Raw genomic sequence first — 57,671 nt, 5'->3', positions numbered from 1 at the left:
TGGCCGGCGCGGTGATCATGGGCATCGGCCTCATCGACGACCGTTGGGGCCTCGACGCCCTGACGAAGTTCGCCGGCCAGATCACTGCGGCCAGCGTGCTGGTCACCATGGGCGTGGCGTGGAGCGTCCTCTACATCCCGATCGGCGGTGTCGGCACCATCGTGCTGGACCAAGCCTCGTCGATCCTGCTGACGCTGGCGCTTACGGTGTCAATCGTCAACGCGATGAACTTCGTCGATGGACTCGACGGACTGGCCGCCGGGCTCGGACTCATCACCGCGCTGGCGATCTGCATGTTCTCGGTCGGCCTGCTGCGCGACCACGGCGGCGATGTCCTCTTCTATCCGCCCGCCGTGATTTCCGTGGTGCTCGCGGGGGCCTGTCTGGGCTTCCTGCCGCACAACTTCCACCGCGCCAAGATCTTCATGGGTGATTCCGGCTCAATGCTGATCGGCTTGATGCTTGCCGCGGCCTCCACGACCGCCGCCGGTCCCGTCTCGCAGAATGCCTACGGTGCGCGCGACGTGTTCGCGCTGCTGTCGCCGTTCCTGCTGGTGGTCGCGGTCATGTTCGTGCCGATGCTCGATTTGCTGCTGGCGATCGTGCGCCGCACCCGCGCGGGCCGCAGCGCGTTCAGCCCCGACAAGATGCACCTGCACCACCGGTTGCTGCAGATCGGTCATTCCCATCGCCGGGTGGTGTTGTTGATCTACCTCTGGGTCGGCATCGTCGCCTTCGGCGCCGCCAGCACGATTTTCTTCAATCCCCGCGATACCGCCGCGGTGATGCTGGGCGCCATCGTGGTCGCCGGCATCGCGACGGCGATCCCCCTCGTGCGCCGGCGAGACGAGTACGAAGGCGAGGACTACGACAGCTAGTAGTAGTGACGTCGGCAATATGGTACGGTGCAGGTAGAAGCCCAAAAAGCCGCACACAATGCCGGTCCATCGGACACAGATCCGGTTGGGTCGGCCCGTGACTCACGTCGGGACATACCCCTTGGGTGATTCCACTGTGACGTGCGATACGCTCGGCGGGCCACCGATCAGTCGGTCGGGGGACTCCCGCTCCACAACTTAGGATTGAGGTGCTGCAGTGACGACACCAGCGCAGGACGCGCCGTTGGTGTTTCCATCTGTTGCGTTCCGCCCGGTCCGCCTGTTCGTACTCAGCATTGCGGTGACTGTGGTGGCGGTTGTCGCCGCCGGCTTGGCCGGTCACCCGATGGTCGGGGTGTTCTTCGGCGTCGGGTTGCTGCTCGGTTTGCTCAACGCCCTTCTGGTGCGTCGTTCGGTCGCGTCGATCACCGCGAAAGAGCACCCGCTGAAAAGCACCATGGCGCTGAATTCGGCCGCCCGGCTGGCCATCATCACGATCATCGGGCTGATCATCGCCTACATTTTCCGGCCCGCCGGCCTGGGCGTCGTGTTCGGGCTGGCGCTTTTCCAGGTCTTGTTGGTGGCATCGACGGCGCTTCCCGTGTGGAAGAAGCTGCGTGCCGGTGACTGGGCGGAGGCCCATCCCTCGGGCGGTTCCGGAGGCGGCACGATCGCGGGATCGGAAGGAACTGAAGGAAGAGGCAGCAACGATGACTGAGACGACGTTCCTGGCCGCCGCGATCGAGGTTGGCGAGCACAACCAGGCCAAATGGCTTGGACTGACCGTCAACACCGACACGATCCTGTCGACCGGGATCGCCGCGGTGATCGTGCTGGCCCTTGCCTTCTTCCTGCGGGCGAAGATCACCTCCACCGGGGTACCCAGCGGCGTTCAGTTGTTCTGGGAGGCGATCACGGTCCAGATGCGCGACCAGATCGAAAGTGCGGTCGGGATGCGGATCGCGCCGTTCGTGTTGCCGCTTGCCGTCACCATCTTCGTGTTCATCCTCATCTCCAACTGGCTGTCGGTGCTTCCGCTGCAGTACACCGACAAGTCCGGGCACACCACCGAACTGCTGAAGTCGGCAGCCGCGGACATCAACTACGTTCTGGCGCTGGCCCTCTTCGTGTTCGTCTGCTATCACGTGGCGGGCATCTGGCGCCGCGGCATCGTCGGCCACCCGCTCGCCGTGCTCAAGGGCCACGTGGCGTTCCTGGCCCCGATCAACCTCGTCGAAGAGCTCGCCAAGCCGATATCGTTGTCGCTCCGACTTTTCGGCAACATCTTCGCCGGCGGCATCCTGGTCGCGCTGATCGCGCTCTTCCCGCCGTACATCATGTGGGCGCCGAACGCTATCTGGAAGGCCTTCGACCTATTCGTCGGGGCGATCCAGGCATTCATCTTCTCGATCTTGACCATCCTCTACTTCAGTCAAGCCATGGAGATCGAGGAACACCACGACTAAGACCATGACGAATTGTCCTGTCCCACACACCGTTACAGAGTCCTGGTAGACCGCTACCAGATATCAAGGAGGAAAAGAATGGCAGCCCTGGACCCCCAAATCGCTGCCGCCGCTCTCATCGGCGGTGGCCTGATCATGGGTGGCGGCGCGATCGGCGCCGGCATCGGTGACGGTATCGCCGGTAACGCGCTGGTTTCGGGTATCGCCCGGCAACCCGAGGCGCAGGGCCGGCTGTTCACGCCGTTCTTCATCACGGTCGGTCTGGTCGAGGCGGCCTACTTCATCAACCTGGCGTTCATGGCGTTGTTCGTCTTCGCTACCCCAGTCAAGTAATTCGCCGCAATGCGTGACGCGAGTCTGAGCATTTTGGCATCGAGCCAGGTGGTGGCCGAGGGAGGCAGCAACTTCCTCGTTCCCAACGGCACGTTCTTCTTTGTGCTGGCCATCTTCCTGATCGTGCTGGCCGTCATCGGCACCTTCGTGGTGCCGCCGGTCATGCGAGTGTTGCGCGAGCGCGACAACATGGTTGCCAAGACGGTCGCGGACAACAAGAAGGCGGGTGAGCAGTTCGACGCCGCCAAGGCCGACTACGAAGAAGCCCTCACGGAAGCGCGGGTTCAGGCGTCGTCGTTGCGCGACAATGCCCGCGCCGAGGGCCGTAAGCTGGTCGAAGACGCGCGCGCCCGTGCCGAGCAGCAGGTGATGTCGACGTTGCAAATGGCCTCTGAGCAACTGAAGCGGGAGAGAGACGCCGTGGAACTGGATCTGCGCGCCAACGTGGCGGGCATGTCGGCGACCTTGGCCAGCCGGATCCTCGGTGTCGAGGTGGCCCCGGCCACCGCGGCCACCGGGAAGTCTGGACGGTAACCGCGCATGTCGACTTTCATCGGGCAGTTGATCGGTTTCGCCGCCATCGTGTTGTTGGTCGTGCGATATGTCGTGCCGCCGGTGCGTCGTCTGATGACCGCTCGTCAAGAAACCGTGCGCCAGCAGTTGAAAGATTCTGCGGCAGCGGCAGATCGGTTGACCGAATCGACCACGGCGCACAACAATGCGGTGGAATCCGCCAAGACGGAGGCCGAACGCCTCGTCGAAGAGGCACAGACGGACGCTGGCCGCATCGCCGAACAGTTCCGGACCCAGGCCGACGTCGAGGCCGAACGCATGACCGCGCAGGGCGGTCGCCAGGTCGACCTGCTGCGCACACAGCTGAGCCGGCAGCTTCGTTTGGAACTCGGTCACGAAGCCGTCCGCCAGGCCGGCGAGTTGGTGCGTAACTACGTCGCAGACCCGGAGCAGCGGTCGGCGACCGTCGATCGTTTCCTGGACGACCTCGAAGCAATGGCCCCGGCACCGGCCGAGGTCCAGTATCCGCTTCTGACGAAGATGCGCTCCGCCAGCCGGCAGGCCGTCGTCAGCCTGGCGGATCGGTTCGGTGACATCGCCAAAAACCTTGACAACAAAGCGCTCTCCACCGTGTCCGACGAGCTCGTTTCGGTCGCCGAGATGCTGGACCGCGAAATCGTCGTGACTCGGTACCTGACCGTGCCGGCCGAGGACGCGGCGCCCAGGGTCCAGTTGATCGAGCGGCTGGTCTCGGGCAAGGTCGCCGACGCCACCCTCGACATCTTGCGGCTGGCCGTGTCGGAGCGTTGGTCGGCCAATTCCGATTTGGCCGACGCCATCGAGCACATCTCGCGGCAGGCTTTGCTCGAAGTCGCCGAACGCGAGGACAAGGTCGACGACGTCGAAGACCAATTGTTCCGGTTCTCTCGCATTCTGGACGCGCAGCCGCGACTCGCCATCCTGTTGGGCGACTACGCGGTGCCGGTGGAAGGCCGGATCGACTTGCTGCGCAAGGTGCTTGACAGCGCGAGCGGCCGCGTTGACCCGATTGTGGTGTCGCTGCTGACGCACACCGTCCAACTGCTCAGAGGTGAGTCGGCCGAGGAGGCGATTCAGTTCTTGACAGAAGTTGCGGTCGCACGGCGCGGCGAAATCGTCGCCCAGGTCAGCGCCGCGGCCGAACTCAGCGACGCCCAGCGGTCTCGCCTCACCGAGGTCCTCGGCCGCATCTACGGGCATCCGGTGACGGTGCAGCTGCAGATCTCCGATGAGCTGCTGGGCGGCCTGCTCATCTCGGTGGCCGACGAAGTGATTGACGGGACACTCGCTTCTCGCCTTGCCGCGGCCCAGGCGCAATTGCCCGACTGACACCAACGATTCAGCACAACCACACGCGAACCAAGATCAAGTAGGAAGACGAAAAGCCATGGCCGAGTTGACAATCTCCGCTGATGACATCCAGAGCGCCATCGAGGAGTATGTGGGCTCTTTCACCTCCGACACCTCCCGTGAAGAGGTAGGTACCGTTGTCGAGGCCGGGGACGGCATCGCGCACGTCGAAGGTTTGCCCTCCGTCATGACCCAGGAACTGCTCGAGTTCCCGGGCGGCGTCCTCGGCGTCGCGCTCAACCTTGACGAGCACAGCGTCGGCGCGGTGATCCTGGGTGACTTCGAGAAAATCGAAGAGGGCCAACAGGTCAAGCGCACCGGCGAGGTCCTTTCCGTCCCCGTCGGCGACGCGTTCCTGGGACGCGTCGTCAACCCGCTCGGCCACCCCATCGACGGCCGGGGAGACATCGACACCGACACCCGTCGCGCGCTGGAGATCCAGGCACCGTCGGTGGTGCAGCGGCAGAGCGTCAGCGAGCCGCTGCAGACCGGTATCAAGGCCATCGACGCGATGACCCCGATCGGTCGCGGTCAGCGGCAGCTGATCATCGGCGACCGCAAGACCGGCAAGACCGCCGTCTGCGTCGACACCATCCTCAACCAGCGGGAAAACTGGGAAAGCGGCGACGAGAAGAAGCAGGTCCGCTGCGTCTACGTGGCCATCGGACAGAAGGGCACGACTATCGCGTCCGTCCGCCGAGCGCTCGAAGAGGGCGGAGCGATGGACTACACCACCATCGTCGCCGCCCCGGCATCCGACGCCGCCGGCTTCAAATGGCTTGCGCCGTACACGGGTTCGGCGATCGCCCAGCACTGGATGTACGACGGCAAGCACGTCCTGATCGTCTTCGACGACCTGAGCAAGCAGGCCGAGGCGTACCGCGCGATCTCGCTGCTGCTGCGCCGCCCGCCGGGCCGCGAGGCCTACCCCGGCGACGTGTTCTACCTGCACTCGCGGCTGTTGGAGCGCTGCGCGAAGCTCTCCGACGAACTCGGGGGCGGTTCGATGACCGGCCTGCCGATCATCGAGACCAAGGCCAACGACATCTCGGCCTACATCCCGACCAACGTCATCTCGATCACCGACGGCCAGTGCTTCCTGGAATCCGACCTGTTCAACCAGGGTGTGCGGCCGGCCATCAACGTCGGTGTGTCGGTGTCCCGCGTGGGTGGTGCGGCACAGATCAAGGCCATGAAGGAAGTGGCCGGCTCGCTGCGTCTGGACCTGTCGCAGTACCGCGAACTGGAATCGTTCGCTGCATTCGCCTCCGACCTAGACGCGACGTCCAAGGCACAGCTGGAGCGCGGTGAGCGGCTGGTCGAACTGCTCAAGCAACCGCAGTACCAGCCCATGCCGGTTGAGGAGCAGGTGGTTTCGATCTTCCTGGGCACCGGCGGTCACCTGGACTCCGTGCCGGTCGAGGACGTCAGGCGCTTCGAAACCGAGCTGCTGGACCACATGCGGGCATCGGAAGAGAAGTTCCTGGCCGGCATCCGCGACAGCGGAAAGCTCTCCGAAGAGGGCGAAAACCAGCTGACCGAGATCATCAACAACTTCAAGAAGGGGTTTGCGGCCACGGGCGGCGGTTCGGTGGTGCCCGACGAGCACGTCGAGCCTTTGGACGAGGAAGACCTCGAGAAGGAATCGGTGAAGGTGAAGAAGCCGGCGCCGGAGAAGAAGGCAAAGAAAGAGAAGAAGTAGCAACCAATGGCTGCCACACTTCGCGAATTACGCGGGCGGATCCGCTCGGCGGGGTCGATCAAGAAGATCACCAAGGCCCAGGAGATGATCGCGACATCCCGCATCGGGAAGGCACAGGCCCGGCTGGAAGCCGCCAGGCCCTACGCGTTCCAGATCACGGCAATGCTGACCACGCTGTCGTCCGAAGCCGCCCTGGATCACCCCTTGCTGGTCGAGCGGGAGGAAGCCAAGCGCGCCGGCGTCCTGGTGGTGTCATCCGACCGTGGTCTGTGCGGTGCCTACAACTCCAGCATTTTCCGTCGCTCCGAGGAGCTGTTCTCGCTGCTGCGGGAAGAGGGTAAGACGCCGGTCGTGTACACGGTCGGCCGGAAGGCGCTGAACTATTTCAAGTTCCGCAACTGGGACATCACCAACTCATGGACGGGCTTCTCCGAGCAACCCAGCTACGAAAACGCCGCTGAGATCGCTTCGACCCTGGTCGAGACGTTCATGAAGGGCGCAGGCGACGACGAGTCAGCCGACGACCAGGGTGTCGACGAACTGCACATCGTCTACTCGGAGTTCAAGTCGATGATGTCGCAGGCGGCGGCGGCGCACCGGATCGCGCCCATGGTGGTCGAGTACGTAGAGGACCAACCGGAAGTGCGCACCCTGTATTCGTTCGAGCCAGACGCGACAACGCTTTTCGAGTCGCTGCTGCCACGTTACGTGACCACCCGTGTCTACGCTGCGCTGCTCGAATCGGCGGCATCGGAGCTCGCTTCGCGTCAACGAGCGATGAAGTCGGCAACCGACAACGCGGACGACCTGATCAAAGAACTGACGCTGATGGCGAACCGCGAGCGGCAGGCTCAGATCACCCAAGAGATCAGCGAAATCGTCGGTGGTGCAAACGCACTCGCTGACGCCAAGTAGCACACGAGGAAGAAAGAAATTATGCCTGCTACTACTGAAACATCAGAAAAGACCGACAAGTCCACCAACTCCGAGACCAGCGGTCGCGTGGTGCGGATCACCGGCCCCGTGGTCGACGTCGAGTTCCCGCGTGGATCCGTACCTGAACTGTTCAACGCCCTCAACGCCGAGATCACGTTCGAGGAGCTCAAGAAGACCCTGACGCTCGAGGTCGCACAGCATCTCGGCGACAACCTGGTTCGCACCATTTCGTTGCAGCCCACCGACGGCCTGGTCCGCGGCGTCGAGGTGACCGACAGCGGCAAGCCGATTTCGGTGCCGGTCGGCCAGGAGGTCAAGGGTCATGTCTTCAACGCGCTGGGAGACTGCCTGGACAAGCCGGGATACGGCGAGGACTTCGAGCACTGGTCGATCCACCGCAAGCCGCCGGCCTTCGAAGAGCTCGAGCCCCGCACCGAGATGCTCGAGACCGGGCTGAAGGTCGTCGACCTGCTCACCCCCTACGTGCGTGGCGGCAAGATCGCGCTGTTCGGCGGTGCCGGCGTGGGCAAGACGGTGCTGATCCAGGAGATGATCAACCGCATCGCCCGGAACTTCGGTGGCACTTCGGTTTTCGCCGGGGTGGGCGAGCGCACCCGCGAGGGCAACGACCTCTGGGTTGAGCTCAAAGAAGCCGACGTGCTCAAGGACACCGCGCTGGTGTTCGGTCAGATGGACGAGCCGCCCGGCACCCGTATGCGGGTGGCGCTGTCGGCGCTGACGATGGCGGAGTGGTTCCGCGACGAGGCCGGCCAGGACGTGCTGCTGTTCATCGACAACATCTTCCGCTTCACCCAGGCGGGTTCCGAGGTGTCGACGCTGCTCGGTCGTATGCCGTCCGCGGTGGGTTACCAGCCGACGCTGGCCGACGAGATGGGTGAGCTGCAGGAGCGCATCACCTCGACGCGGGGCCGCTCGATCACGTCGATGCAGGCGGTCTACGTGCCCGCCGACGACTACACCGACCCCGCGCCGGCGACGACGTTCGCACACCTGGACGCGACCACCGAGCTGTCGCGTTCTGTGTTCTCCAAGGGAATCTTCCCCGCGGTGGACCCGCTGGCATCGAGTTCGACCATCCTGGACCCGAGTGTCGTCGGTGACGAGCACTACCGCGTCGCGCAGGAGGTCATCCGAATCCTGCAGCGGTACAAGGACCTTCAGGACATCATCGCGATTCTCGGTATCGATGAGCTGTCGGAAGAGGACAAGCAGCTCGTTCAGCGCGCCCGGCGCATCGAGCGGTTCCTCTCGCAGAACATGATGGCGGCCGAGCAGTTCACGGGTCAGCCGGGTTCGACGGTGCCGCTGAAGGAGACCATCGAGGCGTTCGACCGCCTGACCAAGGGCGACTTCGACCACATACCGGAGCAGGCGTTCTTCCTGATCGGTGGCCTCGACGACTTGGCCAAGAAGGCCGAGACCTTCGGCGCCAAGTTGGATTCCTGAGGCGTTAGCGAAGAGGCTCTGAAAGGCTCTGTGGCATGGCCGAATTGAACGTCGAGATAGTCGCTGTCGACCGGAAGATCTGGTCGGGTGAGGCAACGTTTTTGTTCACCCGCACCACCGTCGGCGAAATCGGCATCCTGCCGCGGCACATCCCGGTTGTCGCCCAGTTGGTCGACGACGCGATGGTGCGCGTCGAACGTGAAGGCGAGGACGATCTGCGGGTCGCCATCGAAGGCGGGTTCCTGTCGGTAACCGAGGAGACGGTGACCGTACTGGCCGAGTCCGCCGCGTTCGAGTCCGAGATCGACGAGAGCGCCGCCAGGGAGGATTCGGAGTCCGACGACCCACGCATCGCGGCGCGGGGGCGGGGCAGATTGCGCGCCGTCGGCGCGATCGACTAGCCGACCATGAGCGCGCCCATGATCGGCATGGTCGTGCTCGTCGTCGTCCTCGCCGGCGCGGTCGTCGCGCTGAGTTATCGGTTGTGGAAGCTGCGCCAGGGCGGCACGGCGGGGATCATGCGGGACATTCCCGCGGTCGGAGGTCACGGCTGGCGTCACGGCGTGATTCGTTACCGCGGCGGTGAAGCCGCGTTCTACCGGCTCTCCAGCCTGCGTTTGTGGCCGGACCGTCGACTCAGCCGCAGGGGAGTGGAAATCGTGGCCCGGCGTGCACCCCGCGGCGACGAATTCGACATCATGACCGACGAGATCGTTGTGGTGGAGTTGCGCGACACGACGCAGGACCGCAGGACTGGTTACGAGATCGCCTTGGACAAGGGCGCTTTGACGGCCTTCCTGTCCTGGCTGGAGTCCCGCCCGTCACCACGTGCGCGTCGCCGCAGCGTCTAGGCCCTGTGCCGCAGGCTATTTCGTACCCGGTGCACCTCCGCCGGGCTTCCAGAGCACGTCGCCGTCGGGGTTGGCCGCCCGCGCCAGGATGAAGAGCAGATCGGAGAGGCGGTTCAGGTATTTCGCTGGAAGCACGTTGACCTGCTGCGGTGCGGCGTCTATCGCCGCCCACGCCGATCGTTCCGCTCGACGGACGATCGTGCGCGCGACGTGCAGCAGCGCCGACAACGCTGAACCGCCCGGCAGCACAAAGGAATTCAGGGCCGGCAGGTTCTCGTTATATTTGTCACACCAGCCCTCCAGCCGATCGATGTAGGGCTGGGTGATTCGCAGCGGGGGATACTCGGGGTTTTCCACCACCGGGGTCGACAGGTCCGCACCGGCGTCGAACAGGTCGTTCTGCAGCTGCCGCAGCACGGCGGCGGTTTCCGCGTCGGGCTCGCCCAAGGCAATAGCGACGCCGATCGCCGAGTTGGCCTCGTCGCAATCGGCGTACGCGACCAGGCGAGGGTCGTTTTTGGAGACTCGCGAGAAGTCACTCAACCCTGTCGTGCCGTCGTCACCGGTTCGCGTATAGATGCGGGTCAGGTGTATCGCCATGAGCAAAACGGTACTGCGGCCCGGGTAAGCGCCGCGCCTTGGCTGACTGACAAGCCGATACCGCTTCACTAGACTGACGCGGGTGGCTGAGCGATTCGTGGTGACCGGCGGCAACCGGTTGTCCGGCGAAGTCGCAGTGGGGGGCGCCAAGAACAGCGTGCTGAAGCTGATGGCGGCGACCCTGCTGGCCGAAGGCACCAGCACCATCACCAACTGCCCCGACATCCTCGATGTGCCGTTGATGGCCGAGGTGTTGCGTGGGCTCGGCGCCACCGTCGAGCTCGACGGCGACGTCGCCCGCATCACCTCACCCGACGAGCCGAAATACGACGCCGACTTCGCGGCAGTGCGCCAGTTCCGGGCGTCGGTCTGCGTGCTCGGGCCGCTGGTCGGCCGCTGCAAGCGGGCCAGGGTCGCGTTGCCGGGCGGCGACGCGATCGGGTCTCGTCCGCTGGACATGCACCAGTCGGGCCTGCGCCAACTTGGCGCGCAATGCAACATCGAGCACGGCTGCGTCGTCGCCCAGGCCGACACGTTGCGCGGTGCGGAGATCCAACTGGAGTTTCCGTCGGTGGGAGCCACCGAAAACATCCTGATGGCCGCCGTCTTGGCCGAGGGCGTGACCACGATCCACAATGCCGCGCGCGAGCCCGATGTCGTGGACCTGTGCACCATGCTGAATCAGATGGGGGCGCAGGTCGAAGGCGCGGGTTCGCCGACCATGACCATCACCGGCGTCCCGCGGCTGCACCCGACGGAGCACCGGGTGATCGGGGACCGCATCGTGGCCGCTACCTGGGGGATCGCGGCCGCGATGACGCGCGGTGACATTTCGGTGACCGGCGTCGACCCGGCCCACCTCCAGGTGGTGCTGCATAAACTGCACGACGCCGGCGCGACGGTCACCCAAACTGACGACAGCTTCCGGATCACCCAGTACGAACGCCCCAAGGCCGTTAACGTCGCGACGCTGCCATTCCCCGGGTTCCCGACCGACCTGCAGCCGATGGCTATCGCCCTGGCGTCGATCGCGGATGGCACGTCGATGATCACGGAAAACGTCTTCGAGGCGCGCTTTCGCTTCGTCGAGGAAATGATCCGATTGGGCGCAGACGCCCGCACCGACGGTCACCATGCCGTCGTGCGAGGTCTGCCGCAATTGTCGAGCGCCCCGGTGTGGTGTTCGGACATTCGGGCCGGCGCCGGCCTGGTGTTGGCCGGACTCGTCGCCGACGGTGACACCGAGGTCCACGATGTCTTCCACATCGATCGCGGCTACCCGCTGTTCGTGGAGAACCTGACGATTTTGGGAGCGGAGATCGAGCGGGTAGAGTAGCCAAAGTCAGTGCCCCGCAGGGCCGGTCGCCACACCAGGCGGTCGACACCCCGGGCGCTTGACTCCCTCGCTGGATTGGTACTAGCCTGGCACGGCTGCTCCCGAGACGGTCTCTGGAAGACCAAAACCGGGAGTTGACTCCACTGCCGGGCTTGTATTAAGCTGGCAGGGTTGCCCCAAAACGGGCGAAACAAGTGTTGTTTGAGAACTCAATAGTGTGTTTGGTCTTTATTATTTGTTGTTGTTTTTTGGCCATACCTAGCACTCCCCGTGTGTGGGTATGGCAATTTTTGATGCCAGTTATTGGCGTCTTGTCAGGTATCTCTGATTTGAAATTCACCTCGTTCTGCGAGGAGATTTTGTTTGGAGAGTTTGATCCTGGCTCAGGACGAACGCTGGCGGCGTGCTTAACACATGCAAGTCGAACGGAAAGGCCCCTTCGGGGGTACTCGAGTGGCGAACGGGTGAGTAACACGTGGGCAATCTGCCCTGCACTTCGGGATAAGCCTGGGAAACTGGGTCTAATACCGGATAGGACCACTTGACGCATGTCTTGTGGTGGAAAGCTTTTGCGGTGTGGGATGGGCCCGCGGCCTATCAGCTTGTTGGTGGGGTGATGGCCTACCAAGGCGACGACGGGTAGCCGGCCTGAGAGGGTGTCCGGCCACACTGGGACTGAGATACGGCCCAGACTCCTACGGGAGGCAGCAGTGGGGAATATTGCACAATGGGCGCAAGCCTGATGCAGCGACGCCGCGTGGGGGATGACGGCCTTCGGGTTGTAAACCTCTTTCACCATCGACGAAGGTCCGGGTTTTCTCGGATTGACGGTAGGTGGAGAAGAAGCACCGGCCAACTACGTGCCAGCAGCCGCGGTAATACGTAGGGTGCGAGCGTTGTCCGGAATTACTGGGCGTAAAGAGCTCGTAGGTGGTTTGTCGCGTTGTTCGTGAAATCTCACGGCTTAACTGTGAGCGTGCGGGCGATACGGGCAGACTAGAGTACTGCAGGGGAGACTGGAATTCCTGGTGTAGCGGTGGAATGCGCAGATATCAGGAGGAACACCGGTGGCGAAGGCGGGTCTCTGGGCAGTAACTGACGCTGAGGAGCGAAAGCGTGGGGAGCGAACAGGATTAGATACCCTGGTAGTCCACGCCGTAAACGGTGGGTACTAGGTGTGGGTTTCCTTCCTTGGGATCCGTGCCGTAGCTAACGCATTAAGTACCCCGCCTGGGGAGTACGGCCGCAAGGCTAAAACTCAAAGGAATTGACGGGGGCCCGCACAAGCGGCGGAGCATGTGGATTAATTCGATGCAACGCGAAGAACCTTACCTGGGTTTGACATGCACAGGACGCGTCTAGAGATAGGCGTTCCCTTGTGGCCTGTGTGCAGGTGGTGCATGGCTGTCGTCAGCTCGTGTCGTGAGATGTTGGGTTAAGTCCCGCAACGAGCGCAACCCTTGTCTCATGTTGCCAGCGGGTAATGCCGGGGACTCGTGAGAGACTGCCGGGGTCAACTCGGAGGAAGGTGGGGATGACGTCAAGTCATCATGCCCCTTATGTCCAGGGCTTCACACATGCTACAATGGCCGGTACAAAGGGCTGCGATGCCGCAAGGTTAAGCGAATCCTTTTAAAGCCGGTCTCAGTTCGGATCGGGGTCTGCAACTCGACCCCGTGAAGTCGGAGTCGCTAGTAATCGCAGATCAGCAACGCTGCGGTGAATACGTTCCCGGGCCTTGTACACACCGCCCGTCACGTCATGAAAGTCGGTAACACCCGAAGCCAGTGGCCTAACCCTTGGGAGGGAGCTGTCGAAGGTGGGATCGGCGATTGGGACGAAGTCGTAACAAGGTAGCCGTACCGGAAGGTGCGGCTGGATCACCTCCTTTCTAAGGAGCACCACGAAAACACCCCAATTGGTGGGGTGTGAGCCGTGTGGGGTTCTCATCTGTAGTGGGTGAGGGCCGGGTGCACAACAGCAAATGATTGCCAGACACACTATTGGGCCCTGAGACAACACTCGGCCAGTCCGTGTGGTGTCCCTCCATCTTGGTGGTGGGGTGTGGTGTTTGAGTATTGGATAGTGGTTGCGAGCATCTAAACGGATGCGTTGCCGGCAACGGTGGCGTGTTCGTTGAAATGTGTAATTTCTTCTTTGGTTTTTGTGTGTATGTAAGTGTTTAAGGGCGCATGGTGGATGCCTTGGCATCGAGAGCCGATGAAGGACGTGGGAGGCTGCGATATGCCTCGGGGAGCTGTCAACCGAGCTTTGATCCGAGGATTTCCGAATGGGGAAACCCAGCACGAGTGATGTCGTGTTACCCGTATCTGAATATATAGGGTGCGGGAGGTAACGCGGGGAAGTGAAACATCTCAGTACCCGTAGGAGAAGAAAACAATTGTGATTCCGTTAGTAGTGGCGAGCGAACGCGGAACAGGCTAAACCGCACGCATGTGTAACCGGGTAGGGGTTGTGTGTGCGGGGTAGTGGGATTGATATGTCTCAGCTCTACCTGGCTGAGGGGTAGTCAGAAAGTGTCGTGGTTAGCGGAAGTGGTCTGGGACGGCCCGCCGTAGACGGTGAAAGCCCGGTACGCGAAAACCCGGCACCTACCTTGTATCAACTCCCGAGTAGCAGCGGGCCCGTGGAATCTGCTGTGAATCTGCCGGGACCACCCGGTAAGCCTAAATACTTCTCGATGACCGATAGCGGATTAGTACCGTGAGGGAATGGTGAAAAGTACCCCGGGAGGGGAGTGAAAGAGTACCTGAAACCGTGTGCCTACAATCCGTCAGAGCCTCCTTGTGGGGTGATGGCGTGCCTTTTGAAGAATGAGCCTGCGAGTCAGGGACACGTCGCGAGGTTAACCCGTGTGGGGTAGCCGCAGCGAAAGCGAGTCTGAATAGGGCGCATCCCCTTTGGGGTGTAGTGGCGTGTTCTGGACCCGAAGCGGAGTGATCTACCCATGGCCAGGGTGAAGCGCGGGTAAGACCGCGTGGAGGCCCGAACCCACTTAGGTTGAAGACTGAGGGGATGAGCTGTGGGTAGGGGTGAAAGGCCAATCAAACTCCGTGATAGCTGGTTCTCCCCGAAATGCATTTAGGTGCAGCGTTGCGTGTTTCACCACGGAGGTAGAGCTACTGGATGGCCGATGGGCCCTACTAGGTTACTGACGTCAGCCAAACTCCGAATGCCGTGGTGTATAGCGTGGCAGTGAGACGGCGGGGGATAAGCTCCGTACGTCGAGAGGGAAACAGCCCAGATCGCCGGCTAAGGCCCCTAAGCGTGTGCTAAGTGGAAAAGGATGTGCAGTCGCAGAGACAACCAGGAGGTTGGCTTAGAAGCAGCCACCCTTGAAAGAGTGCGTAATAGCTCACTGGTCAAGTGATTGTGCGCCGATAATGTAGCGGGGCTCAAGCACACCGCCGAAGCCGCGGCAACCGCAAGGTTGGGTAGGGGAGCGTCCCCCATGCAGCGAAGCTACCGGGTAACCGGTGGTGGAGTTTGGGGGAGTGAGAATGCAGGCATGAGTAGCGATAAGGCAAGTGAGAACCTTGCCCGCCGTAAGACCAAGGGTTCCTGGGCCAGGCCAGTCCGCCCAGGGTGAGTCGGGACCTAAGGCGAGGCCGACAGGCGTAGTCGATGGACAACGGGTTGATATTCCCGTACCCGTGTGTGGGCGTCCCTGACGAATCAGCGGTACTAACCACCCAAAACCGGATCGACCATTCCCCTTCGGGGGCGTGGAGTTTCGGGGCTGCGTGGGACCTTCGCTGGTAGTAGTCAAGCAATGGGGTGACGCAGGAAGGTAGCCGTACCAGTCAGTGGTAATACTGGGGCAAGCCCGTAGGGAGAGCGATAGGCAAATCCGTCGCTCATTAATCCTGAGAGGTGATGCATAGCCGATTGAGGCGAATTCGGTGATCCTCTGCTGCCAAGAAAAGCCTCTAGCGAGCACACACACGGCCCGTACCCCAAACCGACACAGGTGGTCAGGTAGAGCATACCAAGGCGTACGAGATAACTATGGTTAAGGAACTCGGCAAAATGCCCCCGTAACTTCGGGAGAAGGGGGGCCGAAATACCGTGAACACCCTTGCGGTGGGAGCGGGATTCGGCCGCAGAAACCAGTGGGTAGCGACTGTTTACTAAAAACACAGGTCCGTGCGAAGTCGCAAGACGATGTATACGGACTGACGCCTGCCCGGTGCTGGAAGGTTAAGAGGACCCGTTAACCGTAAGGTGAAGCGGAGAATTTAAGCCCCAGTAAACGGCGGTGGTAACTATAACCATCCTAAGGTAGCGAAATTCCTTGTCGGGTAAGTTCCGACCTGCACGAATGGCGTAACGACTTCCCAACTGTCTCAACCATAGACTCGGCGAAATTGCACTACGAGTAAAGATGCTCGTTACGCGCGGCAGGACGAAAAGACCCCGGGACCTTCACTACAACTTGGTATTGGTGTTCGGTACGGTTTGTGTAGGATAGGTGGGAGACTGTGAAACCTCAACGCCAGTTGAGGTGGAGTCGTTGTTGAAATACCACTCTGATCGTATTGGACACCTAACGTCGAACCCTTATCGGGTTCACGGACAGTGCCTGGCGGGTAGTTTAACTGGGGCGGTTGCCTCCTAAAATGTAACGGAGGCGCCCAAAGGTTCCCTCAACCTGGACGGCAATCAGGTGTTGAGTGTAAGTGCACAAGGGAGCTTGACTGCGAGACTTACAAGTCAAGCAGGGACGAAAGTCGGGACTAGTGATCCGGCACCCCCGAGTGGAAGGGGTGTCGCTCAACGGATAAAAGGTACCCCGGGGATAACAGGCTGATCTTCCCCAAGAGTCCATATCGACGGGATGGTTTGGCACCTCGATGTCGGCTCGTCGCATCCTGGGGCTGGAGCAGGTCCCAAGGGTTGGGCTGTTCGCCCATTAAAGCGGCACGCGAGCTGGGTTTAGAACGTCGTGAGACAGTTCGGTCTCTATCCGCCGCGCGCGTCAGAAACTTGAGGAAACCTGTCCCTAGTACGAGAGGACCGGGACGGACGAACCTCTGGTATACCAGTTGTCCCACCAGGGGCACCGCTGGATAGCCACGTTCGGACAGGATAACCGCTGAAAGCATCTAAGCGGGAAACCTTCTCCAAGATCAGGTTTCTCACCCTTTTAGAGGGATAAGGCCCCCCGCCGACCACGGGATCGATAGGCCAGACCTGGAAGCTCAGCAATGAGTGTAGGGAACTGGCACTAACCGGCCGAAAACTTACCAACACACAATCGCAACCACTTTTCAGTTCCAGCGACTATTAGTCGCGGGACGCTCTGACGCCACACCCCCCACCGAAACCAAATTTAAATAGAGTTACGGCGGCCACAGCGACAGGGAAACGCCCGGTCCCATTCCGAACCCGGAAGCTAAGCCTGTCAGCGCCGATGATACTGCCCATCCGGGTGGAAAAGTAGGACACCGCCGAACATACACAAAAACACCCCCGGCAACGGGGGTGTTTTTGCATTTCACTGATGCCGGCGCGTTCCCTAGTCGAATAGTGTCAAAGCCGAATTAACCGATGCACGTTTCTTTTCCAACGCGAGCAGCGTTCGCTTCCGGTCGAGGCCGCCCCCGTAGCCGGTAAGGCTCCCATTGGCGCCGATGACGCGGTGGCAGGGAATGACAATCGCGATGGGATTGTGGCCGTTCGCCAATCCCACGGCGCGTGCGGAGCCGGGAGCGCCGATCTGTTCCGCGATTTGTCCGTACGATCTGGTTTCGCCATAAGGAATTGTCCGAAGCGCCTCCCACACTCGCCGCTGAAATTCGGAGCCGCGCAGATCGAATTCGAAATCGAACTCCGTCAGTTCACCCTCGAAATAAGCGTTGAGTTGCTCAGTGGCCTCGTTGAATGCCGCTGGATTCGGTGCCCAGCCGGTGCGGCTCGGCTCGTAGGTCTGGTCGACCATTCGAAGCATGGTCAGAACCGAGTCCTGGCCGGCCAGGGTCAGCGGCCCGATCGGGCTGTCGATGGTGCGGTACTCAATCATGCGACCTCCTGTGGTGGCCATTGGTTGACCGGATGCTCGAGCGTGGTCCATAGGTATTGGGTGGCGTAGGAGCGCCAGGGACGCCACCGGACGCCATGGCCGACCAGGGCCCGTTCGTCGATTGGTAAGCCCAGCTGCTTGGCGGCCAGGCGAAGGCCAAGGTCGGTGGCGGGGAAGGCATCCGGATCACCGAGGCCGCGCATGGCGATCACCTCTGCGGTCCAGGGGCCCACCCCGGGTACGTCCAGCAATTGTCGGCGGGCGGCTTCCCAGTCGCTCCCGCTGTCCAGGACGATACTGCCGTCCGCGAGGCCGGCGACCAGTGCATTCAGCGTCCGCTGCCGCGTCTTGGGCACCGCCAGTTGGACGGGGTCGATCTCCGCGAGCTGCTCCACTGACGGGAAGGTATGCGTCAACCCGCCGTCGGGGTCCGCGACCGGCTCCCCGTATGCCGCGACCAGGCGACCGGCGTGGGCTCTGGCCGCCTTCGTCGAAACCTGTTGCCCCAGGACCGCGCGCACGGCCAGCTCGGCCTCGTCGACGGTGCGCGGAATGCGTTGGCCGGGCGCTTTGGCCACCACGGCAGCCAGGTACGGGTCACCGGCCAGCGCTTCGTCCACCGCCTCCGGGTCGGCATCGAGATCCAGCAGTCGCCGGCAGCGGGCGATCGCCGTCGTCAGGTCACGGAAGTCGTCGAGCGCGAGCACGCATCGGACGTGGTCGACCGCCGGTGTCAGGGTGACGACGGCGCTGCCGAACGGGAGGCGCAGGCTGCGTCGGTAGGCGCCGTCGCGGACTTCCTCGCAGCCGGGCACCGTGCCGGCGGCCAGATGACCGAACACGCCCTCGTAGGCGAACGGCGTGCGTACCGGCAACCGGAGGATGACCGTCCCCGCGGAAGCAGTTCCGAGCTTTGCGGCCGCCGTTGGATCCGCGGCGCGCCGGCGCAGCTCGGTCGGCGTGCTGTCGAAGACCAGGCGCACGGTGTCGTTGAACTGGCGGATGCTGGAAAAGCCCGACGCGAAGGCGATGTCCCCGAACGGCAGGTCCGTGGTCTCGACGAGCAGGCGGGCGGTCTGAGCTCGCTGGGCGCGGGCCAGCGCGAGCGGGCCGGCGCCGACCTCGGCCTGCAACAGCCGCTCCAGCTGGCGGGTGGTGTAACCGAGATGGGCAGCAAGGCCGCCGACGCCCTCACGGTCCACCGTGCCGTCGGCGATGAGTCGCATCGTCCGTGCAACGACGTCGCCACGCACGTTCCATTCCGGAGACCCCGGAGACGCGTCGGGCCGGCACCGCTTACACGCCCGGAATCCCGCTCGCTGCGCAGCGGCGGCGGTCGGATAGAACCGGACGTTGCGGGCGAAGGGCGGCCGCACCGGGCAGCTGGGACGGCAATAGATGCCGGTTGTCAGCACCGCCGTGACGAACCAACCATCGAACCGGGCGTCCTTGGACTGGACGGCGCGGTAGCAGCGTTCGAAGTCGTCGTGCACGCTTCAAGACTTACACCCGCCCGCCGACAAAACTGGCGGAAAAACGACATGGTAGTGCGGATGGCGTCGGCGTCTTCACCGCGGCGCGGCCACGGCCACCGGTCGGTGATCCGCCCGATGGCCGTGGGTCGGGAAGGCTACGGACCCGGAGGGGTTCCGACGCAAACGCCGCCCGCGCAGGCGCCTGCGCCGCCGGGTCCGGCGGAAGCCCCGGCGCCCGGCACACCCGCACTCGCCCCACCGGGCCCGGCGCCGGCGCCGGAACCACCCGGTCCGGCGGTCGTGGCGCCACCAGGTCCGGTCTCGGGACCGCCGCCCGGTCCGGCCGGAGTCGTCGCCGCCGGTGCCGTCGTGGTGACGCTGGCGGACGTCGTAACCGTGGTGGTGACCGTCGAAGTCGTCGGATTCTTGTTGTTGTTGCTCGAGCCGCATCCGGCGGTCAATGAACTCAAGGCGATTGCCGCGGCGATACCCACGGCGACGGAAACACGGCGGGCAGTCCCACTACCGGTCATGTCAACACCAATCTCTCGAGGGGGCGATGTCCTTAATCCCGTTACCCACTCGGGCCTGAAATCAATCGCATCAGGCCGGCGGGTCGACGGGCGTGGCAAGCCGGGTGGGGTGGTCGTGCCCGCGGAGAGTCACGGTCTCGCCCAAAGACCAACGGGCGCGCTCCTTCTCGCTCACACCGTCGAGCGCGTCGGCCGCCGCAAGCAGCAGGCCCGGGTATGACTTAGCGAGCTCGCACAGGCGGGCGGCCTCGTTGACCGGACCGCCGATCACGGTGTACTCGAAGCGTTCCCTGGCACCGACGTTCCCGGCCACCACCCGCCCCGCCGCCACGCCGATACCGGCCTGACACTCCGAGATTTCGTTGTTCAGCCGCTCCGCAATCGCGCGCGCGGCGGCCAGGGCTTGCTCTTCGGGGCGATCCAGATGATTGGGCGCGCCGAACACGGCCAGCGTCGCATCACCCTCAAACTTGTTGACCAGCCCGCAGTGTCGGTCCACTTCCTCGACGACTATGCCGAAGAAGTGGTTGAGCAACTGGACGATCTCCGCCGCCGGCCGGCTCGTCACCAGCTTGGTCGACCCCACGATGTCGATGAATACGACCGCCACATGCCGTTCTTCGCCGCCCAGCTTCGGTCGCTCGCGTTCGGCGGCCAGGGCGACCTCGCGTCCGACGTGGCGGCCGAAAAGGTCGCGAACCCGTTCGCGCTCGCGCAGCCCATCGACCATCGCGTTGAAACCGCGTTGTAGCTCACCGAGTTCGGTGCCGTCGAAAACGACGAGATCGCCGCGCAGATCGCCGCGCTCGACGCGGCGCAACGCCGCGCGGACCACGCGCACCGGAGTTGCGGTGAGCCAGGCCAGGATCCACATCAGGAGGCAACCGAAGATCACCGTGGCCATCGACACGATCAACACACCGACCGCGAACTCGGTCTCGGTCAGATTTCGCATCAGGGCTTGGAAGCCCGCGAGAAAGGCGATGCCGAGGACGGGCAGGCCCGAACCGAGAAACCAGACCACCATGGTCCGGCCCATGATCCCGGCCGACAGCCGCCGTGGCGGTGGTCCCGCCTCCAGTGCCTGGGCGGCGACGGGGCGCAGGGCGAACTCGGCGATTAGATAGCTGGCGGTGGCCACCAAGACGCCGCAGATGCTCACCGCGATGAGGAACCGCGGGATGAATAGTTTGTTGACCAGGCCGTAGAGCGTCGTGTACACCACCGCCCCGACACCCCACAGGATGAGGTCGAAGCGGGCGATCCGCCACGGGGCCAGGAAGGTGTTGCGCTCGTCTTCGGCGTTCGGTGAGCGCTCCTCGATCGCCCAGCGCAACGAGAGCACGGTCCGGCGGGTGATCCAATAGGTGCCCACCGCCAGGGCCAACGCGATGTAGGCCGGTGAGACCCCGAACGTAATCCAGGCCGGCGCGTCGTGGAAGATGCTCGGCTGCGGAACGGCGACTATCACCAACAGCAGCCCGACCGCGATGCCGATCAGGTTGGCACCCAAGACCAGCACGGTCAGGATTACCTGAATGCGGATGCGGCGACGTCGCTGGCTTTCGGTGACCCGTCCCAGCAGCAGGGAGCCGTACGCCGGGGTCTCCGGTAGCCGGCCGCTCTGACGGGTGACCGTCTCGAGCACCCGGCCGATGCGTTTTGCCAAGCTCTCGGTGGCCGACATGGTGGCGTCAGCCTAATTTGTCGGCCACGCTCTAAGGTGAGTCGGGTGCGTCTAGTGATCGCCCAGTGCACTGTTGATTACATCGGCCGGCTCACCGCGCATCTTCCGTCGGCCCGCCGGTTGTTGCTGTTCAAGGCCGACGGATCGGTCAGCGTGCACGCCGATGACCGCGCTTACAAGCCGCTGAATTGGATGAGTCCACCTTGCTGGCTCACCGAGGAGCCCGGCGATCAGGTGCCCGTGTGGGTTGTGCAGAACAAGGCCGGCGAACAGCTGCGGATCACCGTCGAGGAGGTCGAGCACGACTCCAGCCACGATCTGGGCATCGACCCCGGGCTGGTCAAAGACGGCGTCGAGGCCCACTTGCAGGCGTTGCTCGCCGAGCACGTGCAACTGCTCGGCGAGGGCTACACGCTGGTTCGTCGTGAATACATGACCGCCATCGGGCCCGTCGACCTGCTCTGCCGTGACGAACAAGGCGGTTCCGTCGCGGTGGAAATCAAGCGACGAGGCGAGATCGACGGCGTCGAGCAGCTCACCCGCTACCTCGAGCTGCTCAATCGCGACAGCGTGCTCGCGCCGGTGAAGGGGGTGTTCGCCGCCCAGCAGATCAAGCCGCAGGCGCGCACGCTGGCCACTGACCGCGGGATCCGTTGCATCACCTTGGATTACGACAAGATGCGCGGGATGGACAGCGACGAATACCGGCTGTTCTGAACCCCGCTAGGCTGGTCGCATGGCTCGGCGCCGCACAACGCCACGTCGGCAGCGGCCGTCGCTGCCGCCGCCACCGCTGCTGCGCCGGGTGGAGATCGGGCCCGACGGCCACGAGTACGAGGTCCGGCCCGTCGCGGCGGACCGTGCGGTCAAGACGTACCGCTGTCCCGGTTGTGACCACGAAATACGTGCCGGCACGGCGCATCTGGTGGTGTGGCCGACCGATTCGACGCTCGGGGGAGGCCCGGGACTTGTCGAGGATCGGCGACATTGGCATTCCCCGTGCTGGAGCCACCGCGCCACGCGGGGCCCGACCCGGAAGTGGTCGTGATCGATAGGACTCAGGCGGCCGGTTCGACCAGCTCGATGAGAACTCCGCCGGCGTCCTTGGGGTGGATGAAGTTGATCCGCGAGTTTGCCGTGCCGCGGCGCGGCGCCTCGTAGACGAGGCGGATGCCCTGGGAGCGCAGATGCTCGATCACGCTGTCGAGGTCGCTCACGCGAACCGCCATCTGCTGGATGCCGGGCCCGCGCTTGTCGAGGAACTTCGCGATGGTCGAGGAGTCGTCGAACGGGGCCATCAGCTGGATCTGCGCGGTACCGGCCGGGGCGCCGCGCACGGCCAGCATGGCCTCGCGGATTCCCTGCTCCTCGTTGACTTCCTCGTGCACCACGTTCATGCCGAGGTGGTCGTGATACCAGGCGATTGCCGCATCCAGGTCGGCGACTGCGAGGCCGACGTGATCGATCGCCGTCACCAGGCCGGTGGCCAGGATCTGACGGGCGTCAACTTGATCGGTCGTCATCACATAAAGGTAACCTGGCGGCAAAGATTGCGCTTCTCCGGGAGGCCGAACCGGCCGTCCACGGACCCCTAGGAGGTTTTCATGACGACGTCGGTGATCGTTGCTGGAGCGCGCACGCCGATCGGTAAGTTAATGGGTTCGCTGAAGGATTTTTCGGCCAGCGACCTGGGTGCCATCGCGATCGCCGGCGCACTGGAGAAGGCCAACGTGCCCGCCTCGGTGGTCGAGTACGTGATCATGGGCCAGGTGCTGACGGCCGGGGCCGGCCAGATGCCCGCGCGCCAGGCGGCCGTTGCGGCCGGTATCGGCTGGGACGTTCCGGCGCTCACCATCAACAAGATGTGCCTGTCCGGGATCGACGCCATCGCGCTCGCTGACCAGCTCATTCGCGCCGGAGAGTTCGACGTGGTGGTGGCCGGGGGGCAAGAGTCCATGACCAAGGCGCCCCATTTGCTGATGGACAGCCGGGCCGGCTACAAGTACGGCGACGTCACCGTCCTCGATCACATGGCCTACGACGGTCTGCACGACGTGTTCACCGACCAGCCCATGGGCGCGCTCACCGAGCAGCGCAACGACGTGGACAACTTCACCCGCCAGGAGCAGGACGAGTTCGCTGCGCAGTCGCATCAGAAGGCGGCCGCGGCGTGGAAGGACGGCGTCTTCGCCGACGAAGTCGTGCCGGTCAACATCCCACAGCGCAAGGGTGATTCGCTGCAGTTCACCGAGGACGAGGGCATTCGCGCCAACACCACCGCGGAGTCCCTCGCCGGCCTCAAACCGGCCTTCCGCCGCGATGGCACCATCACCGCCGGCTCGGCCTCTCAGATATCCGACGGCGCAGCCGCGGTGGTGGTGATGAATAAGGCCAAGGCGCAGGAGCTGGGGCTGACCTGGCTGGTCGAAATCGGCGCCCACGGTGTCGTGGCCGGACCGGATTCCACCTTGCAGTCGCAGCCCGCCAACGCGATCAAGAAAGCGCTCAGCCGCGAGGGCATCTCCGTCGACCAGCTGGACGTCGTGGAAATCAACGAGGCGTTCGCGGCGGTCGCGCTGGCTTCGACCCGCGAACTCGGCGTGGACCCCGAGATCGTCAACGTCAACGGCGGTGCGATCGCCGTCGGGCATCCCATCGGCATGTCGGGCGCCCGGATCACGCTGCATGTGGCGCTGGAACTGGCCCGCCGCGGCTCCGGCTACGGGGTCGCGGCCCTGTGCGGCGCGGGTGGGCAAGGCGACGCGCTGATTCTTCGGGCAAAGTAGTCAACCGGCGCGGTGGCGCCTCTGCCGACGTTGCTGGCTTAACACGTACGGGAATTTTTGTGATCTTCGTCATATGCCCCGGTCGGGGCCCTTTCTTTCGCGACCCCGGCCCGGCACAGCGTCGCCCGGGCGCCTTCGCCACCGGGTGGATAGGCCACCGATGCGCATGACAAACTTGACGACGTGACGCGTCCGCGACCCTCGATAGGCCCGGCGATGGCCGGTGCGGTCGACTTGTCCGGTCTCAAGCAGCGGGCCCAGCAACAGCCGCCCGCCGGCGGTACTGGCGCCGGCGCGACGCCGGCCGCCGAGGGCAGCCCCGGAGTTTCCGCGATCACCGAGGCCAATTTCGAAACAGAAGTCCTGCTCCGGTCCGAGGAAGTGCCGGTCGTGGTGCTGCTGTGGTCGCCGCGCAGCGATGCGTGTGTCCAGCTCCTCGACATCCTGTCCGGCCTGGCCGCCGAGGACAACGGCAAGTGGTCCCTGGCGACGGTCAACGTCGACGTGGCGCCCAGGGTGGCCCAGATATTCGGTGTCGATGCGGTGCCGACGGTGGTGGCTCTGGCCGCGGGCCAGCCGCTGTCCAGCTTCCAGGGGATGCAGCCGCCCGACCAGTTACGGGGCTGGGTGGACCAGCTTCTCTCCGCGACAGCCGGAAAGCTCAAGGGCCCAAGCGGTTCCGCGGACTCCGACGAGGTCGACCCCGAGCTGGCCGCGGCCCGCGAACAGCTCGAAACGGGTGATTTCGAGGCGGCCAGAGGCTCGTATCAGGCGATACTGGACGCCAATCCGGGCAGCGTCGAAGCCAAGGGTGCGATCCGGCAGATCGACTTCCTCACGCGCGCAACCGCCCACCCGCCGGACGCCATCGCGGCTGCGGACGCGGCACCGAGCGACATCGATGCGGCCTTCGCCGCCGCCGACGTGCAAATCCTGAATCAGGATGTGAGCGGGGCCTTCAATCGCCTGATTGCCTTGGTGCGCAACACGTCCGGGGACGAGCGCACCCGTGTGCGCACCCGGTTGATCGAGCTCTTCGAGCTCTTCGATCCCGCCGATCCCGAGGTCGTCGCCGGGCGGCGCAACCTCGCCAACGCGCTTTACTGAAGGCCTACTCGGGCTCGAGCCACAGGGCCGAATTGGGCGGCAGCACCAACACCGCCGATGCGGGTCGGCCGTGCCACGGCTCCTCGGTCGCATCGACACCGCCCATGTTGCCGATGCCGGTGCCGTTGTACGCCGTGGCGTCGGTGTTGAGCACCTCGCGCCAGCGGCCGGCGGACGGCAGTCCGAGCCGGTAGCCGCTGTGCTCACTCCCCGCGAAGTTGAAGATGCAGGCCATGACCGAGCCGTCACTGCCGTACCTGAGGAAACTCAAGACGTTGTTGGCCGAGTCGTTGGCGTCGATCCAGGAGTAACCGTCGGGGACGGTGTCCTGGCTCCACAGCGCGGGGCGGTTGCGGTAGATGTCGTTGATGTCGCGCACCAGCCGCAGGACGCCGTTCGAGAAGCCTTGCTCGTCGAGCTGCCACCAATCCAGGCCGCGTTCTTCGGACCACTCGGCGCGCTGGCCGAATTCCTGCCCCATGAACAGCAATTGCTTGCCGGGATGCGCCCACTGATAGGCGAGCAGGCTGCGCAGCCCGGCGGCCTTGACGTGGTTGTTGCCCGGCATCCGCCCCCACAGCGTGCCTTTGCCGTGCACCACCTCGTCGTGGCTGATCGGCAGCACATAGTTCTCGCTGAACGCGTAGAGCATCGAGAACGTCATCTCGTGGTGGTGGTAATTACGGTAGATCGGGTCACGGCTGATGTAGTCGAGCGTGTCGTGCATCCAGCCCATATTCCACTTCATCGAAAAGCCCAAGCCGCCAAGGTTGGTCGGGCGTGTGACGCCGGGCCAGGACGTCGACTCTTCGGCGATGGTGACGATGCCCGGTGCCGACTTGTGCACCGTGGCGTTCATTTCCTGCAGGAACTGCACCGCCTCCAGGTTCTCCCGCCCGCCGTAGACGTTCGGCGTCCAGCCGCCCTCGGGACGCGAATAATCCAGATACAGCATGGAGGCAACGGCGTCGACCCGTAATCCGTCGACATGGTATTCCTCGAGCCAATACAACGCGTTGGCCACCAAGAAGTTACGCACCTCCGCGCGCCCGAAGTCGAAAACGTAGGTGCCCCAGTCGAGTTGCTCGCCACGCTTGGGATCGGCGTGTTCGTAGAGCGCGGTGCCATCGAACCGTCCCAGCGCCCAGGCGTCCTTCGGGAAGTGCGCCGGCACCCAGTCCACGATGACGCCGATGCCGGCCTGGTGCAGCGCATCGACCAACGCCCGGAATTCGTCGGGCGTGCCGAACCGCGATGTCGGCGCGTAGTACGACGTCACCTGGTAACCCCACGACCCGGCGAACGGGTGCTCGGCGACCGGGAGCAGTTCGACGTGGGTGAACCCGTGCTCCACCACGTAGTTGGTCAGCTCCTCGGCCAGCTGCCGGTATCCGAGCCCGGGGCGCCACGAGCCGAGGTGAACCTCGTAGGTGCTCATCGGCTCGAACACCGGATTGCGCTGGGCGCGCTGTTCCATCCAGTCGGCGTCCTGCCAGGTGTATTCGCTGCGCGTCACGCGGGACGCAGTGTGCGGCGGCACTTCCGTGGCGAAGGCCATCGGGTCGGCCCGGTCGGTCACGACGCCGTCGGCGCCGTGCACGCGGAACTTGTACAGCCCCTGGGCCGGGAAGTCGGGCCAGAACAGCTCCCACACCCCGGAAGAGCCGAGCGAGCGCATCGGGGCATCGCTGCCCGTCCAGCCGTTGAATTCGCCGATCAGGCTGACGCCCTTGGCGTTGGGAGCCCACACCGCGAACGAAACCCCGTTCACGACGCCGTCGGCCGTGGTGAACGAGCGGGGATGCGCGCCAAGGACTTCCCAGAGTCGCTCGTGGCGGCCCTCGCCGAAGAGGAAGAGGTCGACCTCGCCCAGGGTGGGCAGGAAGCGGTAGGCGTCGGCGACCGTGTAAGAGTCGGAACCCTCGTATTTCACCTGCAGCCGATAGTCGATCAGGTTGACGAAGGGGAGTGCCACGGCGAACAGGCCGGACTCGATGTGCTCCAACGGGAACCGGTCGTCACCGACGAGCGCGACGACCTCGACCGCGTGCGGGCGGAACGCCCGGATGACGGTGTGGTCGGAGTACTCGTGGGCGCCCAGGATGCCGTGCGGGTTGTGATGCGTGCCGGACAGCAGGCGCGATAGGTCGGCCGGGTCGGGCGCGAGGTGCGTCCTGGCGAGTTGGTCCGCTTGGCTCATGTCACAATCCCTCCGGTCCTTTTGGTGGCCTACGGAGCAGCGTCATTCGGGACTCACGCGGGATGAGCGGCATGTTAATGACATGCGCGACCGCTCGCGCAGGGTCGATGCGAATGTAGTTTGCTTGCCCCCATTGGAATTCCTGGCCGGTGATTTCATCGCGCACCCAGAAACGCTCATAGGGCTCCATACCCAAAGCCGCCATATCCAAAAACAGCGTGGCTTCCTCGGCGCCGAACGCGTTGAGCGTCACCACCACCACCACACAGTCACCGGTGGCCGGGTCGAACTTGCTGTAGGCAAGCAGCGCACCGTTGTCCACCGCGTGGAAATGGATGGTGCGCAACTGTTGCAGCGCGGGATGCAGCCGGCGAATGGAATTGAGCTGCGTGATGAACGGCTCGAGCGACCGCCCTTCGGCCACCGCGCCCGCGAAATCGCGGGGGCGCAGTTCGTACTTCTCGGAGTTCAGATACTCCTCGCTGCCCTCCCGCACCGCGCGGTGCTCGAACAGCTCGTAACCCGAATACACGCCCCAGGCCGGGCCCATGGTCGCCGCCAGCACCGCGCGGATCGCGAACATGCCGGGCCCGTTGTGCTGCAGGATGGCGTGCAGGATGTCGGGTGTGTTCACGAACAGGTTCGGGCGCCGGAAGTCCGCGGCGGCGGCGATGGCGTCGCCGAACTCGGTGAGCTCGTGTTTGGCCGTGCGCCAGGTGAAATAGCTGTAGGACTGCGTGAACCCGAGCTTGGCCAGGCCGTACTGGCGGGCCGGCGGCGTGAAGGCCTCCGAGAGGAACAGCACGTCGGGGTCGATGCTCTTCGCCTGAGCGATGAGCCATGCCCAGAAGTTCGGCGGCTTGGTGTGTGGGTTGTCGACCCGAAAGAACTTGACGCCGTGGTCCATCCAGTACCGGACGACGCGCAGCACTTCGTCGTAGAGGCCCGCCGGGTCGTTGTCGAAGTTGAGCGGATAGATGTCCTGATATTTCTTGGGGGGGTTCTCCGCGTAGGCGATGGTGCCGTCGGGCAGTTCGGTGAACCACTCACGGTGATCGCGCGCCCAGGGATGGTCCGGGGCGCACTGCAACGCGAGGTCAAGCGACACCTCCATGCCCAGATCGCGCGCCGCGGCGACGAAGGCGTCGAAGTCCTCGATGGTCCCCAGGTCCGGGTGGACCGCGTCGTGGCCGCCCTCGTCGCTGCCGATTGCCCACGGAGAACCGACGTCTCCGGGAGCGGCGGTGGGAGAGTTGTTGCGGCCCTTGCGATGCACCTTGCCGATCGGATGGATGGGCGGCAGGTAAACCACGTCGAATCCCATTGCCGCGATGCGCGGAAGCTGGTCGGCCGCCGTGGCGAACGTGCCGTGCACGGGCTTGCCCTCGGCGTCCCAACCGCCGGTCGAGCGGGGAAACATCTCGTACCAGGAGCCGAACCGGGCCAGCGGCCGGTCCACCCAAACTCCGTACTGGTCGCCGCGGGTGACCAGATCGCGCAACGGATACTCGGCCAGGATCTGGTCGATCTCCGGCCCCAGGGCCAACGCGGTGCGGGTGATCGGGTCCCCGGGATTCCGCAACGCCGTGGCGGCCGCCAACAGTGGGTCGCGCCGCGCGCGCGGCACCCCCGTGGCGGCGCGCTCGAACAGCGCGGCCCCGACCAAGAGGTCGTTGGACAGTTCCCTCTCGCCCTGGCCGGCCTCGAGCTTGGCGACCACGCCGTGCCGCCAGGAGTGGATGGGGTCACCCCAGCCGTCGACCCTGAAGGTCCACAGGCCGACCCTGTCGGGCGTGAATTGCCCGTGGAAGACGTAGGGCTCGACGCCCAGCGTCATCGGCAGCAGCAGCGGTTTGATCCGTTGCTGGTCCACCGCTCCGTCGACCTCGGTTACGGGCTTTGCGGGAGCCTGAACCGCTTTGATTCGGCGGGTCTCGGACACCTGCGGATAACGCGGCCCCAGGTAGCGCACGACCAGCGTCGCCGCGACTGCCTCGTGGCCTTCTCGCCATACCGCCGCACTGACCGGGACGGTCTCACCGACCACGGCCTTGGCGGGATACGCGCCGCAGGAGACGACGGGTTGGACGTTATCGATCTCGACACGACCAGGCACAACACTCCGTTCCGATTTGTCAGCTCCGCTTCGGCCCGGTTCGCGGACCGCATCGTCGCCGGCGGGTTCCGACTAGCCGACTCCTCCTCGGTCCGCTTTCTCGGACCGCATCGTCTTCGACTGGTTCCGATTGTGTGCGGCCAAACCGCGGTGTGTCCGTCGCGGAATGCCTCTCGTCTGGCGAAACTTCTGTCGTGCGGAACTTCCTTTGCGGGGAAGCACCATTGCGGCCCCAATAACTAACCGATACCCACCCTAGTGTCCGGTCACACCCCCGGCGGGGAAAGCGGCTTCTACCGACGCCGTGCGCGGGACGAAATCCTCAGTAAGGTAAGGATGCGTGAAAGCCCTCCGCCGCTTTACCGTCCGCGCTCATCTTCCCGAACGGCTGGCCGCGCTGGATCAGCTGTCGACCAACTTGCGATGGTCATGGGATAAGCCGACCCATGACTTGTTCGCAACCATCGACGGCGGCCTGTGGGAGCGGTGCGGCTCCGACCCCGTTGCGTTGCTGGGCGCGGTGAATCCGGCACGACTCGATGAGCTGGCGCTCGACGAGGCGTTCCTCGGCCGGCTCGATCAGTTGGCCGCCGACCTGAACGATTACCTGACCCGTCCGCTGTGGTACCAGCAGCAGCAAGCCGACGGCGTGGCGATGCCGACGGCCATCGCCTACTTCTCGATGGAGTTCGGCGTCGCCGAGGTGCTGCCCAATTACTCGGGCGGTTTGGGCATCCTCGCCGGGGACCACTTGAAGTCGGCCTCCGACCTGGGGGTGCCGCTGGTGGCGGTGGGCCTTTATTACCGGTCCGGTTATTTCCGCCAGTCGCTGACCGCGGACGGCTGGCAAAACGAGACCTACCCGTCGCTGGACCCGCAGGGGCTGCCCTTGCGGCTACTCACCGATGCCGTCGGCGATCCCGTCCTGGTCGAGCTGACGCTTCCCGACGCCGCTCAGCTGCACGCACGGATCTGGGTCGCCCAGGTGGGCCGCGTGCCGCTGCTCCTGCTCGATTCCGATGTCCCCGAGAACGAGCATGAGCTCCGCGGCATCACCGACCGGCTGTACGGCGGTGACCAGGAACACCGGATGAGACAGGAGTTGCTGGCCGGGATCGGCGGGGTGCGGGCGATCCGCGCGTTCATCGCCATCCAGGGGCTACCCGCACCCGAGGTGTTCCACATGAACGAGGGGCACGCGGGGTTCCTTGGAGCGGAGCGCATCCGCGAGTTGATGACCGATGCCGGATTGGACTTCGACACCGCGCTGACCGTCGTGCGATCCAGCACCGTGTTCACCACCCATACCCCGGTGCCCGCCGGTATCGACCGGTTCCCGCTGGACATGGTGCGGCTCTACTTCGACGGCCACGTCGAGGACGACCCCGCGAAGAAGAAAGCCGGTGGCAAGAATGCGCCCGCGTTGTTGCCGGGCGTACCGACCGCCCGGATTCTGGCGCTCGGCGCCGAGGACGATCCGACCAAATTCAACATGGCGCACATGGGTCTGCGGCTGGCCCAGCGGGCCAACGGAGTCTCGCTGCTGCACGGCGAGGTGAGCCGGGCCATGTTCAACGAGCTGTGGCCCGGGTTCGACGCGGACGAGGTGCCGATCGGGTCGATCACCAACGGGGTTCACGCGCGGACCTGGGCGGCGCCGCAATGGTTGCAGTTGGGACGTGAGCTGGCCGGGTCGGATTCGTTCGGCGATCCCGGCGTCTGGCTGCGACTGAACCAGGTTGATGCGGGCCATCTCTGGTGGATCCGCTCACAGTTGCGGTCGCTGCTGGTCGACGACGTCCGGCGGCGGCTGCGCAAATCCTGGCTGGAACGCGGCGCATCGGACGCCGAATTGGGCTGGATAGCAACGGCATTCGATCCGAATGTGCTCACCATCGGGTTCGCCCGGCGGGTACCCACGTACAAGCGGCTGACGCTGATGCTGCGCGACCCGGCGCGGCTCGAACGCCTGCTGCTCGATGAGGACAGGCCGATTCAGCTAATAGTCGCCGGGAAGTCTCACCCGGCCGACGACGGCGGCAAGGCGTTGATTCAGCAAGTCGTGCGCTTCGCCGACCGGCCCGAGGTGCGCCACCGCATCGCGTTTTTGCCCGACTACGACATGTCCATGGCCCGGCACCTGTACTGGGGCTGCGACGTCTGGCTGAACAACCCGCTGCGGCCGCTGGAGGCCTGCGGCACCTCCGGGATGAAGAGCGCGCTCAACGGTGGACTGAACCTCTCTATCCGCGATGGCTGGTGGGACGAGTGGTACGACGGCGAAAACGGTTGGGAGATACCGTCTGCCGACGGCGTGGCCGACGAGGGCCGCCGGGACGACCTGGAGGCCAGCGCGCTCTACGACCTGCTGGAGCAGGCCGTGGCACCCAAGTTCTACGAACGAGACGAACAAGGTGTGCCGCCGCGGTGGATCGAGATGGTGCGGCACACACTGCAGACGCTCGGCCCGAAGGTGCTGGCCTCGCGCATGGTGCGCGACTACGTGCAGCAGTACTACACGCATGCGGCGCAGTCGCTGCGCAGGACCGTCGGGCCCGCCGAGGACGGTACGGACGGCGGGCAGTTCGGCGCGGCCCGCGAGGTCGCCGCCTACCGTCGGCGCGCCGAAGAGGCCTGGCCCAAGATCACCATCACCGATGTGGACAGCACCGGGCTGCCGGACACCCCGGTGCTCGGCTCCAAGCTGACCCTGACCGCGACCGTGGCGTTGGACGGTCTGGCGCCCGACGAGGTCACGGTCCAAGGGGTCGTGGGCCGGGTGGACGCCAGCGACGCGCTGCTGGACCCGGTCACCGTCGAGATGTCGTACACCGGGACCGCCGAGGGCGGCAACCAGGTGTTCTCGACGACGCTGTCGTTACCGCTGGCCGGCGCGGTCGGCTACACGGTGCGCGTGCTGCCCCACCACCCCATGCTGGCCGCCAGCACCGAGCTGGGTCTGGTCACGCTGGCCCGCTGACCTCACGCGGGCAGGCCCTCCGACGCGGTGCGCAGCCGCTCCAACGCGGCGCGGACCTGCGCCGGATTGGTCGTCTGCCAGAACGGCGGCAGCGAGGCACGCAGGTAACCGCCGTAGCCGGCGGTGACCATCCGCGAGTCCAGCAGCGCGACCACGCCGCGATCGGTGCTGCGGCGCAACAGCCGACCAGAGCCCTGCGCCAGCAGCAACGCGGCGTGGCTGGCGGCGACGGCCATGAAGCCATTGCCGCCGCGCGCCGCCACCGCGCGTTGTCGCGCGCCCAGCAGCGGGTCGTCCGGCCTCGGGAACGGGATGCGATCGATGAGCACCAGCGACAATGACGGCCCCGGCACATCAACGCCCTGCCACAGCGACAGGGTGCCGAACAGCGACGTCTGCGGGTCGGCACTGAACTGCTCCACCAGCGCGGAAGTGCTGTCGTCGCCCTGACACAGCACCGGCGTCGACAGGCGTTGTCGCATGGCTTCCGCGGCGGCCCGCGCGGCGCGCATCGACGAGAACAATCCCAGCGTCCGCCCGCCGGCCGCGGTGATGAGCTCGGCGATCTCGGTCAGCTGCTCGGCCGACCCGGTGCCGTCCCGGCCGGGAGGTGGCAGGTGGGCGGCGACATAGAGGATCCCGGCTTTGGCGTGCTCAAACGGCGAACCGACGTCGAGGCCGCGCCAGGATGCCTCCTTGGCGCCTTGCCCGGTGTCGGCCGCGGTCAGACCCCACGCCGCGGCCATCGCGTCGAAGGAACCGCCGACGGTCAGGGTCGCCGACGTCAACACCGTGGTCGAGCGGGAGAACACCCGGTCGCGCAGCAGGCCCGCGACCGACAGCGGCGCCACCCGCAACACCGGGCGCATCGAGCCCCTGTTGTCCTCGTGATCCAGCCACACCACCTCGGTGCGATCGGGCATGGCCGGGGTGAACGACGACAGCACCCGCGAGGCGGTATCGGATATCTCGCTCAGCGCCGCTATCGCTTCGGCGCGTGCCGCGGCGGCTTTTGCGTCGCTCGTGGTGTCGATCGCCGAGCGTGCCGCCCCGGCCGCGTCGCGCAGGGCGGTCACGTACGTCGCCAGTTCCTCGTCGAGGCGGTCGATACGGCCCGGTGTGCCGTCATGGATCGCCGCGGCGAAGTTGGCCGTCGCCGCCTCCAGCCGCTGGGTCAGTTCGGGATTCACCAATCGGACGATCCGCCGCGCCGCGACGCCCAGGGCGGCCGGTGTCAGCTCCGCGGTGGCCACCGACGTCACGCGGTCGACCAACTCGTGGGCCTCGTCCACCACCAGCAGCGCGTGCTCGGGCAGCACCGCCGAGTCGGCGACGGCGTCGATGGCGAGCAGCGCGTGGTTGGTGACCACGATGTCGGCGCCGCCGGCCCGGCTTCGCGCCCGTTCGGAGAAGCATTCGGAGCCAAACGGGCAGCGGGCCACGCCCACGCATTCCCGGGCCGAGACGCTGACCTGAGACCAGGATCGATCCGGCACACCGGGTTTCAGGTCGTCGCGGTCCCCGGACTCTGTCGTCGACGCCCACGTGGTGAGCCGTTGGACGTCGCGGCCTAGGGCGGTGGACGCCATCGGATCGAAGAGCTCCTCCTGCGGCCTGTCGCCGGCGTCTTCCTCGGCCTCGGCACCGCCATTGTGGATCTTGTTCAGGCACAGATAGTTTCGACGGCCCTTGAGTAGCGCGAACTGCGGGCGGCGCGGAAGGGCGTCGGCGATCGAATCGATCAGCCCGGGCAGATCCCGATCGACGAGCTGCCGCTGCAGCGCGATGGTGGCCGTGGACACGACGACGGGCGAGTCGTCATCGATGGCGCGGACGATCGCGGGCACGAGGTACGCCAGCGACTTTCCGGTGCCGGTACCGGCCTGCACCACCAGATGCTCGCCGGTTGCGAACGCCCGCGCGACGGCGTTGGCCATCTCGAGTTGGCCGCTGCGCTCACTGCCGCCGAGCGCGGCCACGGCGATGCCCAGCAACTCGGGTACGGACACTTCGGACGTGGGAAGCCTCTTTTGCTCTGCGGTGCTACCGCCGGCCGGCGGGGATCTGCGTCGTCGGGATCGCGGGTTCGCCGTGGGAGAGGTTCAGCCCTTCCCACGGCAGACTGCGCAGCCCGGAAGCTACCAGCTCGCGCGCCGCGGCCACATTCGGTTTGGACACCACGTCGCCGCCGCGGACCAGCGGAACGGTCAACACCCGGAACGGTTCGGTGACCGAGGGCCGGCGGCCCGCCGGATACACCAGCTCCTCGGTGACGGTGCCGGAGGTGCGTGCCAGACGCAGCGCCTCTTTGCGGCCTCCGCGGGATTCCTTGTGGCTGCTGCGCTTCTGCACCGGCATTCCGTCGACCTCAACAAGTTTGTAGACCATGTTCGCCGTCGGCGCGCCCGAGCCGGTAACGAGCGACGTGCCGACGCCGTAACTGTCCACCGGTTCGGCGCCCAGGGCGGCGATGGAGAATTCGTCGAGGTCGCTGGAGACCACGATGCGGGTGCCGGTGGCTCCCAACCCGTCGAGTTGTTCGCGGACCTGGCGGGCCAGCACGCCCAACTCGCCGGAGTCGATCCGGACCGCGCCGAGCGACTCCCCGGCGGCGGCCACGGCGTTGGCCACGCCGGTCGTCACGTCGTAGGTGTCCACCAGCAGCGTGGTGTCCACGCCCAGTGTGTCGACCTGAGCGCGGAACGCGGCCAGTTCAGTCACTTCGGCGGGCTCGCCGCTCGCGTGCAGCATGGTGAACGCGTGCGCCGAGGTGCCCTGCGCAGGGATGCCGTATCGGCGCTGGGCCTCGAGGTTGGAAGACGCGGCGAAGCCGGCGATGTAGGCGGCGCGCGCCGCGGCGATCGCGGCGTGTTCGTGGGTTCGTCGTGACCCCATCTCGATCAGTGGACGGTCCCGGGCAGCGCTCACCATTCGCGCCGCTGCCGACGCGACCGCCGTGTCGTGGTTGAAGATCGACAACGCCAGCGTCTCGAGCACGACACATTCGGCGAAAGTGCCGGTTACCGACAAGACGGGAGAGCCGGGGAAGTACAGCTCGCCTTCGGCGTAACCGTCGATATCGCCGCGGAAGCGGAAGTCGCGCAAGTACCGCAACGCATCTGGATCGAGGAATTCGGCCAGCAACTGCAGCGCCTCGGCGTCGAAGCCGAACTGCGGCAACGCTTCGAGCAACCGGCCGGTCCCGCACACCACGCCGTAGCGGCGCCCCTCGGGGAGTCGGCGCGCGAACAATTCGAAGGTCGTTGGGCGATCGGCGGTGCCGTCCCGCAGCGCGGCGGCCAGCATCGTCAACTCGTACTTGTCGGTAAGCAGCCCAGTTACCACCGGGTCGTTCATTCCATAACGGTATCGGCTGCCGCCGGGGGCTCGGAAACTCCGCCGGTCCCTCGGTATCGTGGAGGCCATGGTTGTTATGTCAGCGCCCACTAAGCCGGGCACTACAGGACAACGCGAGTCCGCTCCGGTAGACGTCACGGCGAGTCCGTGGGTCACGATCGTGTGGGATGACCCGGTCAACCTGATGACCTACGTGACGTATGTATTCCAGAAGTTGTTCGGCTACAGCGAGCCGCACGCCACCAAGCTGATGTTGCAGGTGCACAACGAGGGCAGGGCGGTGGTGTCGGCGGGCAGCCGCGAGTCCATGGAAGTCGACGTGTCCAAGCTGCATGCCGCCGGGTTGTGGGCGACGCTGCAGCAGGACCGCTGATACTCGAGGCCGCGGCGATCACCTGTGCGCAAGTGGAAGCGCGTCGAGACCGCGGACGGTCCCCGTTTCCGGTCCGCCCTGGCGTCACACGAGGCGGCCCTGCTGAAGAACCTGGCAACCGCCATGGTCGGATTGCTCGATGAGCGTGAATCATCCTCGCCCGCAGACGAACTCGAGGAGATCACCGGCATAAGGGCCGGAAACAGCAATCCGCCGAAGGACCCGACCTTGCGCCGGCTGCTACCTGATTTCTTCCATCCAGACGACGATGACCCGTCGGCTTCCGATGCCGCCGATAGCCTCAACGCTGCGCTGCGCAGCCTGCACGAGCCCGAGATCATCGACGCCAAACGCCTTGCGGCGCAGCGGTTGTTGGATACCGTGCCGGATGACGGAGGCCGGTTCGACCTGACCGAGGAGGACGCGAACGCCTGGGTGGCGGCGGTCAACGACATCCGGCTGACGCTGGGAGTCATGCTCGAGGTCGGCCCGGAGGGGCCGGAGCGGCTGCCCGCGGACCACCCGTTGGCCGTGCACTTCGACGTGTACCAGTGGTTGACCGTCTTGCAGGAATACCTCGTCCTGACGCTCATGGGGCCCCGATGAGCCACGTCGCCGGCCGGATGAACGCCATCACCGACGTCGGGGGCATTCGCGTCGGTCACCATCATCGACTCGACCCGGACGCGACCATGGGGGCCGGATGGGCCTGCGGTGTCACCGTCGTGCTGACCCCGCCGGGGACCGTGGGGGCGGTCGACTGCCGCGGCGGCGCGCCCGGTACCCGGGAGACCGACCTGCTGGACCCGGCCAATACCGTGCGCTACGTCGACGCCGTTCTGCTCGCCGGCGGCAGCGCCTACGGTTTGGCCGCCGCCGACGGTGTGATGCGCTGGCTGGAAGAACGGGAACGCGGCGTGGCGATGGATGGCGGGGTGGTGCCCATCGTGCCCGGCGCCGTGATCTTCGATCTGCCGGTCGGGGGCTGGGACCGTCGCCCGACGGCGGAGTTCGGCTACCTGGCCTGTGAAGCCGCCGCGAGTGGCGAGGGGGCGCCGCCGGTCGGGAGCGTCGGCGCCGGCGTCGGGGCGCGCGCCGGGGTGTTCAAGGGCGGTGTCGGGACGGCGTCGACGGCGCTGCCGTGCGGGGTGTCCGTCGGCGCGGTGGTCGCGGTGAACTCGGCCGGCGACGTCGCCGACCGGGCCACCGGCCTGCCCTGGATGGCGGACCTGATTCAGGAATTCGCGCTGCGGCCACCGCCGCCGGCGGAGATCGACGCCTTCGCGCAGTTGCCGACCGCGTCCAGCCCGCTGGAGAACCCGCTCAACACGGTCATCGGGGTGGTGGCGACCGACGCGGCGCTCAGCCCGGCCGCGTGCCGGCGCGTCGCCGTGGCCGCGCAGGACGGTCTCGCCCGTACGATCCGGCCGGCGCACACGCCGTACGACGGCGACACCGTGTTCGCGCTGGCCACCGGGGCGGTAGAGGTGCCGCCCCCGCCCGACGGGCCCGCCTCGTTTTCGCCGGAGATGCGGCTGGCCGCGGAGGTCGGCGCCGCCGCGGCCGACTGCCTGGCGCGTGCGGTGCTGGTGGGCGTGCTCGCCGCGGATTCGGTGGCGGGCATACCGACCTATCGCGACGTGCTGCCCGGAGCGTTTGCGCGATGAGAAGCTCCCCGCCGTCCGCGCCGGTAACCTGCAGCTATGGGTAAGACCACCCCGCAGGGACGATCGGGCGCGCCGGTGACCCAGCCAAAGCGTCCCGCGTGGGTGGTCGGCGGGGCCACCATCCTCACCTTTGTCGCGCTGCTCTACCTCATTGAGCTGATCGACCAACTGACGCGGCACTCCCTGGACGAGAACGGCATCAGACCGCTCGAGGTCGACGGGCTGTGGGGCATCGTCTTTTCCCCGGTCTTGCACGCCAGTTGGCAACATCTGATGGCCAACACGGTCCCGCTGTTGGTGCTGGGGTTCCTGATGACGTTGGCCGGTTTGAGCCGGTTCGTGTGGGCCACGGCGATCGTGTGGATCCTCGGCGGCTTCGGCACTTGGCTCATCGGGAACGTGGGCAGTTCCTGCGGGCCGACCGATCACATCGGGGCCTCGGGCCTGATCTTCGGCTGGCTGGCCTTCCTGCTCGTGTTTGGGATCTTCGTGCGCAGGTTCGCCGACATCGCGATCGGGCTGGTGGTGTTGTTCGCCTACGGCGGCGTCTTGTTGGGTGCCATGCCGGTGCTCGGCAGATGCGGTGGCGTGTCGTGGCAGGGCCACCTGTGCGGTGCGATCGCCGGCGTCGTCGCCGCGTATTGGTTGTCCGCGCCGGAACGCAAAGCGCGCGCGAAGAGAAAGGCCGGCGCCGCCGCGCCGCGCACCAAGACATGAGCTCGCCGTTGGCTCCCGTCGGGATCTTCGACTCCGGCGTCGGAGGACTGACCGTCGCGCGGGCAATCATCGACCAATTGCCCGACGAGGACATCGTCTATGTGGGCGACACCGGCCACGGGCCGTATGGCCCGCTGACCATTCCCGAGGTCCGCGCGCACGCGTTGGCCATCGGGGACGATCTTGTCGGGCGCGGGGTCAAGGCGTTGGTGATCGCGTGCAACACCGCGTCCGCGGCCTGCCTGCGGGATGCCCGCGAGCGGTACGACGTGCCGGTCGTCGAGGTCATCCTGCCGGCGGTGCGTCGTGCCGTCGCCACGACCCGCAACGGTCGCATCGGTGTCATCGGTACCCGGGCGACCATCAACTCGCACGCCTACCAGGACGCGTTTGCCGCCGCCCGAGACACCGAGATCACCGCGGTGGCCTGTCCGCGCTTCGTCGACTTCGTGGAGCGCGGCGTGACCAGTGGCCGTCAGGTGCTCGGGCTGGCCGAGGGGTACCTCGAGCCGCTGCAGCGTGCCCAGGTCGACACCCTGGTGCTCGGGTGCACGCACTACCCACTGCTGTCCGGTTTGATCCAGCTGGCGATGGGCGAGCACGTGACCCTGGTGTCGAGCGCCGAGGAAACCGCCAAGGAGGTGCTCCGGGTGCTCACCGAGAGCGACCTGCTGCGTCCGCATGACGCGGCGCCCGCGACCCGGGTCTTCGAAGCCACCGGTGACCCGGAGGCATTCACGAAACTGGCCGCGCGGTTCCTCGGTCCCGCGGTCACCGGTGTGCAGCCCGTTCACCACGTGCGGATCGACTAGTGCCGATGGTGGCGACCCGCCTCGCCCGGCTTCGCCGCGCGCGCGATCACCACTGCGCCGATGGTGGCGACCCGCCTCGCCCGGCTTCGCCGCGCTCGCGATCGCCACTGCGCCGATGGTGGCGACCCGCCTCGCCCGGCTTCGCCGCGCTCGCGATCGCCATTGCGCCAGACGAGATTCTCATCACACCAATGCGGCGATGTTTTCGTCACGGTCCTATCGGGCATGGCACAGTAGTGTCCGTGCGAATAACCGTGCTCGGCTGCTCGGGCAGCGTGGTAGGGCCGGATTCGCCCGCGTCGGGATATCTGCTTCGGGCACCGGACACTCCGCCGTTGGTCATCGACTTCGGCGGCGGCGTGCTGGGCGCGCTCCAGCGCTACGCCGATCCCGCGTCCGTGCACGTGCTCTTGTCCCATCTGCACGCCGACCACTGCCTCGATTTGCCTGGCTTGTTCGTCTGGCGGCGCTACCACCCGTCGCGCCCGGACGGTAAGGCCTTGTTGTACGGCCCGGGCGACACTTGGTCCCGGCTCGGTGCGGCCTCGTCACCGTACGGCGGCGAAATCGACGACTGCTCAGACATTTTCGACGTTCGGCACTGGGTTGACGGCGAACCGGTCACGGTCGGCTCGCTCACGGTGACGCCGCGTGTCGTGGCCCATCCGACGGAGTCGTACGGTCTGCGGATCACCGATTCGACCGGCGCCTCGTTCGTCTACAGCGGTGACACCGGCGTCTGTGACCAGCTTGTCGAGCTGGCGCGGGATGCCGACGTCTTCCTCTGCGAAGCCTCCTGGACGCACTCGCCGGACCGCCCGCCCGCTCTGCATTTGTCGGGCACCGAGGCCGGCCGGGCCGCGGCGCAGGCCGGCGTTCGTGAGCTGTTGTTGACCCACATCCCGCCGTGGACCTCGCGGGAGGACGTGATCAGCGAGGCCAAGGCCGAGTTCGACGGCCCCGTGCATGCGGTGGTGTGCGGGGAATCTTTCGATATCCGCCGCTCTGAAAGGGTCTGAGCATCCCGCGCGGGGGTTGGCTTAGGGTTACCGGGTGACCAGACGAGAAGACGGCCGCCTTGACGACGAGCTTCGCCCCGTAGTCATCACCCGCGGATTCACCGACCACCCGGCGGGGTCGGTACTCATCGAATTCGGCCACACCAAGGTGATGTGCACCGCCAGCGTCACCGATGGGGTGCCGCGCTGGCGCAAGGGGTCGGGTCTGGGGTGGCTGACCGCCGAATACGCGATGCTGCCGTCGGCAACCCACACCCGTTCCGACCGCGAAGCAGTGAAAGGGCGTCTGTCCGGGCGCACCCAGGAGATCAGCCGACTGATCGGCCGGTCACTGCGTGCCTGCATCGATCTGGCGGCGTTGGGGGAGAACACCATTGCCGTCGACTGCGACGTGTTGCAGGCCGACGGCGGCACCCGCACCGCGGCCATCACCGGCGCCTTCGTGGCGCTGGCCGACGCCGTGACCTACCTGGCGGCGGCGGGCAAGTTGTCCGATCCCCGACCGTTGTCGTGTGCCATCGCGGCGGTCAGCGTCGGGGTGGTGGACGGCAGGGTGCGGGTCGACCTGCCCTACGAGGAAGACGCGCGGGCCGAGGTCGACATGAACGTCGTCGCCACCGATACCGGGACACTCGTTGAGGTTCAGGGGACGGGCGAGGGCGCGACGTTCCCGCGTTCGACGCTGGACAAACTGCTCGACGTGGCGCTGGCCGCCTGCGACAAGTTGTTCGCGGCGCAGCGCGAGGCGCTGGCCCTTCCGTATCCGGGTGAGCTGCCCGACGGCGCTGCACCGCCGAAGGCGTTCGGCAGCTGACGCGCCTGCTGGTCGCCAGCCGCAACCGCAAGAAGCTGGCGGAATTGCGCCGGGTGCTCGACGCGGCCGGCCTGTCCGGGCTGACGTTGGTGTCACTGCATGACGTGCCCCCGTTCGACGAGGCGCCCGAGACGGGCGCGACCTTCGAGGACAACGCGATGGCGAAGGCGCGGGACGCGTTCGCCGCGACGGGCCTGGCTTCGGTGGCCGACGACTCCGGCCTGGAGGTGGCCGCTTTGAACGGCATGCCCGGCGTGCTGTCGGCGCGCTGGTCGGGTGATCACGGCGACGACGCCGCCAACACCGCGCTGCTGTTGGCGCAGTTGCGTGACGTGCCCGACGAACGCCGCGGCGCGGCGTTCGTCTCGGCGTGCGCCGTGGCCGGGCCGTCCGGCGAGGTCGTCGTCCGCGGGGAGTGGCCCGGCAGCATCGCCCGGGAACCGCGGGGCGACGGCGGCTTCGGGTATGACCCGGTCTTCATTCCAGCGGGTTCCGACCGCACCGCGGCCGAGCTCAGCCCCGAGGAGAAGGACGCGGTCTCCCATCGCGGTCGCGCCCTCGCTTTGCTGGTGCCGGCGCTGCGCGACTTGGTCGGGGCGCCATAGGCGTCGGGCGCGCTGCGGTCACATCGGCCACACTCGTTGCGAGGCAAGATGGATCGACGAAGTGCCCGCCTTCGAGCGACAACGAGTGCGCGACGGGCGTTGTCGCTGTGAGGCGGGCACATCGGGTGCCGCGCCGTGGAGAGGCGCGTGTGGCGGACGGGGGTCTACAGGCCGAAGCGGGCCTTTACGTCCCTGGTCTGGACTTGCTCGACGATGATGCCCAGGAGCGGGATGGTGCCGGCAAGGAGGACACCGATCGTCTTGGGAATCGGCCAGCGGACCTTGACCGCCAGATTGAACGCGGTCAGGACATAGATGAAGTACACCCAACCGTGGACCACCTCGATCCAGCGGATCTCGTGGTGCAAGACGAGATGCGAGACGATCTCGTAGCACAGCGCGATCAGCCACAGACCCGTCGTCCACGCCATGATCCGGTAGCCGAGCAACGCGGTGCGGATCTTCTCGACGGGGAATGCCGACGCTGATCTCTCCGGTGTGGTCATGCGGTGGTCCTGTTCTGTTTTTCGGTGTCTTGTTTGGCAAGCTCGGCCAGGTAGGCGTTGTACTCCGCGAGCGCGGGGTCATCGGACGGCGGTTGCATCGGCTTGGGGCGCTCGGGCAGTAGGCCGGCGGGTATCTCGGTGAGGGCGGCGTCTTGCCCGGGCTCCGGTGGCATCTCTTCGTAGCGGACGTATTTGCGGTACGCGTACACGCAGAACCAGGCGAACAGCGGCCACTGCAGCGCATAGCCGAGGTTTTGGAACGTGCCCGAGACCGACTGGAACCTTGTCCACTGCCACCAGCCCAGCGCCAGGCAACCGCACGCCGCGACGATCACCAAGGCGATCAGCGCGGGCCTGCGACGATGGGTAGTGGACACCCCTTGACGGTACCGCTCACGATTTGGGTCCGACGAATTCGTCGAGGCGCGCCACCGCCGCTTTTCGATACACGGCTATGACGTACTTGCTCGGCCGGGTCCACGGGATACCGAGGTGGTCAAGCGCCGCGGCGAACAAGCCGCGGATGTCGTCGGACCGGTTCGAGAAGTGGTAGCGAACGCTTCGGACTCCGCGGTCGTTTGCCACCACACGGCATCCATCGCTGTCGATAAGGCCGCGGATGAACTCCTCGGTGGCTTGCTTGACCAGCACCTCTTGCCACGGCTCCAGCCGAATTGGCCTCAAGTGTTTCCTGCCGGGACCGTGTTGGGGCAGCAGGCACGGCCAATGCTTCGAATAGAGCGAGACAACGACACACCCCGTCGGTTGCGGGGCAATAGCTGCGTGCTGACCGAGCATCAAGGTGTCGATGGCCGTGCGGCAGCGCTCGATGATTTGTGGGTACTTCTTGTCCAGCGTGATGCGAAGAAGCCACACGCGCTGGTTTCGTGAGACGCAGCCGTCGCCAAGGTACAAGCCGAGGAGATAGCAGTATGGTGCCGCCGGAAGTGCTGACATGTTATGAACGAGGCCACAGCCCGAGCCACTCGCTAGCCTTGCTCGAATCTGCGGTCGGCGTCGCCAATCCTGGACAGTCGGCCGCGGTACTCCCGAGTTGACGTGCAATCGCGCAGTCGTCTACACCAGCTGCGATGAGGCGCCTTACCGCCTCGAACTCCTCGCCAGATCGCACGCGCAACCGTTCGTCGGCTAAGGCCAAATTAAGCCGCATCGCCGACAAGTTGGCGGCGCACAAGCGATAAGATCGCTAAGCCCGCGGGCGTGGCGAAATGGCATACGCGCCGGCTTTAGGTGCCGGTGCTCGAAAGAGCGTGAGGGTTCGAGTCCCTCCGCCCGCACTGAGGTTCACGCAGGTCATAGGGTGTTTCTGGGTTGAATTTTACCGGCCGTGAGCACCATATGAGCACACTTCAAAATGCGTCTCCCGCCAGAGCAAACAATCTCCGCCGACGATGTAACCCCAGGCCGAGCCGCGACGCATGATGAGCGACGACGAGTGCCTCTCGACAGGGTTATCTGCCTGCGGCACACTCCCGTTTCATGGGGAGGTTTACGGCCAAGCACATAGCTACCCGCCTGCACCTGCGCGGGCCCCGCATCGTCGATCGGTCCCGGATCGACCACCTTGGGTACGGTATTCCGCCTGCTCACATGGACACAAGCGCCCACAGTTTCCTGCAGGTCGTGTTCGGTGTGCCGCGTAGGGCCACGGTGCGTGCATGCAGGCCGGCGCGCTCTGGCGCCTGCGCCGGGAAGGTTTCTTGAGGGCCATTACGGGAAACTCGACCGGAAACGAGGCGATCAGGGTGATCGCCGACGAGCGGTGGCCCATGCCGGCAATATCGGCTCCCCGAAAGGCGACGGATGCTGATCGCTCTGCGGTCCTCCGTGCGGCAGAAGGCAGTCCACTAAGTTTTGTCAGCTCGCAGTGGCGGCTCGCAGCGCCGCAGTCGACGGCCCACCTGGGCGATGCGGATCCGCGGCCCGGCGCGGACCACGAGCCGCTGGATGCCGACGAACCGCTCGCCGTCGATAATCGGCGCTAGCGGCTCATCCTCGGCCTCAATGATCATCTCCCGGCCGTTGACGTCGCGTAACAGATCACCGCGGATGGTGCCGCCGACGATCAGTGCGGGCAGGTGCGCAATGATCTTCGCGGGTGACATCTCACCGGCCTGGAAATGCGGCGCACCAGGCTCGCGCGCCTTTGGGAAGAGCCGGAACACACCGCCGAGACTGAGGTCGAACGCGCCGGCATTCAGCGCTCGATGGTTGCGGGTGGGGACCTCCTCGCCATCGATCGTGACGCGGGCGTGGGTCGGATTGAACAGGTGGGACGCATAGTCCGACCTGTCCGCGCGGCGGGGAAGAAGTTTTGACGTCGCGTAGTCGCCGATCCCACGAGCAATCACTCGTGCAACCGTTGCGGGACCCGGGTTCGGGCGCTCGTAATAGCGGTCGAAGAACCGGTTGCCGACACCTCCTGCAGCCAACGCAAAGCCGACCCGATGAAACGCGGCGCCGTCGGCGGCTTCGCCGTCGAGTTCCAAAGTGTCGAGGGACATTTCGGGTGGCGGTCGATCCCCTTCTGCCGCCGCGGTGAGAGTTCGCAGAATCGAATCCGTTCGCCCGTGCACCGACGCTTTGCGCGCGACAAAGTTGATCGTGCCGCCGGTGGTGGGCACAAATGTCGGCCAACTTTCGGGATCGGCGACGCAGAGCCGCATTTCGTTGATCAGCCAGTGCAGCGCCCCATCACCGCCGTCGCTGACCAGGTGGCTGGCCCGCGGATAGAGCCGCTCGACGGTCGTGCGAAGGTCAGCGAGTGAGGCGGTTTCGTGCACCTCGCCGCAGTGGCCGACAATGCGGCGCAGATCGGCACTGCGCCCGCGCGATGCAGCACGATTCTTACGTGAGCGCGGATTAACGATAACGCCTAGATACATCTGAGCGTCACCGCAGCCTGCCCGCCAAATACGCATTGGCACCGGCAAATTGGGGGCAATCCCGGCAGACGGTCAACAAAGCGCCGGTCCTTTCGCGTCAATTAAAGCTCTCATAAGCGCTGTCCCAGAACGCTTACCCACCAAAACGCCGCCTTAACGTCCAATCGGCTCGTTCACAGGAGGCTTGAATTAGTGTCTGGTCGCCCAGATCGCCTCTGACGGCGATCACGTTGCAGCGGCGCCGATGCCTGGAACTCGGACAAATTCGACCAGCGGAACCTGACGTGGGTCTCCACGACAGACTAGCGGGGCATGGCGCCGGCGATCGTAGTGTGCGGTGCGGGCAATCCAGCGGCGGCCCGGATGGCAGCGAAGGCGTTGATCATGGCATCGGTCACCTCTCGGATGTCCCGCAGCGTCTGGTCGTCCGAGAGCACCGAAATGCCCAGCTGGTCGACATAGCTCCAGACCGTGATGTTGAGCGCCGCGCCCGCCGCCAGCGGACCGACCGAGTAGATCTCGGTGACCTCCGCGCCGGCGATGCGACCACGCCGCCGCGGTCCGGGCACATTGGAGACGACGACGTTGAGCAGCGGGTTGGGTGCCTGCCGCCAGGATGTCCAGCGGAAAGCGGCCAGCGTCGCGGCCGCGGGCACGTACTCCAGCCAGCGTCCGACCGTGCTGGGGCCCAGCAGCTCATAGTTGTCTTTGGCCAGCCGCGCCCCCACAGCGGTCAGCTGGACGCGTTCGAGCGGATCGCCGATATGCACGGGCAGCGATACCAGCATGGTGCCCAGCGCGTTGCCGGTGATGCGGTCCGGCGAGCTGTCGGTCGCGGTGGGCACGGAGGCGATGACGGGCCTCTCGGCGTGACCGTCGTAGCGCAACAGCAGATCCCGGAGGCTCCCGGCGGCCATCGCCAGCACCAAGTCGTTGATCGTGACACGCAGGTGCTTGGTGGTGTCTTTGACCTCCGGCAGCGACAGCGTGGCGCTCGCAAAGGTCCGCCCCGGCGACAACTTGTGGTTGAGGAAGGTGCGCGGCGGATTGAGCTGGCGCGCCAGCTCGGGATGGCGCTGACGCTGCCACGACCGCCGCACTAACAGGTAGAAACGTTGGGCACTATGGCGGACCAGTCCGGGAAGCCGGCGGAGCAGACGCACGCGGTCGCGGCCGGCCGCCCGGATCAGCTCCGGCGTGGTCGCCGGCGCAGTGTGGCCCGCGGCCTCGGTATCCTCGGCCGCGGTGTCGGGCCACTTCATGGCGCGCGCCAGCAGGTTCGCCGAAGCAACACCGTCGGCCAGCGCATGGTGCATTTTCGTGATCACCGCAATACGCCGCTCAGCTAGGCCTTCGGCAAAGTACATCTCCCACAGCGGGCGGCTTCGGTCCAGGGGCGTGCTGGCAATCCACCCGATCACTTGGTCAAGCTGGCGCCGCCCGCCGGGGGCGGGGACCTCCACTCGCCGCAGGTGGTAGTTCAGGTCGACGTCGGACAGCTCATTCCACATCGGCCGGTGCAGATGCCACGGGATGTCGACGAGCTGGTACCGAAGTGGTTCAAGAAGATTCAGCTGTTCGCGCACGGTGTCGCGGAAGCGCACAAAGCTGGCCTGATGTTGGTAAGCCGCGGTGTCGACCACCGCGATTTTGAGGGTGTGCTGGTGCACGTTGGGTGTCTCGCTATACAAGAGCAACGCATCCCAGCCGTTGAGTCGCTTCACTGCCCACCTCATCCCACGCCAAGCACAATGGGTACCCATATTGGCGCAGAAAAGCGGGCGTGGTTTCTTGCCTGTCCGTGCCGACGCTCCGTGACGACTCCGCTACACCGCGCTCCGGTGGCGCCCGAAATGACGCGCCGTGATCCTGCGTTGCACCGCTTCCACCGCTCGGGCTTGGTGCTGTAATGGCGGTATGGCCGACGGTCGCCGCATGCTCGGCTTTCCGCTGCTACCGCCCCGGGTGCCAGGAATTGCCCGGGTTGGCCGGGTGCCCACCGGCCGCACGGTGGAGTTGCCCGGACGCGGCCGCACCTACATGGTCGACTCGGGGCCGGTCTTGGGCGCGCCCACTTTCCTGCTGCTGCATTCGTTGGCGTGCACCGGGCTGATGACCTGGTATCCGACGCTAGCCATGATGCGCCAGTTCGGCCGCGTGGTGACCTTCGACCAACGCGGCCACGGCCAAGGTATCCGTTCGTCACGGTTCTTGCTCGAGGACTGCGCCGATGACGCCGCCGCGCTGGCTGATGTACTGGGCGTGCAGACGTTCGTTCCGGTCGGCTATTCGATGGGATCCTTGGTAGCGCAGCTTGTTTGGCGGCGGCACCCACAGCGGGTCGACGGACTGGTGTTGTGCGCCGCGACCGCGGCCTACAACCGGGCAAGCTACGAGCGGCTCGCCACTGGCGTCTTCGGGGCGCTGATCGAAGCGGTGAGCCCGCAGCCTGGCTTGCCCGCCACTCCTGGTGCAACAGAAGAGTTCATCACCAACGACAGCCACTGGCTGCTGAGCCAGCTGCGTAGCACGAGCGTCGGCGCAATCAGCCAGGCAATCGCCGAACTCATGCGCTTCGACTCCACACCGTGGGTAGCCGAGATCGACGTACCGACATCGGTGCTGATCACCATGCGCGACCGGGCTTTTGGCATACAACGCCAACTCTGGCTGGCCACCCACATACCGGATGCACATATCGTAACGGTCGAAGCCGGGCACGCCGGCTGCACGTTGCAGCCCAGCAAATTCGTGCCGGGACTACACGACGCCGTCGACTCGGTACACCGCCGGATCATTTCCAAGAAGGCGAGTTAACAACCTTGCGATCGTGAACCGGCTTTCGGCATGCCGCCACCTCCCGTCCAGTCGTGGACCATGGTTCGAGCCGGTGCCGACGACGCTCTGATCCGGCACCGCCGCCGGCTCGCAGACCGCCCATGACCGCGCTTAATCTGCCCTGCCCAGCGCCAATGGGGAGTCGTCACCCAGCGTCGGCGCCGATGCGGGCAGCACAGGATCTGGCTACGACGCGGCGGCCGTGGCGACGGCTAGCCCGCCGCTTAACCCCTTGACAACTCCGCACCGGGTATCAGTAGCGGTGTAGAGCCAAGAGGAACGGGTATCAGGAGGCAATCCTGCCCGAAAGAGGGAGCCCGCCTGTGCCCGTCTCCACGCCAGCTCGACCGTTGATCGACACCCTCGAGCGCACCAGCATTCTCGATATTCCGGCGAAGGCCATTGCGAAGAAGGTGCGTGGGCTACTTGCGCCTGAGCCATTCAAAGGAGCGATCAGCGGAACGTGGCTGGGCCATCCGGTGCATCCGCCGTCGACCGACCTGGTGATCGGCTCCTTTATGTCCGCATCGGTGCTGGATCTGCTAGCGCCTCGCGCCGGCGCGCGAGCAGCACAGCGGTTGATCCTGGTCGGTATCGCCGCCGCGGCGCCCACCGCGGTCACCGGGTTCAGCGATTGGGCCGATACCGAGCTGTCCGACGAGGGTGTGCGGCGAATCGGCCTGATCCATGCGCAGGCGAACGTGGTGGCGCTGCTGCTCTACTCCGCATCGCTGGCCGCTCGCCGACGAGGGTCGCGGCTGCGCGGCACCCTGTTGGCGTTGGCCGGCGCAGGAATGCTCGCCGCCAGTGGTCATCTGGGCGGGCACATGGCATACGTGCGCGGCGTTGGGGTCAACCAAACCGCTTTCGACCCGGGCCCGCACGATTGGACGGCCGTCACGGGGGGCGTCGATTTGGCAGATGGGAAGCCGCACTCCGCGGTGGCCGCTGAGACGCCGGTGCTGCTCGTTCGGCACGACGGAAGTGTTTACGCCATCCATGACCGCTGCGGGCATCGGGGCTGTCTGCTCAGCGAAGGCGACCTCGACGGCCATATCATCACCTGCTCATGCCACGGCTCACGCTTCGACATTCGCGACGGCACACTGCTGCGGGGTCCCGCCACCGTCAGTCAGCCCGGTTTTGAGGTGCGAGAGGTCGGCGAACGGATCGAGGTGCGCAGAGTCACGCGCGGCTAACAGCGGGAATCCACAACCGAGGTCCAATTCAAGCGCGACGAACTGCACGACCGACTGGCCGAAGATGCCGTCTTCGACTCGCCCGGACGAGTTCAGCTCGGCGGTGTGGCGGCCGGCGCGCTTCCCACCGTTGGCCCGCTGTACGCCGCGAAAACCGATCGACATGATCAAACACGCTTTACGGCACGGTGGGTGACGCCGCGATCGGCCGAATGACGCAGAATCGGATCCCGACCGCAGGCCGCATGTGGACAGTCCGTAGGGACGGCCAGAGTTCAATGCCGCCAAGGAACGAAATCAGGGAGGCGTGAGCGCACGCTGACCCCAGAGCGCACCCTCGCAGGCGCACCGGAGCTCATCGCGCGCGACGGCGCGAAGGGGGTTGACGATGCTCCAACAGGCTGCGCATCTTGAGGTCAGTCCGATGGCCGCCTATTACCACGTCGAAAGCGAAGAGGAACTACTCAAACTGGAGGGCAACGCGGTGCTGGCAGAGATTGTTGTGCCGCAGCCGGAGGCCGGCCCTTGGGAACAGCGGCTCGAGGAATTGATCACCGCGCAACGCCGCGCGAGTCCACTCACGAATAAGAAGAGGCCACAGCTCACCGGCCGTAACGACCCGGGTGTAAAGCACCTACCGGAACTGTTGTCGCGGACCTACCGAAACCGCGTCCCCAGACCGTAAAGCAGCAACCGGAACTGAAATGTCAAGCATGAACCGGAATCACAAGTTCGCAGTAACCCCACTGGTGCCGCCTGGGCGTCGTCCAGCTGTCGAGACCGGTTTGCTGGCGGCGCTTCGGCCTTAATTGCAACATGACCTCGCGTTTAAGGGAGGTCATTCGAAGTGCCCTCGGACGCCGTGGCCACACTGTGGCCACAATCTGGCCATGGTCACAGTTAACTCATGTGAACTACCGTGATGTGTTTCAGCATTCTACAGGCTAAATAGGCGCGCTAATCAGGTAGCTGAATAGGGTTCGAGTCCCTTCGCCCGCACTGATGCGGTACCGGTGTACACGTGCGTGACGGTGCCTTGTTGTTTGCAGCAACGCTCAATTGGGACTCATGGCCACATCCTTGGCCACAAGTTGCAGTTACTTGCGGTGAGTATCTCGCATGGAGCCTGACTGCGACGGCGTCCAAATCGTCGTCGAAAAGGTCCGCGTATGTTCCTCTACGTACGGCGGATCAACAGAGCGACCTGGCAGCATTTCCAAGGGATGTTTGAATAGTCGGTCCCAAGAGTGGGAACTTCGCCTCAACCGATTCGGGTTCGCTCGCGCCAGTCAGAACAGTAGAAACCAGCCTTTGACATGTCAAAGGTCCGGCTAAGACAGTTTTATCCCGGCCTCAGCGCGAGGCTACCGCGGGCTCACCTCTTGCTGATTTTCTGGTCTCAACGGCACCACGACGCTGCCCTCCGGCGGATTTTTTCGTTCTTGGTATGCGGCCGGAACCCCTTCTAGATCGCGGCGTACGCCCGTCAGTTCCTCCAGGATCATGATCCGTTGCTGACTCGCCTCGTCGACCGCACGCCGGGCCTGCTCCTGTGCGTCGGTGAGGAGCTGATCACGCTCATGTTTAGCGTCCTGCCATGCCTCATCGATCTCCGACTGGGCTTCAGCACGCATCCGGGCGAGTTCGGCGTCGAGCTTGTTCCTGGTTTCCTGACACTCGGTTTCTAGCGCTTTTCGCTGCGCAGCCATGTCCTCCAACATCTCTCGGCGCTCTCGCCGCGCGGTCTCGGCCTCGGCCTCGGCCAACGCGATCAGCGCCTCTGCCTCGGCCCGCGCCTCGGCCTGCATCCGGGAAGTCTCGTCGACCGCACGCCGCATCATCTTCGCCATCCAATGTTGCATCGCGTACGGCGACGGTGAGATGTCCGAGAGAACGGCGACCTCATCCTTGAGGCAGGCGACCTCAATCCGCAGCGCGGCTGCTTCATCGCCGCATTCGTTTCGCCGTGTCCTCTGGTTTTGAACTTCGTCGATCAGCAACTTCTGCTTGGCGAGCAACACCTCGATGAAGGCATCGACCGCAGCCGGGTCATAGCCCCTGAACACGCGAGAGAACGTCTTTGCCGGTTCGGTGATCATTGCCAACCCCCATTCCCGGAAGTGACTGGTCGTTACCATGACCGACCAAGGTCGAGTATTTCACAGTCATGCCGTTGGCGCACCAGTGTTATCGCAGGTGAGGCCGGTTTATGGGGGCTCTTGCCGACAGTTGGAAGCGGCGCGCGACCATATGCTCCACGCATACGCGACATCGAGACCATCGACTCCGAGCTGCGATTGGTGGCCGCTCTTCGCCGTGCGGCTCGGGAGCGAGGTGGCCCGCTGCCGTCGATGGACGTGGCGGACGCGCTGCTGGATGAGCGCTGCGATTTGAACCGAGATTTACTGCTAGCGGTCGAGCTGCGTCTAAACTTTGCGCATGCGTGTCAGGCATTCGGTGGCGGGATTCGCTCTCGCTGGTGCGCTGGGCTGGGCCGCGCTCGGTAGTGGCGTTGGCGTGGCACAGGCGGACCCACCAGCTCCGCCGCCATTGCCGGGGGAACCCGGGCTATCGGCACCGCCCTGGGAGGCTGGGTCGTTACTGCCTGCGCTGTTAGGGCCTGGGTCGCCACTGCCTGAGATGTTTGCACCTGGCTCGCCAGCGCATGAAATGTTGGGGCCCGGGTCGGCACTGCCTGCGCTGCTGGGGCCTCAGTCGCCACTGCCTCAGATGCTTGGGCCTTCAACCGAGCCCCAGCCGTCGGGACCGCCCCTAGACTTCCCTTCGCCTCCGCTACTACCAGGCTAGCCACCGAGGCGGGCTTCGCCTCAAAGGCGATTCGAAGTTGTATGTCGCCACCATCGCCGTCTTGCTTGCGTCTTACCTCGTCAAGGCAACGCGGGCTGGCGAAGTCGGGCACCCGCCACCGCCATTAGGACGACGCCTAATCAGTTGCCGGGGCTAGCTCCGGGCCCTTCACCGAGGTGGGGGGCCTGGAGTCTGCTTGCCGCAACGAAACTACGAGACGGTCGTTTGACCGAGTGCTCTGCTGTTATTTCTTGAAGGCGTCTTTAATCTTTTCACCGGCATCTTTGACGTTGGACTTCGCTTGATCGCCCCTGCCCTCGTCCCGAGTGCCCTTGTCACCGGTGACCTTGCCAACGGCCTCCTTGGCCTTGCCGCCGAGGTCTTGTGCCTTGTTCTTCGCCTTATCCGTACCGCTCATAATGGTCAGCTCCTGTTTCTCCCAAACGGCCCAATGTCGGCCAACCTCAAAGCACTTCGGATACCTCGCTCGCTAATCGGTCAAACGCGCGTAGTCGCTGCGTCCGATTGCGAAGTCCCATACTTGGTGAGCAGCATGCGTGGGCTGAGCCACAGTGGGTAGGGATAGGGATGGGAAACGTACACCTGGCAGAGGGAGTCGGAGCCGTCCCATGAGTGTCGCGTCGCTATACAGATCCTGCCTTCACGAGTTTGGCGTCGAGTTGCGCCGGTTGGCTTACACCATGCCCGGCGGGCATGAGAACCGACTTATCCGCCTAAGCGAGCGGATGATCCATTGTGCGAGTCAAGAACGCGCTGAAGAGCAGCAACGATAGCTAGCGGGCCATCATTCAGGGCACCGGGTACCCCGTGCATCGGGGGCCGAATCAGTGCGGCTGTGCGCTGGTCGTCATGGACTTGACCACCGCCAGCTTCCCGCGGGCCTGCGTCCGCCCCAGCGGTACAGCCACTTCAATGCAAGCTGCCATATAGAAGTCGCCCGTTCCTGCCTGGATCGCCCGCGTGCTTATAGATCGCGCGCAACGATCACCGAGTCCTCTTGACCGGTATTACTTCCTTCAAATGGTTACTGCTAGGGCAAGCGCGTGACGCTGAGTGCGGTCTCACCATAGTTCGCCTGCCAGCGAAAACCACTGGCAACACTTTCTATTTCGGTGAACTTGCCTTGGCGGTGGTACTGGGAGTAGCTGAGCACTTGCACCGAAGCACCGTCCGCTGGCTCGAATCCGAGCGCGAGGACAAGCTTGCCATCGAGGTAACACGAGTTATCACTTTCGAGCGTGATTCTTGGCAACTGTGCCGCGGTGTGATCCGGGATCGCAATTTGCAGTGTCCCTAAATCCGAGTTCTTCAAATCAACTCCTTGCAACAGATGCATCGGGGCGGCAATCTCCAGTCGCCCCGAGTTACTCACGCTCCCAGCACCTTCAAATTTGGCCTCTTCGTCGACCTCGACCACACCTGTGATGTCGATGTCGAGGTCACCGGTGATGTTCAGGTGGTGGCCCTTGAAGTTCAAAACGCCTTTGCCGCGCACACGAATCGACTGACCGTGAGCATTGAACTCCTTCTTGTCGGTGCCTTCTATGCGCAGTGTGGCAGTCGGCGGGACATTGAGACCCCCAAAGGACGACACCTGCCCGCCGGCAAACCTGAACTCGTCGCTGACGGTGATCGTGGACGCATCGAACTGTCCATCGTCGGCGACGAGAACCTTCTCTGCGGTCACTTCGGCCACGCTCACCCATCCGCTGCCCAGCACGCGCAGCTCTTTGACCGCAACATCCTTATTGTCGGTCGACACCGTGTGCTTTGGGACGACCGCAATCTTGTCCCGGTCGGGCACCCCGTTGGTCCAATACGCAGCGTTATACCAGTCGGTGTAGTCTCCTGGCGGATCCCAAGTGGTGATGTTGTCAGACATTGTGCTCCTTCATTACTTTTGTGCTCTCATCGGCAGCGGTTTTGGCCGCAGGCTCAAGGGCCCCCCGCAGCCAGGGCATGGGGTCGATCTTGGAGGCAGGGTTGTAGTCGTAGGGCATGACACTGACGTGAAGGTGCGGCGGGACATGACCGTTGGTCGCAGTGTCGGGATTGATGTGGGCGATGCGCTGTCCGGCGGCCACCACGTCGCCCTGGGCGACTTCGCGGACAATGTGGCCGTATTCGACGCAGCCCGAACCTTGTTCGTGGGATGAGTCGATGACCAACCAGCCCGCAGGGTCGGGCCCACCGTAGCCTTGCGCCTGGCCGGCGTAGATCACCGTGCCAGACTGACACGCGTACACCGGCATGTTCGCCGAGCCACCCGGGCGGCCGAAATCAGTGCCGGCGTGCCATTCGCCGTCGCGCCAACCAAATCCGCTCGTCACCACGCGACCTGCCTCAAGTGGCCAGTACCGTACTGGTCGGTCAGCCGCAGCTTTTGCCCTTGCAGATGTTCCGACTTCTGTACGGTGTGGTGGTGTCCTAGTGGTCCTCATCTTATTCTGGGCTTGGCGGGTTTCGGTCATCCGGCTCGGCCCTTACTTACGGCCCTGATGGGAAAGCGTTTCTGACTTCGTGACCGGGCGCGCGCTTTGTTGACATATCTTCCGCGCCGCAAATGCGATGAGTTTCATCATTGCCCCCTTTGAGACCCGTCAACACCTTCTTCGGGTTGTGGTAAGCAGTCCCAATCGGCCTGTACGCCGCGCCGCCTTCATCGATCAAAACCCTCGCAATGATGAAGGGAATAGGGACCAAAGTCCACCAGTTGCGAGTCTTTAGTTGCCGTCCACCGACATGTGGGGCATGGTCTTGCGGTAGTCTGCCGGTCTCACATGTGTAGTAAAAAACTCGTTGGCAAAAACGCGAGGGGCCCTCGACTCCGCGTAGCCCCCTGCCTCCCGAGATGTGACCACCCCCAACGAAAGTTGCGCCAAACGATCACATTGGAGCATGGATGCACCCGGTACAGCCGCGGTTGCCGCTGTGCGGTTTGTAAGGCTGCCGAGCGCGATTACCAGCGGAGTCGCTACCGGCGCCAGCGCGGGCTTACGGTCGACCCGCCGGCCTTGGAATCCGAGTGTGGTTAATTCTCCGCCGGTTTCGTCACAAGACAGTTGTGTGGTCGCGGCCGTGCGTGCCGAACTCTACGCTGCACCAGTCGCTGTCGAACGTCCCGGCCTAACAGCGGTGGCGCTCTCGCTGGCCGCCATCCTTGACGACCCAAGACATGTAGCGACTCAACCCGCGGCGGCACGCCAGTTGGCTGCCATATTGGGCACGCTTTCGAAGCCGATGCAGTGTCGCGGAAAGCTAGCGGCGGTCAAGCCGATGACGAATCAGGGGCGAAGCCAGGATGCCTGTAAGTCCGACCACGCTTGGACGTGGCCACCTTGGTGCCCCAGATGAAGGGAGCCCGCACGATGGCGAAAATGGAGAGAAAGATGCCGAACATGCAGCCGGGATTTGGATTCATAACGCGCAAGTTACTCGCATCTGGGCTGGTGGACTGCGCTTTTAGCAAACGCGTTCACACAAACCAAATAAGAGCTGACGGCTGACCGCCCGCCCGACGTTCAACATGGCAGTCCAGCTCACCGCCTTGCGTCAACTCGTGGCGATTTTGGGCACGCTATCGAAGCGGACGCAGCGTCGGGGGAAGCTGGCGGTGGTCAGTCGATGACCCAGAAGGGTGGTACGTGACCAGCGCACGGACCAACCCGCCCACGGGGCGATTGATTTCAACTGATTGGCGGCGGTGGCGGCAACTCAATAATGAATGCAGCGAGCGGTCGAAACGGAATGGCCGCAGTTGCCTCGAACTTGCCTCGCATCAGTTCCCAGCGCAGCTGTTGGTAGATGCGTTCGAGGTCGTCCCCAGGCTCTTCGGGGTAAAAAGGCACCTTTGGTAGGTGCACCACAAGACAGTTCCTAAACCCACTCCACCCGTGTGATCAACGTTTGCGTCTGGCGGATGTATTTAAGACGTTGAACCGAAATAGTCGTCAGGCCAACCGCTTTCGGTTTCACGAATGATCCCGATGGGTGCCACGTCGTGTTAGGTACGCGGCGGACCCTGGGTCGCGGTGCTGCGCAGCCCCCGGTCTAGTCATGAAGCGGCGGCCGGGGGCGCCTCGAACCATCAGCGCGTGGCTTGATCTGTACTACTGACGATGCGCTGGGAGATGGCCAGCAGTGCATGGTCAAACATAGTTTTGTCGAAGGTTCCGGAGGCTGCGACGGCTCGCAGGTCGGTGCAGAGCTGTTCGCATAGTGAACGCACTTTGACGTTGCTCGCCTGCGACAGCCATTTCAGCACACCGAAGGCAGCCTCCTCTTCGATGTCGTAGATAACCATCAGCATCCCCTTGGCCCGTTCGATGGCCGCGCGGTGCTCCGTAATCTCACCAACTCTCGTGGTGATGACTTCCTCGCGTGCCCGCACGGACGGACTCACGTCGAGATAAAAACCATGTGTGCCAATGACTGCACCGTCGTCGTCGAAGAACTGATCCCCGATGACGATTACCGAGTGCACCGCCCCGCGGGTATCGATGATGCGATGCCGGCCGCTGAACACCCCGCGGGTGTGAATAATGTGGTCAATGGTCGCCGCCACTTTGTCGCGGTCCTCGGGATGCTTGTGGGATAGCACGAGCTCCATGGTCGGGGTGACCGTTCCTGGTTGATAGCCGTGCAGCCGCTGCACCTCGTCGGACCACTCCCAGCGCTGGTCATCGAAGTAGAACCGAAACCATCCAGTCCGCTCCGATGCAGCCGGCAAAAGCTCTCCCGCAAGCTCACCCTCATCAGGGGACTCACCAGCGGCTTCAGACACAAGATGGACTTTAGCGCGACTCGTGTAAAGCAAGCTACCGCCCGGGTTTACCGCACGTTTACCGCACGCAACGCGTGCCTGTGGCGTGCGTTCGACGACGTTGGGTCAGGGCTACGACATTCAACGGCAGCGGCCCACCCCGCTCTGGAGCCGCACGGCGCAAGGTCGCCAGCAATCGCTAGCGTTTATCAACGTCACTCGAAAAGGTACGCGCGTGCCACAAAGTTGTTGTGTAATCGATACGGAATCGCTTAACTTAGACACTGGGGGATCCAGGTCACACGTACGGGCCGATGTGGCGCACATCCCAGTATCTATTAGGGGGAGGCGGTCGCAACACTGTGCGGCCGGCTGGGACCAAGGAATAGCTCGTGTCAGGAGAAAGACGGGCCGCAAGGCCCATAAGGCTTGTACCCGTAGACAATACGCCGAGCGCCGTCGCCCCGGACGATCGCACGTGGGTCGCGAAGGCGCTGTGTAGGGGAACAGATCCCGACGCACTATTTGTGGGCGGGGCGAGACAACGTAAGGCTGCCGTTATCTGCCGTCGCTGCCCTGTGATGACAGAGTGCGGGGCGGAGGCGCTGGACAACAAGGTCGAGTTCGGGGTATGGGGCGGCATGACTGAGCGCCAGCGCAGGGCTTTGCTTAAGCAGCATCCCGAGGTCGTGTCGTGGAAGGATTTTTCGACGCGCGCGACGCGCGCCCGGTAACTTGTCCCGTAGCCGACTGCGACGCACATCGTGTTAGTGGCATGCGCGAGGGGATCACGCGCGCTTAATTCTGGGCCGACGCCCGTTCGGTAAGGTCCATGACTTTCGCGGCGGGAGCGTTCATCTTGACCGACT

Annotated in this window: 48 protein-coding genes, 1 tRNA gene, 3 rRNA genes and 1 pseudogene (2 of these 53 only partly in view); 33 read left to right on the top strand and 20 right to left on the bottom strand. The window is 64.9% G+C overall.

The genetic code is table 11. The annotated features are described in order from the left end of the window. The 11 genes from A5678_RS01585 to A5678_RS01535 form a co-directional block, all read left to right on the top strand. On the top strand, positions 1-878 hold the 3' portion of the coding sequence (locus A5678_RS01585; RefSeq protein ID WP_156746723.1) for a glycosyltransferase family 4 protein. It extends 340 nt beyond the left edge of the window; only the last 878 of its 1,218 coding nucleotides appear in the window; its start codon lies off the left edge, out of view; the stop codon is at positions 876-878. A gap of 217 nt (positions 879-1,095) precedes the next feature. Further along, positions 1,096-1,596 carry an ATP synthase subunit I gene (locus A5678_RS01580; protein WP_068037362.1) on the top strand — a complete coding sequence of 167 codons (501 nt, stop codon included), beginning with the start codon at positions 1,096-1,098 and terminating at the stop codon, positions 1,594-1,596. Then, positions 1,589-2,344, top strand: coding sequence for a F0F1 ATP synthase subunit A (gene atpB, locus A5678_RS01575; protein ID WP_068037360.1), 756 nt, complete (start codon positions 1,589-1,591; stop codon positions 2,342-2,344). Before A5678_RS01580 ends, atpB begins: the two co-directional genes overlap by 8 nt. Positions 2,345-2,431: 87 nt before the next feature. Beyond that, positions 2,432-2,677, top strand: coding sequence for a F0F1 ATP synthase subunit C (locus A5678_RS01570; protein ID WP_065052998.1), 246 nt, complete (start codon positions 2,432-2,434; stop codon positions 2,675-2,677). Between the two features lie 9 nt (positions 2,678-2,686). After that, positions 2,687-3,211 carry a F0F1 ATP synthase subunit B gene (locus tag A5678_RS01565; protein WP_068037358.1) on the top strand — a complete coding sequence of 175 codons (525 nt, stop codon included), beginning with the start codon at positions 2,687-2,689 and terminating at the stop codon, positions 3,209-3,211. Positions 3,212-3,217: 6 nt separating this feature from the next. Further along, positions 3,218-4,558, top strand: a complete 1,341-nt coding sequence (locus tag A5678_RS01560) for a F0F1 ATP synthase subunit B/delta (protein WP_068037355.1) — start codon at positions 3,218-3,220, stop codon at positions 4,556-4,558. A gap of 58 nt (positions 4,559-4,616) precedes the next feature. Then, on the top strand, positions 4,617-6,281 hold the full coding sequence (gene atpA / locus A5678_RS01555; protein ID WP_068037352.1) for a F0F1 ATP synthase subunit alpha: 1,665 nt from the start codon (positions 4,617-4,619) through the stop codon (positions 6,279-6,281). 6 nt (positions 6,282-6,287) lie between these two features. Beyond that, a complete protein-coding gene (locus A5678_RS01550) occupies positions 6,288-7,196 on the top strand; it encodes a F0F1 ATP synthase subunit gamma (RefSeq protein WP_068037349.1) in 909 nt (302 codons plus the stop codon). 21 nt (positions 7,197-7,217) lie between these two features. Beyond that, positions 7,218-8,684: a F0F1 ATP synthase subunit beta gene (gene atpD, locus A5678_RS01545; protein WP_068037347.1), complete on the top strand. Its 1,467-nt coding sequence runs from the start codon at positions 7,218-7,220 to the stop codon at positions 8,682-8,684. Positions 8,685-8,719: 35 nt separating this feature from the next. Beyond that, complete coding sequence (locus A5678_RS01540) at positions 8,720-9,085, top strand: F0F1 ATP synthase subunit epsilon (RefSeq protein WP_067747732.1); 366 nt, start codon at positions 8,720-8,722, stop codon at positions 9,083-9,085. Positions 9,086-9,091: 6 nt separating this feature from the next. After that, on the top strand, positions 9,092-9,535 hold the full coding sequence (locus A5678_RS01535) for a DUF2550 domain-containing protein (protein ID WP_055405686.1): 444 nt from the start codon (positions 9,092-9,094) through the stop codon (positions 9,533-9,535). Between the two features lie 15 nt (positions 9,536-9,550). Here A5678_RS01535 and A5678_RS01530 read toward each other — a convergent pair whose 3' ends face one another. After that, entirely contained in the window at positions 9,551-10,135 is a 585-nt protein-coding gene (locus A5678_RS01530) for a cob(I)yrinic acid a,c-diamide adenosyltransferase (RefSeq protein ID WP_068037344.1), read from the bottom strand. Positions 10,136-10,217: 82 nt separating this feature from the next. On the opposite strand from A5678_RS01530, the gene murA reads away from it, so the two are divergent. From murA to rrf, 4 genes are all read left to right on the top strand, one after another. Further along, on the top strand, positions 10,218-11,471 hold the full coding sequence (murA, locus tag A5678_RS01525; RefSeq protein ID WP_068037341.1) for a UDP-N-acetylglucosamine 1-carboxyvinyltransferase: 1,254 nt from the start codon (positions 10,218-10,220) through the stop codon (positions 11,469-11,471). Between the two features lie 360 nt (positions 11,472-11,831). Continuing rightward, positions 11,832-13,362, top strand: a 16S ribosomal RNA gene (locus A5678_RS01520). A 281-nt stretch (positions 13,363-13,643) separates the two neighbouring features. Next, positions 13,644-16,743, top strand: a 23S ribosomal RNA gene (locus A5678_RS01515). A 92-nt stretch (positions 16,744-16,835) separates the two neighbouring features. Beyond that, positions 16,836-16,948 (top strand): 5S ribosomal RNA (gene rrf / locus A5678_RS01510). Together the 16S, 23S and 5S rRNA genes form the textbook arrangement of a ribosomal RNA operon. A gap of 62 nt (positions 16,949-17,010) precedes the next feature. Here rrf and A5678_RS01505 read toward each other — a convergent pair. The 3 genes from A5678_RS01505 to A5678_RS01490 all read right to left on the bottom strand — a co-directional run bounded on the left by A5678_RS01505 (position 17,011) and on the right by A5678_RS01490 (position 21,209). After that, a complete protein-coding gene (locus A5678_RS01505) occupies positions 17,011-17,514 on the bottom strand; it encodes a methylated-DNA--[protein]-cysteine S-methyltransferase (protein WP_068037338.1) in 504 nt (167 codons plus the stop codon). Further along, positions 17,511-19,007, bottom strand: coding sequence for a DNA-3-methyladenine glycosylase 2 family protein (locus A5678_RS01500; protein WP_068037335.1), 1,497 nt, complete (start codon positions 19,005-19,007; stop codon positions 17,511-17,513). Before A5678_RS01500 ends, A5678_RS01505 begins: the two co-directional genes overlap by 4 nt. Positions 19,008-19,592: 585 nt before the next feature. Continuing rightward, positions 19,593-21,209 carry an adenylate/guanylate cyclase domain-containing protein gene (locus A5678_RS01490; RefSeq protein WP_068037329.1) on the bottom strand — a complete coding sequence of 539 codons (1,617 nt, stop codon included), beginning with the start codon at positions 21,207-21,209 and terminating at the stop codon, positions 19,593-19,595. 45 nt (positions 21,210-21,254) lie between these two features. Between A5678_RS01490 and nucS the strand changes: the two genes are divergently transcribed. Both nucS and A5678_RS26245 read left to right on the top strand, forming a co-directional pair. After that, positions 21,255-21,926, top strand: a complete 672-nt coding sequence (nucS, locus tag A5678_RS01485; RefSeq protein WP_068037327.1) for an endonuclease NucS — start codon at positions 21,255-21,257, stop codon at positions 21,924-21,926. Between the two features lie 19 nt (positions 21,927-21,945). Further along, a complete protein-coding gene (locus A5678_RS26245; protein WP_082945325.1) occupies positions 21,946-22,257 on the top strand; it encodes a hypothetical protein in 312 nt (103 codons plus the stop codon). A 10-nt stretch (positions 22,258-22,267) separates the two neighbouring features. On the opposite strand, the gene mce is transcribed toward A5678_RS26245, so the two are convergent. Then, entirely contained in the window at positions 22,268-22,735 is a 468-nt protein-coding gene (gene mce / locus A5678_RS01480) for a methylmalonyl-CoA epimerase (protein WP_197502002.1), read from the bottom strand. Between the two features lie 78 nt (positions 22,736-22,813). Between mce and A5678_RS01475 the strand changes: the two genes are divergently transcribed. Next, complete coding sequence (locus A5678_RS01475; protein WP_068037321.1) at positions 22,814-23,995, top strand: acetyl-CoA C-acetyltransferase; 1,182 nt, start codon at positions 22,814-22,816, stop codon at positions 23,993-23,995. A gap of 183 nt (positions 23,996-24,178) precedes the next feature. Further along, positions 24,179-25,102: a tetratricopeptide repeat protein gene (locus tag A5678_RS01470; RefSeq protein ID WP_068037318.1), complete on the top strand. Its 924-nt coding sequence runs from the start codon at positions 24,179-24,181 to the stop codon at positions 25,100-25,102. A 4-nt stretch (positions 25,103-25,106) separates the two neighbouring features. Here A5678_RS01470 and glgB read toward each other — a convergent pair whose 3' ends face one another. After that, positions 25,107-27,302, bottom strand: a complete 2,196-nt coding sequence (gene glgB, locus A5678_RS01465; RefSeq protein ID WP_068037315.1) for a 1,4-alpha-glucan branching protein GlgB — start codon at positions 27,300-27,302, stop codon at positions 25,107-25,109. A gap of 1 nt (position 27,303) precedes the next feature. Then, entirely contained in the window at positions 27,304-29,418 is a 2,115-nt protein-coding gene (locus A5678_RS01460; RefSeq protein ID WP_068037312.1) for an alpha-1,4-glucan--maltose-1-phosphate maltosyltransferase, read from the bottom strand. Between the two features lie 340 nt (positions 29,419-29,758). Here A5678_RS01460 and glgP point away from each other — a divergent pair, with 340 nt between their 5' ends. Then, entirely contained in the window at positions 29,759-32,398 is a 2,640-nt protein-coding gene (gene glgP, locus A5678_RS01455) for an alpha-glucan family phosphorylase (protein WP_068037309.1), read from the top strand. 2 nt (positions 32,399-32,400) lie between these two features. Here the strand turns inward: glgP and A5678_RS01450 are convergent, their stop codons facing one another. Both A5678_RS01450 and A5678_RS01445 read right to left on the bottom strand, forming a co-directional pair. After that, positions 32,401-34,407 (bottom strand): ATP-dependent DNA helicase, encoded by a 2,007-nt coding sequence (locus A5678_RS01450; protein WP_068037307.1) that lies wholly within the window; start codon positions 34,405-34,407, stop codon positions 32,401-32,403. Between the two features lie 34 nt (positions 34,408-34,441). Then, complete coding sequence (locus A5678_RS01445; RefSeq protein WP_068037303.1) at positions 34,442-35,755, bottom strand: nicotinate phosphoribosyltransferase; 1,314 nt, start codon at positions 35,753-35,755, stop codon at positions 34,442-34,444. Between the two features lie 67 nt (positions 35,756-35,822). Between A5678_RS01445 and clpS the strand changes: the two genes are divergently transcribed. The 8 genes from clpS to rdgB all read left to right on the top strand — a co-directional run bounded on the left by clpS (position 35,823) and on the right by rdgB (position 41,762). Beyond that, positions 35,823-36,128 carry an ATP-dependent Clp protease adapter ClpS gene (gene clpS, locus A5678_RS01440; protein ID WP_067950984.1) on the top strand — a complete coding sequence of 102 codons (306 nt, stop codon included), beginning with the start codon at positions 35,823-35,825 and terminating at the stop codon, positions 36,126-36,128. Positions 36,129-36,152: 24 nt separating this feature from the next. Then, positions 36,153-36,734: a DUF2017 domain-containing protein gene (locus A5678_RS01435; protein ID WP_068037300.1), complete on the top strand. Its 582-nt coding sequence runs from the start codon at positions 36,153-36,155 to the stop codon at positions 36,732-36,734. A 17-nt stretch (positions 36,735-36,751) separates the two neighbouring features. Further along, on the top strand, positions 36,752-37,795 hold the full coding sequence (locus A5678_RS01430; protein ID WP_068037553.1) for a P1 family peptidase: 1,044 nt from the start codon (positions 36,752-36,754) through the stop codon (positions 37,793-37,795). Positions 37,796-37,831: 36 nt separating this feature from the next. Continuing rightward, positions 37,832-38,512, top strand: coding sequence for a rhomboid family intramembrane serine protease (locus tag A5678_RS01425; RefSeq protein ID WP_068037297.1), 681 nt, complete (start codon positions 37,832-37,834; stop codon positions 38,510-38,512). Beyond that, positions 38,509-39,324, top strand: a complete 816-nt coding sequence (gene murI / locus A5678_RS01420) for a glutamate racemase (RefSeq protein ID WP_068037294.1) — start codon at positions 38,509-38,511, stop codon at positions 39,322-39,324. The genes A5678_RS01425 and murI overlap by 4 nt, the downstream gene beginning before the upstream one ends. Before the next feature lie 236 nt (positions 39,325-39,560). Next, positions 39,561-40,343, top strand: coding sequence for a cyclic nucleotide-degrading phosphodiesterase (locus tag A5678_RS01415; protein WP_068037291.1), 783 nt, complete (start codon positions 39,561-39,563; stop codon positions 40,341-40,343). 34 nt (positions 40,344-40,377) lie between these two features. Then, a complete protein-coding gene (gene rph, locus A5678_RS01410) occupies positions 40,378-41,157 on the top strand; it encodes a ribonuclease PH (protein WP_068037288.1) in 780 nt (259 codons plus the stop codon). Further along, complete coding sequence (gene rdgB / locus A5678_RS01405; protein WP_068037285.1) at positions 41,154-41,762, top strand: RdgB/HAM1 family non-canonical purine NTP pyrophosphatase; 609 nt, start codon at positions 41,154-41,156, stop codon at positions 41,760-41,762. Before rph ends, rdgB begins: the two co-directional genes overlap by 4 nt. Before the next feature lie 164 nt (positions 41,763-41,926). Here the strand turns inward: rdgB and A5678_RS01400 are convergent, their stop codons facing one another. From A5678_RS01400 to A5678_RS27720, 3 genes are read right to left on the bottom strand one after another with little or no spacing between them, the layout of a single operon-like run. Beyond that, positions 41,927-42,268: a DUF3817 domain-containing protein gene (locus A5678_RS01400; protein ID WP_068037282.1), complete on the bottom strand. Its 342-nt coding sequence runs from the start codon at positions 42,266-42,268 to the stop codon at positions 41,927-41,929. Then, complete coding sequence (locus A5678_RS01395) at positions 42,265-42,645, bottom strand: hypothetical protein (protein ID WP_068037279.1); 381 nt, start codon at positions 42,643-42,645, stop codon at positions 42,265-42,267. The genes A5678_RS01400 and A5678_RS01395 overlap by 4 nt, the downstream gene beginning before the upstream one ends. Positions 42,646-42,661: 16 nt before the next feature. Then, positions 42,662-43,144: an LAGLIDADG family homing endonuclease gene (locus tag A5678_RS27720; RefSeq protein WP_231983545.1), complete on the bottom strand. Its 483-nt coding sequence runs from the start codon at positions 43,142-43,144 to the stop codon at positions 42,662-42,664. Between the two features lie 339 nt (positions 43,145-43,483). On the opposite strand from A5678_RS27720, the gene A5678_RS01385 reads away from it, so the two are divergent. Then, a tRNA-Leu gene (locus A5678_RS01385) sits at positions 43,484-43,566 on the top strand. Positions 43,567-44,136: 570 nt separating this feature from the next. Here the strand turns inward: A5678_RS01385 and A5678_RS01380 are convergent. Continuing rightward, a complete protein-coding gene (locus A5678_RS01380; RefSeq protein ID WP_068037275.1) occupies positions 44,137-45,174 on the bottom strand; it encodes a diacylglycerol kinase family protein in 1,038 nt (345 codons plus the stop codon). A gap of 302 nt (positions 45,175-45,476) precedes the next feature. Continuing rightward, positions 45,477-46,898 carry a wax ester/triacylglycerol synthase family O-acyltransferase gene (locus A5678_RS01375; protein WP_068037273.1) on the bottom strand — a complete coding sequence of 474 codons (1,422 nt, stop codon included), beginning with the start codon at positions 46,896-46,898 and terminating at the stop codon, positions 45,477-45,479. A 193-nt stretch (positions 46,899-47,091) separates the two neighbouring features. Here A5678_RS01375 and A5678_RS01370 point away from each other — a divergent pair, with 193 nt between their 5' ends. From A5678_RS01370 to A5678_RS01360, 3 genes are all read left to right on the top strand, one after another. Further along, positions 47,092-47,991 carry an alpha/beta fold hydrolase gene (locus A5678_RS01370; RefSeq protein ID WP_068037269.1) on the top strand — a complete coding sequence of 300 codons (900 nt, stop codon included), beginning with the start codon at positions 47,092-47,094 and terminating at the stop codon, positions 47,989-47,991. Positions 47,992-48,335: 344 nt separating this feature from the next. Further along, positions 48,336-49,211 carry a Rieske 2Fe-2S domain-containing protein gene (locus A5678_RS01365; RefSeq protein WP_156746713.1) on the top strand — a complete coding sequence of 292 codons (876 nt, stop codon included), beginning with the start codon at positions 48,336-48,338 and terminating at the stop codon, positions 49,209-49,211. A gap of 388 nt (positions 49,212-49,599) precedes the next feature. Beyond that, the gene (locus A5678_RS01360; RefSeq protein ID WP_068037263.1) at positions 49,600-49,896 is read left to right on the top strand and encodes a hypothetical protein; all 297 of its coding nucleotides are present in this window, start codon (positions 49,600-49,602) and stop codon (positions 49,894-49,896) included. Positions 49,897-50,575: 679 nt separating this feature from the next. On the opposite strand, the gene A5678_RS01355 is transcribed toward A5678_RS01360, so the two are convergent. The 5 genes from A5678_RS01355 to A5678_RS01335 form a co-directional block, all read right to left on the bottom strand. Beyond that, complete coding sequence (locus A5678_RS01355) at positions 50,576-51,310, bottom strand: DivIVA domain-containing protein (RefSeq protein WP_068037260.1); 735 nt, start codon at positions 51,308-51,310, stop codon at positions 50,576-50,578. 953 nt (positions 51,311-52,263) lie between these two features. Continuing rightward, the gene (locus A5678_RS01350) at positions 52,264-52,437 is read right to left on the bottom strand and encodes a CsbD family protein (RefSeq protein WP_068037257.1); all 174 of its coding nucleotides are present in this window, start codon (positions 52,435-52,437) and stop codon (positions 52,264-52,266) included. 633 nt (positions 52,438-53,070) lie between these two features. Then, on the bottom strand, positions 53,071-53,922 hold the full coding sequence (locus A5678_RS01345) for a hypothetical protein (RefSeq protein WP_068037254.1): 852 nt from the start codon (positions 53,920-53,922) through the stop codon (positions 53,071-53,073). Next, entirely contained in the window at positions 53,915-54,373 is a 459-nt protein-coding gene (locus A5678_RS01340) for a M23 family metallopeptidase (RefSeq protein WP_068037251.1), read from the bottom strand. The genes A5678_RS01345 and A5678_RS01340 overlap by 8 nt, the downstream gene beginning before the upstream one ends. A gap of 1,754 nt (positions 54,374-56,127) precedes the next feature. Continuing rightward, on the bottom strand, positions 56,128-56,769 hold the full coding sequence (locus A5678_RS01335) for a PAS and ANTAR domain-containing protein (RefSeq protein WP_156746722.1): 642 nt from the start codon (positions 56,767-56,769) through the stop codon (positions 56,128-56,130). 488 nt (positions 56,770-57,257) lie between these two features. Here A5678_RS01335 and A5678_RS01330 point away from each other — a divergent pair. After that, positions 57,258-57,536 (top strand): annotated as a pseudogene (locus A5678_RS01330) (WhiB family transcriptional regulator); the annotation flags it as partial. 64 nt (positions 57,537-57,600) lie between these two features. Here the strand turns inward: A5678_RS01330 and A5678_RS01325 are convergent. Beyond that, positions 57,601-57,671, bottom strand: partial view of a DUF1508 domain-containing protein gene (locus A5678_RS01325; protein WP_068037244.1) — the 3' end only. The gene runs 130 nt beyond the window's last position; the window shows 71 of its 201 coding nt (coding positions 131-201); the start codon falls outside the window, past its right edge; its stop codon occupies positions 57,601-57,603.

Source organism: Mycobacterium sp. E2733 (assembly GCF_001667585.1).
Lineage (GTDB): Bacteria > Actinomycetota > Actinomycetes > Mycobacteriales > Mycobacteriaceae > Mycobacterium.
This window is presented reverse-complemented; position numbering and strand designations above follow the sequence as displayed.

Coding starts and splice junctions, on each gene's coding strand:
- atpB (WP_068037360.1), top strand. CDS start 1,589: ATGACTGAGACGACGTTCCTGGCCGCCGCGATCGAGGTTGGCGAGCAC.
- A5678_RS01565 (WP_068037358.1), top strand. CDS start 2,687: ATGCGTGACGCGAGTCTGAGCATTTTGGCATCGAGCCAGGTGGTGGCC.
- A5678_RS01560 (WP_068037355.1), top strand. CDS start 3,218: ATGTCGACTTTCATCGGGCAGTTGATCGGTTTCGCCGCCATCGTGTTG.
- atpA (WP_068037352.1), top strand. CDS start 4,617: ATGGCCGAGTTGACAATCTCCGCTGATGACATCCAGAGCGCCATCGAG.
- A5678_RS01550 (WP_068037349.1), top strand. CDS start 6,288: ATGGCTGCCACACTTCGCGAATTACGCGGGCGGATCCGCTCGGCGGGG.
- atpD (WP_068037347.1), top strand. CDS start 7,218: ATGCCTGCTACTACTGAAACATCAGAAAAGACCGACAAGTCCACCAAC.
- A5678_RS01540 (WP_067747732.1), top strand. CDS start 8,720: ATGGCCGAATTGAACGTCGAGATAGTCGCTGTCGACCGGAAGATCTGG.
- A5678_RS01535 (WP_055405686.1), top strand. CDS start 9,092: ATGAGCGCGCCCATGATCGGCATGGTCGTGCTCGTCGTCGTCCTCGCC.
- A5678_RS01530 (WP_068037344.1), bottom strand. CDS start 10,135: ATGGCGATACACCTGACCCGCATCTATACGCGAACCGGTGACGACGGC.
- A5678_RS01505 (WP_068037338.1), bottom strand. CDS start 17,514: ATGATTGAGTACCGCACCATCGACAGCCCGATCGGGCCGCTGACCCTG.
- A5678_RS01490 (WP_068037329.1), bottom strand. CDS start 21,209: ATGTCGGCCACCGAGAGCTTGGCAAAACGCATCGGCCGGGTGCTCGAG.
- A5678_RS26245 (WP_082945325.1), top strand. CDS start 21,946: ATGGCTCGGCGCCGCACAACGCCACGTCGGCAGCGGCCGTCGCTGCCG.
- A5678_RS01475 (WP_068037321.1), top strand. CDS start 22,814: ATGACGACGTCGGTGATCGTTGCTGGAGCGCGCACGCCGATCGGTAAG.
- glgB (WP_068037315.1), bottom strand. CDS start 27,302: ATGAGCCAAGCGGACCAACTCGCCAGGACGCACCTCGCGCCCGACCCG.
- A5678_RS01445 (WP_068037303.1), bottom strand. CDS start 35,755: ATGAACGACCCGGTGGTAACTGGGCTGCTTACCGACAAGTACGAGTTG.
- clpS (WP_067950984.1), top strand. CDS start 35,823: ATGGTTGTTATGTCAGCGCCCACTAAGCCGGGCACTACAGGACAACGC.
- A5678_RS01430 (WP_068037553.1), top strand. CDS start 36,752: ATGAACGCCATCACCGACGTCGGGGGCATTCGCGTCGGTCACCATCAT.
- A5678_RS01425 (WP_068037297.1), top strand. CDS start 37,832: ATGGGTAAGACCACCCCGCAGGGACGATCGGGCGCGCCGGTGACCCAG.
- murI (WP_068037294.1), top strand. CDS start 38,509: ATGAGCTCGCCGTTGGCTCCCGTCGGGATCTTCGACTCCGGCGTCGGA.
- A5678_RS01400 (WP_068037282.1), bottom strand. CDS start 42,268: ATGACCACACCGGAGAGATCAGCGTCGGCATTCCCCGTCGAGAAGATC.
- A5678_RS01380 (WP_068037275.1), bottom strand. CDS start 45,174: ATGTATCTAGGCGTTATCGTTAATCCGCGCTCACGTAAGAATCGTGCT.
- A5678_RS01370 (WP_068037269.1), top strand. CDS start 47,092: ATGGCCGACGGTCGCCGCATGCTCGGCTTTCCGCTGCTACCGCCCCGG.
- A5678_RS01360 (WP_068037263.1), top strand. CDS start 49,600: ATGCTCCAACAGGCTGCGCATCTTGAGGTCAGTCCGATGGCCGCCTAT.
- A5678_RS01355 (WP_068037260.1), bottom strand. CDS start 51,310: ATGATCACCGAACCGGCAAAGACGTTCTCTCGCGTGTTCAGGGGCTAT.
- A5678_RS01350 (WP_068037257.1), bottom strand. CDS start 52,437: ATGAGCGGTACGGATAAGGCGAAGAACAAGGCACAAGACCTCGGCGGC.
- A5678_RS01345 (WP_068037254.1), bottom strand. CDS start 53,922: ATGTCTGACAACATCACCACTTGGGATCCGCCAGGAGACTACACCGAC.